The organism is Pseudomonas sp. CDFA 610 (assembly GCF_021147865.1).
Classification (GTDB): domain Bacteria; phylum Pseudomonadota; class Gammaproteobacteria; order Pseudomonadales; family Pseudomonadaceae; genus Aquipseudomonas; species Aquipseudomonas alliivorans.
On the sequence record NZ_JAGTPM010000006.1, the window covers coordinates 167735 to 225405 of the forward strand.

Consider the following 57671-nt stretch of genomic DNA (forward strand, 5'->3'; position numbering starts at 1 on the left):
GATAACGGCCTCGAAAGTAGAAAAGCCCTCAAACTGACGCGTCAGGTTTCAGCATCCGATCCTGTTCTTCGGTGCTGGCGCGAATGAAATACAGCCCCAGGTTCTGCCAAGCTTCCTGCGGGCTGTTGATTCCGTTTCGCTTCATCGCCGCCGCCATCCCCGCCTTCACACCTGACGCCAGGCTGATGGTCACCTTTTCAATCCCGAGTCGTTCCGCATCTGCCTTTTGACGATCCCTGTAATCTTTCGAGTGTTGAGCTGGCGTCTTTCGCATGATTCACCTTGAGCCCGCTGGGTGGGATGTTGAGTTGAAGAGGGCGGCGGCGCTGATTGGCGCGGGAATGCATGCGCCTCACTTGCGGAAGATCCGTTGCGCCGGGTACTTGATGTCAGGGTTGCCGGTATGGCGTCCAACGGCATGAATCTGACTGGCGTCGAAGAGATAGACGGCGCTCTGTATTCTCAGTCGTGGTGGTGCAGGGTGGAGTAGGGCATGCATATAGATGAAGGGATACTGGCCGACCTGAAGCGAGAGATCGAGGACCGTGGCGCGTTCCTGGTTGATCCTGAGGCGCACCGGTCGAAGGTCATTGCGCTATCGCACGATGCGCGCGCGGCCGGGCAAATGGATGACGACCAGCTGCTGATACCCTGGAGATCATCGACGCGGCCCGGATCTGGGCGCAAGTTGAAATGGCTGAAGCTGAGAGGATTGGTTTTTTCGTTGGCAGGACGCCAGGGATGGTGTAGGTAGGTATGGGGCGGACTGGAAAGCGCTGTTTTGGTCCTAAAATGGTCCTATCCGATCCATCAGAAACAAAAAAGCCCCGACTTTCTCTAGGAAAATCAGGGCCTTAATGCTTATAGAATATGGCGGTGAAGGAGGGATTCGAACCCTCGATACAATTTCTTGTATACACACTTTCCAGGCGTGCTCCTTAAGCCACTCGGACACCTCACCGTATCTCGCTGACAACGTTGTGTCTGTCGAGGCGCGCTAATGTAGTCGAAAGCTTTTCGGAACGCAAAACTTTTTTTCAGAATTTTCATGCGGTTAAGCGGAAAAACACGGTCTGTCCGCTGAAAGGTCTGCGCAGGCTGGCTGGCTCCGGGGTTTATGAGAAGGCCGGGCCAGCCAGTGGTGTCGTTCGATGGCTGCACTCAGGCGCCGAAGCCTCCGTCGATGGTCAGGCTGGCGCCGGTGATGTAACCCGCTTCGGGGCCGGCGAGGTAGGCGACGAAGCTGGCGATTTCCTCGCTCTTGCCGTAACGCGGGATCGCCATCATGGCTTTGAGGCTTTCAGCGAATTCGCCGTGCGCGGGGTTCATGTCGGTGTCGACCGGGCCGGGCTGGACGTTGTTCACGGTGATGCCTTGCGGGCCGAGGTCGCGTGCCAGGCCTTTGGTCAGGCCGACCAGCGCTGATTTGCTCATGGCGTACGTCGCACCGCCAGCAAACGGCATGCGGTCGGCGTTGGTGCTGCCGATGTTGATGATGCGTCCGCCTTCGCCCATGTGGCGGGCGGCTTCCTGGCTGGCGATGAACACGCTGCGCACGTTGATGGCCAGGGTTCGGTCAAAGTCCTGCACGGTGAATTCGTTTAGAGGGGCAATGGCCAGCACGCCTGCGTTGTTGACCAGAATATCCAGCCCGCCGAGGTTTTCAGCTGCGGCTTGAATCGCCTGGCGGATGGCTTTTTCATCGGCGCTGTCGGCCCGAATGGCCAGTGCGCGGCCGCCGTTGGCGGTGATGCTGCCCTGAATCTCCAGCGCAGCTTCTTCGGAGCTGACATAGGTGAAGGCCACGGCGGCGCCTTCCTTGGCCAGGCGCTGGACAATGGCTGCGCCGATACCACGAGAGCCGCCTTGAACGAAGGCGACTTTGCCGGCGAGGTTCGGATGCTGAATCATGGTGTTCTCCAGTGTTGGGGGCGACGGAAAATGGAGGTGCGTAGACAGCGTAGTCGCAATAAGCTGTCTGGCGGCTGATACCGCACTGGAACCGAGCGCAGGTTAGGACTACTGTCGCAAGCTAGAATTTCAAGGAAATCAACCCTGATGGGCGTTCATCCCGATAGCGCGCTGATCCTGATCGACATGCAACAGGGCATCAACCACCCCAAGCTGGGGCGGCGCAACAACCCGCAGGCCGAAGAGCGCATGGCCGAGTTGCTGTCAGCGTGGCGGGACGCCGGACGTCCGGTATTTCACGTCAGGCATTTCTCTACGTCGCCTTCTTCGGTGTTCTGGCCCGAGCAGTCCGGCGTGGAATATCAGCCAGCCTTTGTGCCGCACGCGGACGAGCGGGAACTGAGCAAGCAAGTGCCTGATGCCTTTTGCGGATCGTTTCTGGAAATGTGGCTGCGTTCCGACGGGATCAGGCAGGTGGTGATCGCAGGCGTTGTCACCAACAACTCGGTGGAATCCACTGCACGCAGCGGAGGCAATCTGGGGTTCGAAGTGATTGTTGCGCACGACGCCTGTTTTACCTTCGATCAGGCAGACTTTTTCGGCACGCCGCGCAGTGCCGAAGAGGTGCACGCCATGTCACTGGCCAATCTGCACGGCGAATACGCCACGGTACTGTCCACGGCGCAGATTCTCTCTCAGCGCTGAGTCGGGGGATTCTGCAGGAAAACCACGTAACCCTTGAACCATGGGCTATCGCTCAGATAGCCCGGTGCCTGCCAGTCACCGCCTTGAATCAGGCCGACCTTGAACGGCAGGCCGAGACGACCGAGGCGGGGCAGGTACGCAGCGTAATCCGGGATGCTGTGGCGGCCCTGATAGGTCTGCACCACGACCTCGTCCACCATGCCTTTCAGCTCGCCGATAGCGGTGATGTCGGCATTGCTGCTCCAGTCCATCAGGCCGGTGATGCTCAATCGATAGTCTTCAGGCAGGCGCTTGCGCAGATCGCGGAGGAAATCCACGTACTCGTTCAGGTAGCGGGTACGGGCGTCGAAGTCGATCTGGATGCCGATCACTTGGGTGCCGGATGCCTTCCAGCGCTGAGCCTGACCAAGCAGTTGCCGGTAGACAGACTCCGGCCAGCGCAGGGTGTGAGCGCGGTAGACCAGCCACACGTGCTCCTGCGGCAAGCGCGTGACCGAGATGCCTTGCGCAATGAAGCTGACACGTTGCTGCGGATCGCGGCGCGAAGTGCTGACCTGGCCTTGCAGCACATACAGGGTTTTTGCCTGATCCATCACTGGCTGCGGCCTGACGCCCGCCCACAGCCAGAAAGCATCGTACTCTTCAGCCTTGACCCCAGCGTCTGCCTGCCCGAACGTCAAAAGACAAAGCAGGGCCAGGCAGTGCTGGAGCCTTGGGCGCATCACCAATAGTACTGCTGGGTCTGGCCCCATTGGGTGCTGGCGAAGTCCTTTTTCAACTGGCGGAACCAGCCCTTGCGCACAGAGGGTTCGACTTCCTTGCCGCCGCAGGTGTTATAACCCGAGGGGCCGTAGCAGTTGACCGCTCGATAGAGCGCGTAAGCCTTTTCGTCACGCGGCGCCTTCGGGTTACCGATGACGGCCTTGTAGCCTTCCAGTCGTGAAAACACTTCACCGCTGAAGCCTGGTGCGCTGCCGCCCAGAGTATCGGCGTTGCGCTTGCTGTCCAGCGGCATGCCGTCCAGGCTGTTGGCCCGGATGAACTCGCCCATGCAGTTCAGCGCTTTGGGGTCTTTGGCGTCGAGATTCAGCGCGGCGGCTGTCTGCACGACAGCGGGGCAGGTGTAGTCGGATTCGGCTTTGCTCCCCGGCCATTGAAACAGGCTCAGCGAGGGACCTTTTTCATAGGTGTAGCCCAAAGCGTAACCGAGCTTGTCTTCCGGCAGTTTTTCCGGGAGGCGTTTCAGGTCTTCGGCAAAATCTGCGTATCGGTTGCGCATCAGGTCTTTGTACAGCAGGACGAACAGCGCTGCATTGCGCTCGGTCTCGGTCAGGCCTTGAGTCGTCTGCCTGCGCAGCAGGTCGGCATCGGCAACACGGCTGAGCAATATATAACGCACTTTGGCGGAGCGAATCGGCGAGTCGGCAGCAAACACTCTGGAGAGTTGTTCGTCGCGTTCGAAACTCATGGCCAGCACCAGTTCCAGTTGTTCGCGTTGCAGCGGCTGAGTGGCGCGGGGCAGCATTTCCAGCCACAGCGTCTGTGCACCCTTGAAATCCTGGCGAGTCTGCAACGCCAGCCCCCGCAGCAGATGCTGGCTGAACGTCAGGTAGTCAAGGTGCTCGGGCAGCTCAGTAGGCAGGTGTTCAAGGGCCTGGTCCGGGTTATCCAGGACATACAGCGCAAGTGCGCCTTGCAGATAGCGATAGAGCTCAGGTTGCTCGGCAAACAACGGTTCCTGGGTTTTCAGATCGGCTTCGCTCAATCTGGGGCTCGATGTTTCGCGCATGCGGATCAGATCGGTGATCGCCAACATCCAGGGTGTGCGCAGGTTTTGTCTGTCGCTGCCCAGTACGGCCCGGTCCATCTCGATAACGATTGGCTCAAGGTCAGCCGACGCTTTGCCTTGCTGTTCAAGCTGCCAGGCATAATCCTCGCCCAGTTTCACGTCATCGCCCGCTAGCCAGTGCACCCGCCGCAAAAGCCCTTGGGCCGAATCTGCGTAATCACCGTCGGGATAGCTGTCCAGATACCGTTTGAAGGAGGTTTCGACGTCTGCGAGCGCGGCTTTGTCGACCTTGTCGCGCTGCAGCTGGCTGTACTCGTCGAACATGTCCTCCTGAGCGCTGTTCAGTTTCGTACGGGCAGTCATGTACACAGCGGTTTGCTTGAGCCAGGGTTGTGGGCTGTCCGACAGCGCGGTGAAGCCTGTCAGTGCTTCGTCGAAATTGCCGTTGTAGAAGGCACTGGCGGCGCGCAGGTAAGTGGCGAACGCCTTGCCGGTAACGGATTCGACCGCTTTCGGTTGCAGTGCTTCGCGTGTGTCTGCGTCCCAGGTGCAGGCACCCAGCATCTGCATGCGGCTGTCTGCCAGTGCCTTGCGTTCGGCATCGGTCACGTCTTTGCTGGCCAGCACCTGGCTGATAAATGACTGGGCACTTTCATCGGAGTTGCTGCGACAGCGACTCCCTTCGCCGGACAGGAACTCATCACCTGCCGCCGGAGTAACGGCGCGCGTCAGCCCGAGCTTTTCGAGCATGGCTGTCAGTGATGATTGCGCCGCCGCAGGCGTTGGCTCGCCGGGCTGTACGTCCTCAACGTTGTCTGCAGCCATCGCCAGGTCAGTCGTGCCGAAGCGAAACAGCGAGAACGGCACTGCGCCAAAACCCTCGTCCCGCTCCAGATTTTTCTCGCCTGACAACTGGAACGTGTTCAGCCCCTTGTCGGCCAACAGCAGGCGCAGATTCACCTCGCTGTCATTGCCCGGGCTCAGGAATGGCAGGTTGCTGCACGCATCCAGATTCTCCTTGAGCACCGTCCAGGATGGGTAACAGGAATCGTCGCCACTGGCATTGGCCTGATTGAGAAGGGCAGAGCCCACCATGACCGCTGCAACGGTCAGCAACCGGGTACGCATGAGAAGTCCTTTAGTCGAGGGTGCGAGCGCTGCCGATAGTAGCTCAGCGCCTGCATCCTGGGCTGTTATTTTCTGGACTTCTTGGGGGCTGCTGGAAGAGGCGCGAACAGAGCCTGCAGGTCTTCGTCGCGCAGCTTCCAGTCGCCGCTGGCCCGACCATCGAGTACGCCCGCCGCCAAGGCGGATTTCTCACGTTGCAGGCGCTGGATTTTCTCCTCCACCGTGCCGCGCGCGATCATCTTGTAGACGAACACCGGTTTGTCCTGGCCGATGCGATAAGCACGGTCGGTTGCCTGGTTTTCGGCTGCCGGGTTCCACCACGGATCGTAGTGGATCACGGTGTCGGCGGCGGTGAGGTTCAGGCCGGTACCGCCTGCCTTGAGGCTGATCAGAAAGATCGGCAGCTTGCCGCTCTGGAAATCGTGGATCGGCGTACGTCGGTCACGGGTCGAGCCGGTGAGCAGGGCGTAAGGGATACCGCGCTGCTTCAGTTCGGCCTCGATCAGGCTAAGCATCGAGGTGAACTGCGAGAACAGCAGGATCTTGCGTCCTTCGGCCAGCAGTTCATCGAACATTTCCATCAGGCTGTTGAGCTTGCCCGACGTACCTTGCTTGCTGTTGACCGGCATGTCCGGGTTGACCAGCCGCAGGTCGCAGCACACCTGACGCAGCTTGAGCAGCGCTTCGAGAATGATGATCTGACTGCGGGCCACGCCCTTGCGGGTGATTTCGTCCCGGACTTTCTTGTCCATCGCCAGGCGCACGGTTTCGTACACGTCGCGCTGGGCGTCGTTGAGGTCGACCCAGTGAATGATCTCGGTCTTGGGCGGCAGTTCGGTGGCAACCTGTTCCTTGGTGCGGCGCAGCAGGAAAGGTTTGATGCGCGCGTTCAGGTGCTGCAGGCGGTCCTGATTGCCATGCTTCTCGATGGCGGTGCGATAGTTGCTGTTGAACTCCTTGCTGTTGCCCAGCCAGCCCGGCATCAGGAAGTGGAACAGCGACCACAGCTCGCCCAGGTGGTTTTCCAGCGGCGTGCCGCTCAGGCACAGACGCTGGCGGGCGTTGAGGTCCCGTGCCGCCTGCGCGGCCTTGCTGTTGGGGTTCTTGATGTACTGGGCTTCGTCAAGAATCAGCAGGTGGAACGACTGCGATTTCAGCAATTCAAGGTCGCGGGGCAGCAAGGCGTAGGTGGTCAGGATCAGGTCGTAGTCCTGCAGGTTGCTGGCGTCCTGATGACGATTGGCGCCATACAGCGCCAGCACCTTGAGGTCTGGCGTGAAATGCTCGGACTCGTCCAGCCAGTTGGGGATCAGGCTGGTCGGCATCACTGCCAGCGCCGGACGATCCAGGCGTCCGGCCTGTTTCTCCATCAACAGGTGCGCCAGCGTCTGCAGGGTCTTGCCCAGCCCCATGTCGTCAGCCAGCACACCACCGACTTCCAGTTCGCGCAGTGACTGCATCCAGCTCAAGCCTTCCAGCTGGTAAGGCCGCAAGGTAGCGTTCAGGCCATCGGGGACTGCAACCGGTGCGTCCTTGATGTTGATCAGGCGCTCGGCAAAATGCCGCAGCCGGTCGCCGCCCTGCCAGGTCAGCGGCAGGTCTTCGAGTTGCGTCAGTCTGGCCGCGTCGGCCCTGCTCATGCGCAGTGCGTTGTTGCCTTCCTGACGCCAGTAGAAATCACCCAGCGTCGCCAGCACCGGCTTGAGTCGGCCATACGGCAGGGCGATCTGCACGGGGCTGCCGCCGCTTTGTGTGAAATGGTTCAGTTGCACCAACAGTTGTTCTTCGTCGCCGCGCCTGGCAACGGCCGAAGGGCTCATCAGTTCGGGATGGCTGCGGATCAGATTGATCAGGATCGGCAGCAGGCTAAGGCGTTCGCCGTTGACGATGATGCCCAGTTCCAGGTCGAACCAGTCGCGCTCGGTTTCCTCATCGATGACCGCGTACCAGTCTTCCACGGGCGTGACGTCGAAGCCGAACTCGTCCTGAATCTCGATTTCCCAGCCTTGCTCGCGAAGTCTTGGCAGATCGTCGAGCACAAAATGCAGCCAGGCCTTGTCGTTCGGCAACTCGTACATGTCGCCCGCGCTGTCGGGCAGGGCCTTGCTCTGCCGCGTGGAAACCTTGAAGCCCAGGTCAGTCAGTTGCTGGCGAAGCTGGCGTTCCTGTTCACCCTGACGGCGGATGCGCAGGGTTTCGGTCTCGGTGTGTTCAATGATGTCGCTTTTCTGGTTTACCAGATCGCTGCCCAGCGAACTCACCAGAATGCTGACGTTGGTCGTGCCGACCGCGTAGTGCTTGCCATAGGCGAAGGCCAGTGCGGCGCGATGCTGAATGTGCCGCTGCATGCGTCCGTTGCGCGGTTCGTAGGCGCTGAACTCGATGCTGGCCAGAATCAGTCGTGGCTTGGGTAGCAGGTTGTCGACCAGCCGCTCGGGCAGTTTTGGCTTCTGCTCGATCTGCGCCTGGATCTCGCGTTCATGGGTACTTAGCGCGGCCTGCAGCAGCGGCTGGTTGGTCGGGTCCTGGAGAAAGTACATGGCCGCGACACAGTGCTTGCAGTCGTTGCGCACCGGGCAGGTGCATTTGCAGGTCAGGTAATTGCGGTAGCGATCCGGATCCTTGAACAGCAGCGTCTGGGTGTAGATCTCCAGCCCCGAGCCTCGGCAGGCGGTGCGGATGATCTGCGGGCTGGAGTCTTCCAGTACGATGCGTTTCTGCCGGGCATAGTCGCGCCCGCGCTCAAGCGTTCGATCAGTGAACAGGTCTGTCCAGGCCGAGGCGAGGACTTTTTCGAGAATGGACGACAAGTTAAAAAAAGCCCTACGCCGCAGCGATGCTCAAAAAGAAAGGGAGCACGCCTGTGCTCCTTGAATATGTAACGATCAAAGTGGAGAGACTTTGATCAGCAGCGCCAGATTGCCGTTGTCCAGATAATTCAGCCCGCCATTCTTGACCCTGGCAGTCTGCTTCAGGCGCTCGCTGCTCAGGACCACGCCATGCGGGTCCAGCTGGTTGACCCAGAACTGCGCATCGATGTCAGTGAAGCGATCCATCGCCAAGCTTACCGTACCCTCGATGGGGAAGTGGCCAAGCTGTTCTTTACCGCTTGCGACGGCAATTTTAACGGGCTCGGTGCCAATCGTCTGCTGCCAGGCGCGCTGCATCAGCACCTCATAGTTGCCACTGCCCTGCAATTTGGCGACCAGATCGCTGAGCGCCGGACTGCGCTCATCGGCGGCGGTGATCTTCTGCGCGTCGGCGTCCCAGTTTTCGGGCGCGAGCTGGCGTGTAGCCGCTGGCTCGCCGCTCTGGCGGAACAGGATCAGCTCTACCTGATAGGTACCCTCGGCAAAGGCGCCTGGTGCGACGAGCACCAGCAGCAGGGACAATGAGCGAAACAGACGCATGTATGAATCCTTCAAGCAGTTGTCGGGGTCAAGCGCTCGAGCAGCGCTTCGATCGTGTTGAAACGCTCATCTGCGCGCTCCATCGGCACCATGAATTTGAACAGTGTGGCGCCTTCGAACTTGTAACGGTTGGGCTGGCTCTGGATCAGCTTGATCAGCGTCAGCGGGTCGACCGGCGTTTCGGCGGCAAACTCGATGCGTCCGCCCTGCGGCCCGGCGTCGATCTTGCGAATGCCCAATTGCTCGGCGCGCAGTTTGAGCTGCGTGATACGCACCAGCGCCTTGGTCGGTTCCGGAAGCAGGCCGAAGCGGTCGATCATCTCGACCTGCAGGTCCTTCAAACCCTCTTCGTCGGCGGCATTGGCAATGCGCTTGTAAAGGATCAGGCGGGTATGCACATCCGGCAGATAAGCCTCGGGAATCAGTGCGGGCACGCGCAGATTGATTTCCGGCCCGCCGCCCAGCGGCTGGTCGAGGTTGGGCTGTTCGCCCTTGCGAATCGACTTCACCGCACGTTCAAGCATTTCCATATACAGCGTGAAACCCACGGCCTGGATCTGGCCGCTCTGGCCATCGCCCAGCAGTTCGCCTGCACCCCGTATTTCCAGGTCGTTGGTGGCAAGCACAAAGCCTGCGCCCAGATCCTGGGTATTGGCGATGGCTTCCAGACGCTTCTCGGCATCGCGGGTGACTTGCTTGCGTGGCGGTGTCAGCAGATAGGCATAAGCCTGGTGGTGACTGCGCCCGACACGGCCGCGTAACTGGTGCAGCTGCGCCAGTCCGAACTTGTCGGCGCGCTCGATGATGATGGTGTTGGCGCTCGGCACGTCGATGCCGGTCTCGATGATGGTCGAGGCGATCAGCACGTTGAAGCGCTTGTGGTAGAAGTCGCTCATGACCTGTTCGAGTTCACGCTCGCGCATCTGGCCGTGGCCGATGCCGATACGGGCTTCGGGAACCAGTTCGGCGAGGTCGGCGGCGCATTTTTCGATGGTCTTGACGTCGTTGTGCAGGTAGTAGACCTGCCCGCCGCGAAGCAGCTCGCGCAGCAGCGCTTCCTTGATCGTGGGCTTGTTCTGCTCCATGACGAAGGTGCGCACCGACAGCCTGCGCGCAGGCGGCGTGGCGATGATCGACAGGTCGCGCATGCCCGACACGGCCATGTTCAGCGTGCGCGGAATAGGCGTTGCGGTCAGGGTCAGAATGTCGACTTCGCTGCGCAGGGCCTTGAGCTGTTCTTTCTGACGGACACCGAAACGGTGTTCTTCGTCGATGATGACCAGCCCCAGATTCTTGATCTTCACATCATCCTGCAACAGCTTGTGCGTACCGATGACGATGTCGATCTTGCCTTCGGCCAGATCGGCCACTGCGGCGCTGACGTCCTTGGCCGATTTGAAACGACTCATGACTTCGACGGTTACTGGCCAGTCGGCGAAACGATCGCGAAAACTGTTGTAGTGCTGCTGGGCGAGCAGGGTGGTCGGCACCAGAATCGCGACCTGACGCCCGCCATGCACGGCGATGAATGCAGCGCGCATGGCCACTTCGGTCTTGCCGAAACCCACGTCGCCGCAGACCAGACGGTCCATGGGCTTGGGCGCCAGCATGTCGGCGCGCACAGCTTCAATGGTGGTCTGCTGATCCGGTGTCTCTTCGAACGGGAAGCCCGCGCTGAAGGTCGCATAGTCGGCTTTCGGATCGGCGAACGCGTAGCCTTCGCGGGCGGCGCGGCGGGCGTAGATATCGAGAAGCTCGGCGGCTACATCGCGCACTTGCTCGGCGGCTTTGCGCTTGGCTTTCTGCCAGGTTTCCGAGCCCAGGCGGTGCAGCGGCGCCATTTCATCGTCGCTGCCGGTGTAGCGTGCGATCAGGTGCAGGTTGGCCACGGGGACGTACAGCTTGGCGTCCTCGGCATAAGCGAGCATCAGGAATTCGGCAACCTGATTTTCGACCTCCAGCGTGGCCAGGCCCAGGTAACGACCGACACCGTGGTCGATGTGCACCACCGGCGCGCCTTCACGCAGTTCGGTCAGGTTCTTGATGACTGCATCGTTATTGCCACCATCGGTGCGCTTTTCGCGACGACGGCGCTGCATGACGCGCTGCCCAAACAGTGGACTCTCCGCAACCAGTGCAAGGGCCGGGTCTTCCAGCAGCAGGCCTTCGTCCAGCGGCGCGATGGTGATCGCCAGCCGATCCTTGCCATCCACGAAGTCGAGCCAGCTGTCGACCGTCTTCGGCCGCAGCTTGAGGCGCTCCAGCAACTCCAGCAGGACTTCTCGGCGACCTGCGGATTCGGCGGTGAACAGCACGCGACCGGGGAATTCATCGAGAAATTTTGACAGCGCTGCCAGCGGCTGGACGGCCTTGGCTTCAATGGCCAGATCCGGCAGGCTCTGTGCGGGGAAGCGCGAACGCTCGCCACCGGCCTCGATGTCCTGTTGACTGGCGACGACGCGAGGCCAGTTTTTCAGGCGCGCAAAGCAGTCTTCGACCGGCAGGAACAGTTCGGCGGGTGGCAGCAGCGGACGCGATGGGTCGACGCGCCGCTCTTCGTAACGGTTGCGCACGTCTTTCCAGAAGTTTTCCGCCGCCTGCTCAATGCCAGGCAGCGAGAACACTTGAGTGTCCTGTGGCAGGTAGTCGAACAGCGTCGAGGTTTCTTCGAAGAACAGCGGGATGTAGTACTCGATACCGGCCGGTGTAATACCGCTGCTCAAATCCTGAAAAATCGGGCTGCGACGGAAATCGACGTCGAAACGCTCACGGAAGCGCGCCTTGAAGCGTGTGACTTCTTCTTTCTTCAGCGGGAATTCACGCGCGGGCAGCAGGCGTACCGACTCGACCTTTTCGATGGAGCGCTGCGTGTCCGGGTCGAAGGTGCGCAGGGTCTCGATCTCGTCGTCGAACAGGTCGATGCGGTAAGGCACCTTGCTGCCCATCGGGAACAGATCGATCAGCGCGCCACGCACCGTGAACTCGCCATGCTCGTACACCGTGTCCACGTAGCGATAACCGCTGGCTTCCAGGCGGGTGCGCATGGCCTCGACATCAAGCTTCTGGCCGACGTCCAGCACCAGGCTGCTGCCCAGCAGGAATTTGGTCGGCGCGAGTCTGTGTAGGGCCGTGGTGATCGGTACTACGAGAACGCCGTGCTCCAGTTCCGGCAGGCGATACAGGCTGGCGATGCGCTGGGAAATGATGTCCTGATGCGGCGAAAACAGATCGTAGGGCAGGGTTTCCCAGTCCGGGAAGTGCAGAACCGGCAGCGTGGGCGCAAAAAACTTCAGCTCCTGTTCCAGCCGCTCGGCACTCTGGCTATCGGCGGTCAGAAGCAGGGTGAAGCGCTTGGCGGCGCTGGCAGCCTCGGCGATCGCCAGGCTCAGGGCGGCACCGGGAAGGTTGCCCCAGTGGTGTTTGCCTGCAGCGGCAGAAAGAAGCGGTAGACGCAGAACTGGCACGGAAGGTCAGGCTCCAGGCGTTGCGACAGGGGCGGCGATTGTAGCGGGGGAAGGAGGTGGCTGTCAGTTTTCCGGTCGATTACCGTGTATTTACGGGCCGAAATTATGTAGTGCCTAACGATCTGACAGTCGCGCATTGCTCATAAACACTGGCTTGGTCATAATGTAGCCCCTTTTTTCAGCCCCTACATGTGGAAGGTTCCCGTGACTCAGAAGCCCGACCAGTGTCTTGGTGAATGGATCGATCGTGAAGCCCTCGCCGAGGCGATGATCCCGCTTATCGGTCAGCTCTACCGCAATAACAATGTGGTGAGTTCGATCTATGGCCGCAGCCTGATCAACCGTTCAGTCATCGCGATTCTCAAAGCTCACCGCTTTGCGCGCCATCGTCAGTCCGATGCGAGCGAGTTGTCCGTACACGAGACTTTCCCGCTCATCAAGGCGATGAGCGAGCTTAAACTTGGCGCCGCTTCGGTGGACCTGGGCAAGCTGGCAGTCAAGTTCAAGACCGAGGGCAACGGCCGTACGCCTGAGCAGTTCGTGCGTGACGAACTGGCCAGCGTTGTAGGTCAGCAGAACACCAGCCCGCGCAAGGGCACGGACGTTGTGCTGTACGGTTTTGGTCGCATCGGTCGCCTGCTGGCGCGCATTCTGATCGAGAAAACCGGTGGTGGCGACGGCCTGCGCCTGCGTGCCATCGTCGTGCGCAAGGGCGCGGAAAACGATCTGGTCAAGCGTGCCAGCCTGCTGCGTCGTGATTCGGTGCACGGTCCGTTCGACGGCACCATCACCATCGACGAAGCCAACAGCACCATCACCGCCAATGGCAACCTGATCCAGGTGATCTACGCCAAGAACCCGACCGAGGTGGACTACACCCAGTACGGGATCAAGGACGCTCTGCTGGTGGACAACACCGGTGTGTGGCGCGACGCCGACGGTCTGGGTCAGCACCTGTCCTGCCCTGGCATCGACCGCGTCGTCCTGACTGCGCCGGGCAAAGGCAAGCTGAAGAACATCGTGCACGGCATCAACCACGGCGAAATCACCGCTGACGACAAGATCGTTTCCGCGGCTTCCTGCACCACCAACGCCATCGTGCCGGTGCTCAAGGCAGTCAACGACAAGTTCGGCATCGTCAACGGTCACGTTGAGACGGTTCACTCGTACACCAACGACCAGAACCTGATCGACAACTTCCACAAGGGCGACCGTCGTGGTCGCAGCGCCGCGCTGAACATGGTCATCACCGAAACCGGTGCTGCCACGGCTGCTGCCAAGGCGCTGCCTGAACTGGCCGGCAAGCTGACCGGCAACGCGATCCGGGTTCCGACGCCGAACGTGTCCATGGCCATTCTCAACCTCAACCTCGAGAAGCAGACCACTCGTGAAGAAATGAACGAGTACCTGCGCTACATGGCGCTGCATTCGGACCTGCACAAGCAGATCGACTTCGTGAACTCGCAGGAAGTGGTCTCCACTGACTTCGTGGGCTCGCGTCACGCCGGTGTGGTGGACGCCGAAGCGACCATCGTCAACGATAACCGCGTTGTCCTGTACGTCTGGTACGACAACGAATTCGGTTACAGCCATCAAGTGGTTCGTGTGATGGAAGACATGGCTGACGTCAATCCGCCAGCGTTCCCGCAGTAAATATGCGCTGCCTGGCCAGTCCGGGTAGTGTGTGACGAAAGGGCCGGATCCTGTGCAAACAGGGTCCGGCCCTTTTTTGTGGGTTGGTGGCGGCGACAGATCGTGGGAAGATCGACGCCCGCGGCGTAGCGCTGATAGTCGCGCAGATAATGGCTCATGGAAGGGTGTTCGGATGAACGATGGTTCGGTCATGGATGGTGCGCAAAAACAACTCAAAACCAGTTTCTTCTTTCTGTTTCTGACGATATTCATTCCTTTCGGCCTGGGCCACTTCGTTTCCTACCTGTTCCGCACCGTCAATGCCGTGATCTACGTGGATCTGCAGGCTGACCTTGGTCTGCCTGCCAGCAGCCTCGGGTTGCTGACCGGCGTGTACTTCCTGACGTTTGCCGCCGCACAGATTCCACTGGGCGTGATGCTGGACCGGTATGGGCCACGCAGTGTGCAGGCACCGATGTTGCTGTTTTCAGTGCTGGGCTCGGTCATCTTCAGTCTGTCCAGCACCGAGGCCGGTCTGCTGATCGGGCGCGGATTGATCGGTTTGGGCGTCGCGGGCTCGCTGATGAGCGCCATCAAGGCCTGCGCCATCTGGCTGCCGGTCGAACGCCTGCCGTTGAGCACCGCCTGCCTGCTGTCGATTGGCGGCCTCGGCGCGATGGCATCCACCACGCCTCTGCACCTGCTGCTCGAAGGGTTCACCTGGCGTGAGGCGTTTCTGATTCTGGCGCTGCTGACGTTCGCCGTGGCAGGAATCATTCATTTCAGCGTTCCAAGAACATACGAGGCCCGGCCTGCACGGTTTGCCGACATGTTTGCCGCAGTCGGCAAGCTGTATGCCTCCTGGACCTTCTGGCGTCTGGCGCTGTACTCAGTGTTCGCCCACGCCATTTACATGTCGGTGCTGTCATTGTGGATGGGGCCGTGGCTGCACGACGTGGCTGGTCTGAGCGAATCCGACATGGCCGGTGTGCTGTTGTTCGGCGCGGTCGCGATGGTCGCAGGCTCCCTGGCGTTCGGCACGATAACGGATTATCTGCGCCGCTTCGGCGTGCAGCCGATCATGGTTTGCGGCACTGGCATGGCAATCTTCATCGGCGTCCAAGTGCTCATGGTCAGTGGGTTGCCGGTGTCGCCGCATCTTGTTGCCATGGGCTTCAGCTTCTTTGGTACCTCGACCACGATGAATTACGCCATCGTGGCGCAATCGGTTTCGCCGGAACTGGCAGGAAGGGTGAGTTCATCCTTCAATCTGGTGGTGTTCGTGCTGGCGTTCATACTGCAGTGGCTGGCGGGGGCAGTGCTGAACTTCTGGCCAACCCTGGGCGGCATGGCGCATCCGCCAGAAGCCTATCAATGGTCGCTCGGACTGATGATCGCGCTGCAGGTGCCGGGGCTGTTGCTCTGGATGAGTTTCAGGCCATGGAAGCTCAAAGGATGAGGTGATAACGACAAAAATCGTTGGTGCGCGTGTAATACCTGTAGCTTCGCGCCCAGATTTGCTGGATCGCAACCTGCGTCGCGAAGCGTTTTGCGCAAGACATTCCCCTTGGTAATGGAGTACACGGCATGCGGCTGGCTGATTTCATCGTTCAGAATATCGAACCCATCCTGCAGCAATGGGAAGACTTCGCGAAAACCATGACCCCGGCAGCAGATGGCATGGACACGGCGGCCTTGCGGGACCACGCCGAGCACATGCTGCTCACGATAGCTGCCGACCTGCGAACGGCGCAGACTCACGCCGCGAGAATCTCGAAGTCTCATGGCGAGGCGCCGGATTCACTCGGTCGCACCGCTGCCGAGACACACGCCGACACTCGGCAGGTCTCAGGTTTCACGATCGGTCAGATGATTGCCGAGTACCGGGCCTTGCGAACCAGCGTGCTCGTGCTCTGGATGCCGCCAAAGGGCGTGACTAAAGATCAGGAGATTTCAGACATTATTCGATTCAACGAGGCGATCGATCAGGCGCTTGCCGAATCGGTGGTGACCTACACGCAGGCGGTAGATGCTGCGCGAAACGTCTTTCTCGGCATTCTCGGGCATGACCTGAGAAGCCCGCTGGGCGTGATTTCGCTGAGCGCCGAGGTGCTGTTGGCGGCAGGCGATCTGCCTCCCGGCGCCACAAAAAATGTGTCGCGTATGTTCACCAGTGCAAAACGGTCGGTCAGCATCGTCGGCGACCTGCTGGATTTCACTCGCACCCAATTGGGCTCAGGCATTCCGGTGCGCAGGCGCATGGACGATCTGGCGCAGGCTTGTGAAGCCATGGTCGAGGAAGCGCGTGCCTGTCATCCTGATCGCAGTATCGTCCTGCTGTCCGAGCCCCGGCTCGCCGCCAGTTTTGATCGTTCCCGGATGGAGCAGGTCATTTCCAACCTGCTTGGCAACGCGATCAAGCATGGCGACTCCGGCAAGGCCATTACAGTGACCCTGAGCGATGATCAGGGGATTGCCTGCCTGTCCGTCCATAACGAAGGCGCGCCGATTGAAGAGGGGGCCAGGGCTGGTCTTTTCAGTCCGATGGTTCGGTATCTTGGCGAAGGCGGCGTTGAATACGGTGCTGGCGCAGGGCTGGGACTCGGGCTTTATATTGCGTCCGCTATCATCAATGCCCATGAGGGCAGTATCGATGTGGATTCCGTCGCTGGCAGGGGCACCACGTTCACGGTCAGGATTTCGTTAGCGCCGAGCCCTTCTCCAGCATCGCTTCCCGCAATGCAGTAAATAAAAAGCCGTCGGTCAGTTACTTCCAGATACATAGAAACTTGCGAGCGTGCGTTCACTCACAGTTCCAAGACTTGGTTATTGGAGGGATGGGAGGATGATTGACGATCTCATCAAGTGGAACAGCCGCTGGCGGCTGAGCAGACGTGTGGTGTCCTGCAGGGTTTGCCAGGCGGGGCAGGAGGAAGCTGATCGCGGAGCCGTGTTCCTGCATTCCAAAGGTTGCTGGTGCGAGCACGAGAAATCCGATCCCTGGGCTGAACTGGACAAGGCGTGCGGTCGGGGTGCGGACTGGCATCCGCAGGTTGCCACGGGCGCTCCGTCTTATCATTCGAGGTATGGGGCGCGCTGAAGAGCCAGCGCGTGATGAGCCCCGGAGGGAATAAATGCAAGGTGCAGATGCAGAAAACCCCGGTCTGAACGACGTCAGGCCGGGGTTTTTTATGGCGTGCTGCGACCGTTGTCAGGCCGTCGCTGCAGCGCCAGGTGCTTCAAGCTTCTGGCCGCCCTTGCGGAACAGGACCAGCGTTGCAATCAGGCCCAGCACGGCGGCGCCGGTTAGCCAGATGCCCGGTGCTGCCTTGTTGCCCAGTGCATGGATCAGGTAGGTACAGGCTGCTGGCGTGAAGCCACCGAAGGTCGCAGTCGCCAGGCTGTAGGCCAGCGAGAACCCTGTGGTACGGACTTCGACCGGCATGATCTCGGTCAGCGCAACGACCATGGCACCGTTGTAGGAGCCGTACAGGAACGAGAACCACAGCTCGACCATCAGCAGATGGCTGAAGCTTGGGTGTTCCACCAGCCACGACAGGGCAGGGTAGGCGGTGGCAATGGCCAGCACGGTGGCGGCTATCAACAACGGCTTGCGCCCGATACGGTCCGAGAACGAACCCATGATCGGCAGCCAGATGAAGTTCGACACACCCACGCACACAGTCACCAGCAGGCTTTCGAGGTCTGTCAGGTTCAGCTCGTTCTTGCCGAATGTCGGTGTGTAAGCCGTGATCAGGTAGAACGACACGGTGGTCATGACCACCAGCGCCATGCCGCCCAGCACCAGACCGAAGTTCTGGCTGATCGAGCGAACCACTTCACGCAGGGTCGGACGATGCGTACGTGCTTCGAACTCGGGGGACTCTTCAAGCGAGCGGCGAATGATGAAGATGGCCGGTACGATCATGCAGCCAACCAGGAACGGCACACGCCAGCCCCAGTCAGTCATCTGCTCGGCGCTGAGCCAGTGGTTCAGACCAACGCCCAGCAGACCGGCAAATACCACCGCCGCCTGCTGGCTGGCGGACTGCCAGCTGACGAAAAAGCCCTTGCGACCCGGTGTCGAGATTTCCGCCAGGTAGACCGAAACGCCACCCAGTTCCACGCCTGCCGAGAAACCCTGCAACAAACGTCCCAGCAGCACCAGCAACGGCGCAGCGACACCCAGCGTCGCATAGCCCGGTACACAGGCTATCAACAATGTGCCCGCAGCCATCATGGCGAGGGTAACGATCAGACCTTTGCGGCGCCCGTGGCGGTCGATGTAGGCACCCAGAAAGATTGCGCCCAGTGGCCGCATCAAAAAGCCTGCGCCGAATGTGGCCAGCGACAGCATCAGGGATGCGAAAGCGCTGTCTGAAGGAAAGAAAGCTTTGGCAATGGCTGTGGCATAAAAGCCATAGACCATGAAGTCGAACATTTCGAGGAAGTTACCGCTGACAACGCGAAAGATCGCCTTGCCCTTACTGGTTGTGGAGGCCATTTAGTTACTCGCTCAGGCTCATCGGCTTGGAGGCCGTTGTCGTTTTTATCCCGCATGCGTCAAAACCGTGAAATATCCCGCTCATCACGCACATTTGTAACAGTATGTGTTACGCCGCTCAAAGACAACCGTTTCGGGAATGACCTATTAACTGGAAGGGTATTGACAGCTCTGAAAGTGTCTGAAAACAAACACATTGATTGAGCGGTACAACACGTGACACTGGGCGTGTTGCAGGCAGTGGCACCACCTGTCTGAAACTGCCGCAGGACTTGCCGGACTTTCGCCTGCATTGAGGGGCAGTGCTTCGCAAATGATCGGTGTGATAAGAGTGAATGGCCGTTTCGGCCTTGCCCGACGCTGCCGGGCAAGGCACTCTTGCTGGCTTTTTATCGCGCGGTGCTCGGTATTGAAGGCGAGCGCTCCAGGATGGGTATTCAAGACACTGATGTGCAGGGCGCTGATTTGCAGGGAATAGGGTTACGAGGGCTGGGCAGGTTGGCAGTATGCCTGTGGCTGGTCATGTGTGGTGGCTGCGAGCGGGAGCGGACACTGGAAAGTTTTGGCGGGCCGACCATGGGCAATCACTACTCAGTGGTTTATGCCCATGACGCCACAACGCCCGATCGCGCCCATTTGCAGTCCGAAGTCGAGACCGTGCTGGCCGAAGTGGATCAGCAAATGTCGACCTGGCGGCTCGATTCGGACATAAGCCGGTTCAATGCGCTGCCCGCCAACAGTTGTCAGTACATGCCGCCCGCCGTGCTGGAGCTCATTGATGTTGGCAGGCAGTTGTCGCAGGCGAGCAATGGGGCCTTCGATCTGACAGTAGAGCCTCTCATGGAGCTCTGGGGTTTTGGCGTTCACGCTTCCAAGACACAGCAGGTGCCATCCGCACCGAAACTGGAGCGTGCGCGGGGCCTGATCGGTTATCGCAATCTAAGAATCGACGGTCAGCGTTTGTGCAAGGACGCCGCCGTGCAGGTGGATCTCAACAGTCTGGCGGCTGGCCATACTGTTGACCGCATCGCCCGTTATCTGGAAACGGTGGGCGTGCACGATTACATGGTGCAGGCCATGGGCGAAATGCGCGTGAAGGGTCGCAAGCCGCACGGTGCGCCGTGGCAGGTGAAGCTGGAAGCACCCCGCGATGATCGAGAGACTGCACAGAGAGTCTTCCAGCTGGACGACTACAGTGTGTCCACCTCCGGTGATTATCGTGATCATTTCGAGCATGAACGGCACGCGCGTTCGCGTACCTTCGATGCGCTGAACGGTCTGCCGGTCAGTCATGCGCTTGCTTCGGTCACGGTGCTTCATCCCTCGGCCATGATGGCCGACGGGCTGTCGTCGCTGTTGTTGATTCTGGGGCCTGAGCGGGGATGGAGTTACGCGCAAGAGCATCAAATTGCTGCTTTTTTTGTGATTCGTGCCGATAAGCGCTTTATCATTCACAGCAACGCGTCGTTCGACCGGCTCGTGATGGAGCGACCACTGTAAGTGCGGCACAGACAAAAGTGGCCTTCGACGCGACCAAGGGTTAATGTTCGCCGCCTCGGCGCAGCGCTAGACTGCGCCGCGTGATTTAGCCAGAGATGCCAGAGTGGCGCCTCGGACTGTTCTAAAGGAGTACGCATGGCTGTCTACAACTACGACGTAGTGGTACTGGGTTCCGGCCCAGCCGGAGAAGGCGCGGCAATGAACGCCGCGAAGGCGGGACGCAAGGTCGCCATGGTCGACAGCCGTCGGCAGGTGGGCGGCAACTGCACTCATTTGGGCACCATCCCGTCCAAGGCGCTGCGTCACTCGGTCAAACAGATCATTCAGTTCAACACCAACCCCATGTTCCGGGCCATTGGCGAGCCGCGCTGGTTTTCGTTCCCGGATGTGTTGAAGAACGCGGAGATGGTCATCTCCAAGCAGGTTGCCTCACGCACCGCCTATTACGCCCGCAACCGGGTCGATGTGTTCTTCGGGACGGGCAGTTTTGCCGATGAGAACAGCATCAACGTGGTCTGCGCCAATGGCGTCATGGAAAAGCTGGTCGCCAATCAGATCATCATCGCCACCGGCTCGCGTCCCTACCGGCCGGCGGACATCGATTTCAGCCACAAGCGTATCTACGACAGCGACACCATTCTCAGCCTGGGACACACCCCGCGCAAGCTGATCATCTACGGTGCTGGCGTGATCGGCTGTGAGTACGCGTCGATCTTCAGCGGTCTGGGTGTGCTGGTCGAGCTGGTGGACAACCGCGATCAACTGCTGAGCTTCCTTGATACCGAGATTTCGCAGGCGCTGAGTTATCACTTCAGCAACAACAACGTGATGGTTCGCCACAACGAAGAATACGAAAAGGTCGAAGGCCTGGATAACGGGGTGATTCTGCACCTCAAGTCCGGCAAGAAGATCAAGGCCGATGCCTTGCTGTGGTGCAACGGACGTACCGGCAACACGGACAAGCTGGGTCTGGAAAACATCGGCCTCAAGGCCAACGGCCGTGGCCAGATAGAAGTCGATGAAACCTACCGCACCAGCGTTGCCAGCGTTTACGGTGCAGGTGATGTGATCGGCTGGCCGAGTCTGGCCAGTGCTGCTTATGACCAGGGCCGCTCGGCGGCGGGCAGTGTGGTCGACAATGGCAGTTGGCGTTATGTGAATGACGTGCCGACCGGTATCTACACCATTCCCGAGATCAGCTCGATCGGCAAGAACGAGCACGAGCTGACCCAGGCCAAGGTGCCGTACGAAGTGGGCAAGGCGTTCTTCAAGGGCATGGCGCGTGCGCAAATCTCCGGTGAGCGCGTGGGAATGCTGAAGATACTGTTCCATCGCGAGACACTGGAAGTACTGGGCGTGCATTGCTTCGGCGACCAGGCATCCGAAATCGTACACATCGGTCAGGCGATCATGAGTCAGCCGGGCGAAGCCAACTCGATCAAGTACTTCGTGAACACCACATTCAACTACCCGACCATGGCCGAAGCCTATCGGGTAGCCGCTTACGATGGCCTCAACCGGCTTTTTTGAGCGACTCCGGCCGGTGGCCTGAGCCGGCCGGGGCGACAGATTTCAGCGATTCCCGAGCGTGGCGGTGGCCAAACCGGGAAAGTCTGTAATCAGGCTGTCTACGCCGAAGTCAGCGAGCCTGCGCATCAGCGCCGGTTCGTTGACCGTCCATACCGACACATGCAGCCCCTGACGCTGTGCCTTCTGCAGGCGTTCAGGGGTGCATAACGTCCAGTTCAACGCCAGAATTTCGCAACCATAGTTCTGCGCGACCTTCAGCGGGTCGAGCCAGGCGTATTCGGCCACCAGTCCCCGCGAGATATCCGGTGTCAACTCGACCGCGGCACGCAACACTTCACGGGAGCTGGACGTGATGGTGACCTTGTCCAGCAAGCCGTGACGCTGAGCCATTTCGCGGATTGCCAGCACGGTGTTTGCGGCGCGGGTGCGTGAGGCGCTTTTGACTTCCAGTTGCCAGTGTTCGAAGTTGCATTTTTCGAACAGCTCTTCCAGACGCGGAATCGGGCAGGGGTTCACCCAGCCAGGCCCGCCCTTGCGCGCGTCGTAGGTCACAAGGTCCGAGGCTTCATGTTCATGGACCTTGCCGCGCCGGTCGGTGGTGCGCTTGAGGGTCGGGTCATGGATAACGATCAGTTCCCCGTCACGCGACAGGTGCAGGTCCAGTTCGCAACGGTGAACGCCATGCTTGAGGCATTCCTGAAAGCTGGTCAGGGTGTTTTCCGGTGCTTCGCCCTTGGCGCCGCGGTGGCCGTAGATAAGGGTCACGTTTACTCCTGGCCTCTAAGGCGCCAACTACTTGTGTGATCGGATGAGGGGTTGATCATGAGCCAGAGGGCTGGCCTCGCTCCAGCGCCTGCCGACGTTGCTGCGCCTGACGTTGCAGAACGTGGCGGGCAATCAGCTGGCGCTGTGCATCGGGCAGTTGCACGAACTCGACCCAGGTGTCGAAACCGCCGTCGGCCTGCGGGTCGCTCTGCGTGACTCTGGCGTGCAGCATCAGGCCGGATGCCTGTGGCATCAGCACCATCTTTATCGAGAGCTCTTCGCCCACGGTATAATTTTGCAACGAATTGAACTGCATGCCGCCTTCGGACAGTTTGACCTGCTGCGGTGTGCCGAGCTTGCCCAGCGCGGTGTGGGCGACGACCTGCCCGAGCAGGTCGATTCGCCTGTTCAGCGACTTGAGAAAGCTGTTGAGCACGCGGTCCCGCTCATCGAGCTGGCGCAGCAGATGCTGGGATTCGAATTCGCTGACATGCAGCTCGCTGAGCAGGTCGAACAGCGCCGAGGTCTCCTTCATCGCCTCGTGGCTGGCGGTCTCGGCTGCGGACAGCGGGTTAATTTCCAGTGCGACGCTGGCATCGATACGGTAGTATTCGCGGCGTTCTGCTTCATCTAATGTCGACATGGCGAACCCATGGTAGCGGCGGTGGTCAGAGAGTCTCGAGTGTAAAGCTGCACGTCAAGGCCCGCCACACGGACGTCCCCATTCCTGCGAACAAAGTCCCTAATGTTCAGACCTCTTTTTGTATTCATCGGCACGCGCTACACACGTGCAAAACGACGTAACCATTTTGTTTCCTTCATTTCCCTGACTTCCATGATTGGCCTGGCGCTTGGCGTTGTGGTGATGATAGTCGTGTTATCGGTCATGAATGGCTTCGATCATGAAATGCGCACCCGCGTGCTCGGAATGGTGCCCCACGCCACCATCGAGTCCGGCGATCCGATCACTGACTGGAAGGCGCTGGCCGCCAGGGTTCAGGAGAACCCTCAGGTGCTTGCGGTTGCGCCGTTCACGCAGATGCAGGGTCTGCTGACCCATGAAGGCAAGGTGCAGAAAGTGCTGCTCAATGGCATTGATCCGGCTCAGGAACGCAAGGTGTCGATCATCGACAACTTCATCCAGCAGGGTAAGCTCGACAGCCTTGAGCCCGGCAGTTTCGGCATCATGATTGGTGACAAGGCGGCGGCCAAGCTGGGTGTGGCGGTCGGCGACAAGCTGACCTTCGTGGCGCCTGAAGTGTCGCTGACGCCTGCTGGCATGTTTCCGCGCATGAAGCGTTTCGAAGTGACCGGCATTTTCCACGTCGGCGCTGGCGAGATAGACGGCTATCTGGGCCTGACCAATCTCGATGATCTGGCGCGCCTGCATCGCTGGAAGCCCAATCAGGTTCAAGGCCTGCGTCTGAAGTTCGACGATTTGTTCGCGGCACCGCGTACGTCGTGGGAAATCGCCCAGAAGCTGGGTGAAAACAATTTCTACTCCCGTGACTGGACCCGCACACACGGCAACCTGTATCAGGCGATCCGCATGGAAAAAGCCATGATCGGATTGCTGTTGCTGCTGATCGTGGCCGTGGCGGCATTCAACATCATTTCCACGCTGGTCATGGTGGTCAACGACAAGAAGGGTGATATCGCCATCCTGCGCACGCTGGGCTCCACGCCACGCCAGATCATGGCGATCTTCATGGTGCAGGGGACAGTGATCGGCGTTGTCGGCACCCTGATCGGCGCGGCGTTGGGCATTCTGGCTGCGCTCAACGTCAGCGCGGCGATATCGGCGCTCGAAGGGCTGATAGGCCACAAGTTTCTCAACGCCGACGTCTATTTCATCGATTACCTGCCTTCGCAACTGATGGCCCAGGACGTGTTCCAGGTCTGCGGTGCGGCGTTGGTCCTGAGTTTCCTCGCCACCCTGTATCCCGCCTGGCGTGCTGCGCGCACCCAGCCGGCGGAGGCGTTACGTTATGAGTGAGTCGGGCATGTCTGATAAAGCTGTATTGAGTTGCCGCAACCTGGGTAAATCCTACGAGGAAGGCCCGGAGTCAGTGGTTGTGTTGTCCGGCCTGCAACTGGAACTGCACCCCGGTGAGCGCGTCGCCATCGTCGGCAGCTCGGGGTCGGGCAAAAGTACCTTGCTCAATCTGCTGGGCGGTCTGGATACGCCTTCGCAAGGCAGCGTCTGGCTGGCGGGTGAAGAGTTGTCGGCACTGGGCGAGAAAGCCCGTGGACTGTTGCGCAACCGGGCGCTGGGTTTCGTCTACCAGTTTCACCACCTGTTGCCCGAGTTCACGGCGCTGGAGAACGTCTGCATGCCGCTGCTGATTGGTCGTACGGCGATTCCCGAGGCTCGCAAGCGCGCCACTGCGCTGCTGGAACGGGTGGGGCTTGGGCATCGCCTGGCGCACAAGCCTTCCGAACTGTCCGGTGGTGAGCGTCAGCGCGTGGCGATTGCCCGTGCACTGGTCAATCAGCCGGGGCTGGTGATGCTCGACGAGCCGACCGGCAACCTCGACCACCATACCGCCCAGGGCATTCAGGATCTGATGCGTGAACTGAGCACCTCGTCGCGCACCGCGTTTCTGGTCGTGACCCACGACATGAGCCTGGCCAGACAGATGGACCGCGTGTTGCGTCTGGAAGACGGCCGCCTCGTCGAGGCTTGATTCACCCGGCCCGGCGCAAGTCATCGCGTCGGGTTCTACACTTTTTCTACGGTGCTCCGCGAATGTTCAGACCGTTACCCATCTTCATCGGCATGCGCTATACCCGCGCCAAGCGCCGCAAAAGCTTTATCTCGTTCATTTCGATGACCTCGATGATCGGTCTGGCACTGGGTGTGCTGGCGATGATCGTGGTGCTGTCGGTGATGAACGGTTTTCAGCGTGAAATGAGCTCACGGATTCTCGGCATGGTGCCCCACGCCGTGATCGCGGGCACAACGCCTGTGGATGACTGGAAACCGCTGGCCGCCGCTGCCTTGAAAAATCCCGAAGTCACGGCAGCCGTGCCGTTCACCGACATGGAAGGCATGCTGTCCTACAAGGGCTCGATGCAGCCCATCCAGATAAGCGGTGTTGATCCGGCGCTCGAGCACGAAGTGTCGATCGTCGCCCAGCACATCACTCGCGGCAGCCTTGAAGACCTGAAGCCAGGCGAGTTTGGCGTTGTGCTGGGGGATCTCACCGCACGTCGCTTCCGGCTGAGTGTGGGTGACAAACTGACCTTGATCGTGCCCGAAGTCAGTAGCGCGCCGGGCGGCATCACCCCGCGTCTGCAGCGTCTGACTGTCGTCGGCGTGTTCAAGGTCGGTGCCGAGCTGGACGGCTCCATGGCACTGATCAACATCGCAGATGCCGCGCAGATGCAGCGCTGGCAGCCGAATCAGGTCCAGGGCGTACGTCTTGCACTGAAAGACCTGTACATGGCCCCGCAAGTATCGACCGCCATCGCCGGTAGCCTGGGGGACGGGTATCGCGCCGATGACTGGACACACACACAAGGCAGTCTGTTCAGCGCCATGAAGATGGAAAAGACCATGATCGGTCTGCTGTTGCTGATGATTGTCGCGGTGGCCGCGTTCAACATCATCGCCACATTGATCATGGTGGTGAATGACAAGGGCGCCGACATCGCCATACTGCGCACGATTGGCGCGACACCGAAGCAGATCATGGCGATCTTCATGGTGCAGGGCACGGTGATCGGTATCGTCGGGACGCTGATCGGCGGGGTGCTCGGCATCATCGCGGCGCTGAATGTCAGCAGTCTGGTGGGCTGGATCGAGCGGGTCAGCGGCCAGCACATCTTCAGCTCCGACGTGTATTTCATCAGCAACCTGCCGTCCGAGTTGCAGGGCGGCGACGTGCTGCTGATCTGCAGCGCCGGTTTCATCCTGAGCTTTCTGGCCACGGTCTATCCGGCCTGGCGCGCGGCGCAGATCGAGCCAGCGCACGCGTTACGTTACGAGTGACCGGGCTGATGATCGCCAGGCTCAGTCCTGTGTGCTCACCGCTTTCCAGTCTGGCGGGTCTTGATGGTCGAACAGGCAAGGCTTCAGAGGCGATCTCGATCCCGATGTTTTCAATGCCCGGCACGATGAAGCTGACGTGACTGCAACGACCCGGCTGCATCGTGTCCGGCGACATATTGTCGCTGAAAGCGCGCTGCAAACCCTATAAACTCGCCGCGTTAATTCATGATTCAGGTATCGCCATGCATCCCGCAGCCGAACACTCGCCGCTGGGCAAGTCCAGTGAGTACATTGCCATCTACACGCCGTCCTTGCTGTTCCCGATTCCGCGCACCGCGAAATGGGCCGAGCTGGGACTGACGGCCGAGACGCTGCCGTATCAGGGTGTCGATTTCTGGAACTGCTATGAGCTGTCCTGGCTGCTGCCGTCGGGCAAACCGGTGGTGGCGATTGCCGAGTTCAGTATTCCGGCCGATTCGCCCAATATCATCGAGTCCAAGTCGTTCAAGCTGTACCTCAACTCGCTCAACCAGAGCGCGTTCGAGACGCGTGAGCAACTACAGGCCACGCTGGAGAAAGACCTTTCAGCCGCTGCCGGAAAGCCGGTTGGCGTGCGCATTCGCAGTCTTGACGAGATCGAGCGTGAAGGGGTCGCGACGTTGCCGGGCGTGTGCATCGATGATCTGGACATCAGCGTCAGCAGCTATGATCGGCCGCAACCTGAGCTGCTGCGTTGTGATGAGTCGCACTTGGTTGAAGATAGCGTGTACAGCCATCTGCTCAAGTCCAACTGTCCGGTCACCAGTCAGCCGGACTGGGGCAGCGTAGTCGTCGAATACCGTGGTCCGGCGCTGGATCATGCGAGTCTGTTGGCCTACATCGTCAGCTTTCGCCAGCATTCGGATTTTCACGAGCAATGCGTGGAGCGGATCTTTCTCGACCTGCAGCGACTGCTCAAGCCGGAAAAGCTGACGGTGTACGCGCGTTATGTACGACGCGGTGGTCTGGACATCAACCCGTACCGCAGTACCGAGGCGCTTGACGTGGATAACGGCAGGCTGGCAAGGCAGTAAGCCTGGCGGCTCGTTGACTGATCGTTGATCGTTCTCAGGCCCCGGCGTGGGTACGATCATTAAATCCCGATATTGCCCAATGTCTGCAGGACGTTGCGCAGGGTGCCGGCGATGGTCGGGTGGTCCACTTCAAAGCGCTCGACTGCCAGGTTCACGCCGTCTGCCAGGCTGGGGTCCTCGTGAGTGGCGTTTTCCAGTTCTATTCTGGCTTGGATCTGCGCCATCAGTTCATGCAGATTGCCGCGTTCGTCCTCGGAAAGCGGGGGATTCTGCTCCAGTTGCTCGCGCAAGGTATTGAGTTGTTCTTGCAGTTCACGGGCAGGCATGACGTGCTCCTTCAATAATAAGTCTGTCCCATGGACTACGCCGCTGGGCTAAAGGTTCGTGACGCCTTAAGACTAATCCACTCCAGAGCAGGCTGCATATGTGTCAGGGCTTTTCGCCCTTGCTGCGGCGCAGGCTGATGTCTGCAAGGCAGGACTCCAGTTCGCCCAGATGATCGATCACCGAATGCACGCCCAGCGCATAGAGCTTCAGCGTGGCATGAGCGCGTCGCTGTTCACGTTCGGCATCGCTCAGCGCTTTCCATTGCAGGGGCGACAACCCGCACAACGGCCCGCAGGACGCCAGGCCAATGGTCCACAGCCCGGCGCTGAGCCCGGATTGCAGCAGGCGGGGGTCACCACTGATCAGCACGCAGCCATCCAGTTGGCGTACACCCAGGGCCATCAGGGCGGTCCAGCATGCATCCGGGGCAGGCCACTGTGCGGTGGGGCGGGGCGCGGGTACGATCCAGTCGCGAATGGGCGCTGCAAGTTTATTACTGAGTGTTTCAGGGAGTTCATCGATCCAGGCACAGGGCAGGCCTTGCTGGCGCAGCGAGCGCAGGGCATCCAATGCACCTGGTGTCGCCTCGGCGTGATTGCATTGCTGGTCGGCCGCAGGGCTGGCGGCCTGCGCACCAAAGTCCACAAGACAACCGCTGAGGCCGAACAGCAGGGCAGGGAAGGAGGGTTGCGGGTTGAGGACCGGCGCGAGCATGGTGATCTCTCTGAAATACCAAAGCACGCTACAGCTCTTTTGTGACACTGCGATGAACGAGTGATGACTGCGTTTACCTGCGTTGCCTTACCGACAGAACTGCCTTATTTGTCACAGAACGCTTTATACTGCCGGTCCTTGCGTGTGGGGGCGTAGCACCCGCGTCATTATTTCGATCAGGAGTGTCAGCTATGCCCGTGACCGGTGCAGGCTTTATCAAACGTCTGGCTCAGTTGTCTTTCTGTGCCGGTATGGTACTGGTTCCAGTTGTCGCGCAGGCGGCAGAAGACGATCCGTGGGAAGGCGTCAACCGCGCGATCTTCCGCTTCAACGATGTCATTGATACCTACACGCTCAAGCCACTGGCGAAGGGTTATCAGTATGTTGCGCCTCAGTTCGTCGAGGACGGTGTGCACAACTTCTTCAACAACATCGGTGACGTAGGCAACCTTGCCAACGACGTACTGCAGGCCAAACCGGCGGCCGCCGGTGTCGATACCGCCCGCCTGATCTTCAATACCACCTTCGGCCTGCTGGGCTTCATCGATGTGGGCACCCACATGGGCCTGCAGCGCAACGACGAAGACTTCGGACAGACGCTCGGCTACTGGGGTGTCGGCAGCGGTCCTTTCGTTGTGATCCCTCTGCTGGGGCCGAGTACCGTGCGTGATGCCATCGCCAAGGTTCCGGACACTTACACCACGCCGTATCGTTATATCGACCACGTACCGACCCGTAACACCGCGCTGGGCGTGAATCTGGTCGATACCCGCGCCAGTCTGTTGTCGGCAGAGCGTATGATCAGTGGCGACCGTTACACATTCATCCGCAATGCCTATCTGCAGAACCGCGAGTTCAAGGTCAAGGACGGGCAGGTTGTAGACGATTTTTGATCGTCTCCGAGTGGCGTGATAACGAATAAAGGCGACCTTAGGTCGCCTTTATTGTTTTTCCGGAATGTGAACCGTGACTCACTTCATGGACACGATGGACAGGCCCAGTTTCTGTCCGCCGCCTTCTTCGTCCGTGACCCAGACCACTTCAGTATCAGCTTCCAGGCCCTTGAGCGCCGGATGATCGGAATCGATGCTGACGTTCAGCTTGTCCCCGACGCTGAACGAGCGGGGCGCCTGGACCTGCATGCCGGAGCTTGAAAGGTCAATGCACACGGCGGGAATAACCTGTCCCGCATGGATCAGGTTGACGTCTGCGTCCACGCGCATGCGAATGTAATCCCGTTTCTCCTCGTAGTCGCGATCAGTTCGACTCATGTCCAGTCCTTCGTTTTGGTTGCTGAGGTGACCGTTCTTATAACTCCCGGCGATTTGTGATGTAAAGAGCGCAAAGTCCGCGCCGGAGTACGCTTGAAACGCCCGTCGGATGGGAGTACCGTCTGCGCCTTGAAGGGCACCTCTGAAACACGATGCGCAACCCGGTTGCGCACGGATCGTTGAAGAGAGGCTAGAAGCGAATCCAGTAAGCAGGTTCCGGTTGACCGGGCCGCCTACGCAAACCTGATCTGGCGCCGTTTGCCCACATGCCAAAAACCAGTGCCACGCTGCTGATAATCGACGACGACGAAGTCGTGCGCGCAAGCCTTGCCGCCTATCTGGAAGACAGTGGCTTCAGCGTCCTGCAGGCAAGTAACGGCTTGCAGGGTATTCAGATATTCGAGCAGAAAACCCCTGATCTTGTGGTTTGCGACCTGCGCATGCCTCAGATGGGCGGTCTTGAGCTGATTCGTCAGGTGACGTCTATCGCTCCGCAAACGCCGGTCATCGTCGTTTCCGGTGCGGGCGTCATGAGCGACGCGGTCGAAGCGCTGCGTCTGGGCGCCGCCGATTACCTGATCAAGCCACTCGAAGACCTTGCCGTGCTTGAGCATTCAGTGCGTCGAGCGCTGGACAGGGCGCGCCTGCTCAAGGAAAACCAGGTCTACCGCGAGAAACTGGAAACAGCCAATCGCGAACTTGAAGCCAGCCTCCACCTGCTTCAGGAAGACCAGGATGCGGGCCGGCAAGTCCAGATGAACATGTTGCCGATCACGCCGTGGGCGATCGACGAGTTTCAGTTCGCCCACCAGATCATTCCTTCCTTGTACCTGTCAGGCGATTTTGTCGACTATTTCAGGGTCGATGAACGACGGGTTGCGTTTTATCTGGCCGACGTGTCCGGGCATGGTGCTTCCTCTGCATTCATCACTGTACTGCTGAAATTCATGACCACGCGTTTGCTGTTTGAATCCAAGCGCGGTGGGACCTTGCCTGAGTTCAAGCCTTCCGATGTACTGGGGCACATCAACCGTGGGCTCATCAGTTGCAAGCTGGGCAAGCACGTGACCATGGTCGGCGGCGTCATCGATGAAGAGTCGGGCAAGCTGACCTATGCCGTTGGCGGCCATCTGCCGCTGCCGGTGCTGTACACCGAGGGTCGGACGCGTTACCTGGAAGGGCGTGGGCTGCCGGTCGGGTTGTTCAACGAAGCGACGTATCAAGACCACGAAATGGACTTGCCAGCGTCGTTCAGTCTGACCATGCTGTCTGACGGCATACTCGATCTGTTGCCCGGTGATACACTCAAAGAGAAAGAAGCCGTGTTACCTGAGTTGGTGAAGACGGCCGGCGGCAGCCTGGATGGCTTGCGTCAGGTTTTTGAATTGGCAACGCTAGGGGAGATGCCGGATGATATCGCCTTGTTAGTGTTAAGCAGGAATCTTTAATGAGTACCGGTAGAATCCAGTTCGCCGAGCAGGAAGGCACCTTCGTTCTCAAGTTCGTGGGTGAAGTGCGGTTGACGCTGTGTTCGGCCCTGGACGCGACTATCGAGCGAATCTTCACTGCGTTGAATTTTTCGGCGGTAGTGATCGATTTGACCGAAACTCGCAGCATCGACAGCACGACGCTTGGTTTGCTGGCCAAACTTTCGATCCTGTCGCGTCAGAAAGTGGGGCTGTTGCCAACGCTGGTGACCACGCATGAAGACATCACGCGGTTGTTGCAGTCGATGGGTTTCGATCAGGTGTTCAACATCGTTGACCGGCCCATCCCGCGTCCTGAGTGCCTGACTGATCTGCCTTCGCAGGATCAATGCGAGGAAGTGGTCAAGGCCAAGGTGCTTGAAGCACACAAGATCCTCATGGGACTGAATGACTCCAATCGTGAAGCGTTCCATGACTTGGTGAACGCGCTCGAAGGCCAGCGCTGACCGCAGTTTTCGTCTGCGTCGCTGAATCGCAGTCAGCAAAAAGGGCGACACCCGTGAGGGTGTCGCCCTTTAGTGTTTTCAGGCCTTGGCGGAGAGCAGAGCCTCGAGCTTTTCCTGATCGCGAGCGAACTGACGGATACCTTCAGCCAGCTTCTCGGTGGCCATGGCATCTTCATTGGATGCCCAGCGGAACTGGCTTTCAGTCAGCTTATGGCCGGCCTTGCCATCTTCGCCGGGGTTGCCCGGAGCCAGTTTGCGCTCCAGCGTGCCGGTATCTTCAGCCAGTTGCTTCAGAAGGTCCGGGCTGATGGTCAAACGGTCGCAGCCCGCCAGTTGCTCGATCTGGTTCAGGTTGCGGAAGCTTGCGCCCATCACCACCGTCTTGTAATCGTTCGCCTTGTAATAGTTGTAGATGCGGGTCACGGACTGCACGCCCGGATCTTCGGCACCGGTGTAGTCCTGACCGGACGACTTCTTGTACCAGTCGTAGATGCGGCCCACGAACGGCGAAATCAGAAACACGCCTGCTTCGGCGCAGGCAATGGCCTGAGCGAACGAAAACAGCAGGGTCAGGTTGGTTTGAATACCGTCCTTCTCCAGCTTCTCTGCGGCGCGAATACCTTCCCAGGTGGACGCCAGCTTGATCAGCACGCGGTCACGGCTGATGCCGGCCGTATCGTACAGGCCGATGATGCGCTCGCTGCGCTCGATCAGGGCATTGGTGTCGAAAGAGAGGCGAGCATCCACTTCGGTGGAAACGCGGCCTGGAACGACCTTGAGAATTTCCTGGCCGATGGCTACGGCAAAGCGGTCGCAAGCCAGACCGATATCACCTTTGCTGCCGCTGAATGCGTCTGCCAGCAGTTGCGAGTTGCTCTCGCTCGACGCTGCCTTGAGCAGCAGAGAAGGGTTGGTGGTAGCGTCTTGTGGCTTGAGGCTTTTGATCGCGCCAAAGTCACCGGTGTCGGCAACAACGGTAGTGAATTGCTTGAGTTGATCCAGCTTGGAAGTCATGAGCGTGCTCTGTCCTGTGCGGTTGGATGACATTACCCGAGCGCTGCCGCCCACTCAAGGCCGTGGCGCATAAGGTTTGCGCATCAGCGGCGTCGAGGGTCGGCAATGTCGCGCAAACCTTGTCGAGAATGGTTTTGAGCCCACGGCGAGCTGCTTGTTCCCTGAACCTTGATTTAAGCGTTTTCCATCACGTCAAATGTTCACCATCGCATCCATCGAGCGACCAGGCCATTCTGACCGGCCTGGCCGTACGATCAAATCAAAGCGACCATTTCAACGAGAACATCACGTTGCGTGGATCACCGTAAACGCCGCTGCCGGTCGCAGTTGGAATGCCCTGCCAGTATTTCTCGTCAAGCACGTTATTCAGGTTCACTCGGGCGTCCCAGTGCTCGTCGAAACGATAGCCAGCCATCAGGCCTACCACCGCATACGAATCCTGTTCCGAGCGACCGGTGCCGACACGGTTGTAGGTGTCGCTCTGAGCGAGCACATCGGCCCCGATGCGCAATTTGCTGAAATCGCCCGACAGGTGATACGTGGTCGCGGCCTTGAACAGGTGCTTGGGTTGCTCAGCTGCGAATCGATCACCCTTGTCGAAGTTCCGGTCCTTGACGTACTGGCTCAGCACCAGCGTGTAGGACGCCGAGGCCTGCCAGTTCGGTGTGAGTTCGCCAGTCACTTCTGCGTCGATACCGCGACTGCGCACTTCGCCCGCTGCCTCGTAGCAGGTTCTGTTCTGTTGCTGGCAACTGGCAGGCGGATTGACGATGGCGTAAGCACGGTTTTCCTGGGTCATGTCGAACAGCGCAATGGAAGCGTTCAGGCCGCCGTTGAAGTATTCGCCCTTCAAACCGATCTCGTAGCTCTCGCCGGTCATGGGGTCAAGAATGGCGCCGCTCACATCCTGCTGGTTCTGTGGCTTGAAGATCTCGGTGTAGCTGGCATAAACCGAGTAGGTGTCGTTCAGGTCGTAGACGATGCCTGCATACGGCGTGACTTCGCGGGTGACCTTGTAATCGCCGGTGTTGGCCGAGCGATTCTGATAGTCGTACCAGCTCACCCGGCTGCCGACGATGATATGCAGCGGATCGATCGGGTTGAAACGGGCTGCCGCGTAGAGGCCGTCTTCTGTCGCGGTGTTCTGGCTGACATAGGCGGTGCGCGTGTTGATGTCTGGCTTGGGAATCACGTTCGGGTTGAAGTTGTAGATGTCGATTGGCGTCGAGCCATAGAAGCCGCCTTTCTGGTCGAACTTCTCCTCACGGCGGCTGACCCCCAGCATCAGGTCATGCTCGCGGCCGAACAGTTTGAAAGGGCCGGACAGCGAGCCGTCGATGTTGGTCTGTACATCGGTGGTGTCGTACTGGCCTGCCGCCTGGCCATAACCATTGCCATTGGCCGTGAGGTAATTGGAATACATGTCCGACTCGGCCCAGATCTTCGCCGCTGCGATCTTGCCGCTCCAGCCATTGTCGAGCCGGTGAGTGACGTCAGTGAATACACTGACGTTGTCCCGATCCCAGTAAGCCCAGTCGTTGCTCAGGAACGTGGAGCGGGGGAGGCCGAGGTACTGACCATTGGGTCCTGAAGGCAGGCTGCCCCAGTCCGAGGTCGCATCATCGCGCTGTTTCGACGCGCCGATGGTCCAGGTAGTCGATTCGTTCAGGTCTGCTTCCAGTATCCCGTAGAACGTCTGGCGTTCTTCGTCGCGCTCGTCAAGGAAACTGTTGCCCTTCTCATACGCGGTCACTACACGACCGCGCAAGGTGCCTGATTCGTTGAGCTTGTTGGAGGCGTCCACTTCGGTGCGGTAACGGTCCCAACTGCCAGCACTGGTGGTCACGCTGACTTGTGGAGTGGCGGTGGGACGCTTGCGGATCAGGTTCAGCGTTGCTGACGGGCTGCCCGCGCCTGTCATCAGGCCCGTGGCGCCGCGAACCACTTCGACACGGTCGTACATCGCCAGGTCAGCGCCAGAAATAGTGTCCAGCGTGAACGTGCTGACGATGGTCGGCAAACCGTCGTACATCAGGTTGTCGATGCTGAAACCGCGCGCCAGAAACTGCTGACGATCCGTACCGAACTTGCGCAGGATGATGCCCGGCGCATATTTCACGACATCGTTCAGATCGTTCATACCCTGATCTTCGATGCGTTGACGAGAGATCACGCTGACTGACTGTGGCGTTTCGCGAATCGACAGCGGCAACTTGGTGGCGGTGCTCATGGAGCCTGTGGTGTAGGAGCCGCTACCTTCGGTGGTAGCCGTTCCCGCTAAGCCCGCTCGGGAATTGATGTCGACATTGTCCAGCGTCAACGCGCCCGACTGAGTTTCGGTGGGCGGATTGGTTTGAGCGGGAGCCGCCAAGGCAGCGGTTGATGCGCCGATAATCGCAAGAGCGGTCAGCGAAGTGAGCGGACGAAACATGGTGGGTTTCCTACGATGGACCTTAGCGTTTGGCAAGTGGCGAACTACTTGAACAACGGGGCGCCGGACGTTTGGTCAGCCAGCGGGCTGGTCGCAGGATCCTAACAATTTTTTCACAATTGGATAAATGCTAATTACTATCAGTTACATTTGTATACATATTTGCATTTAGGGCATCGATCCTGCTCGGGTTTCTGGAAGTGGCGTTGTGGGGCAGGTTGCGTAAGATGACGTTTCAAACCGCAATGATCTGAGGGAACCAGCATGCAATTTCGACGTACATCGGTTGCGAGTGTCATCGCCTTCTCCGTCCTGTCTTTAGGCGCTTTCGCGTCGGATCTGCCGCCCGAGCAGTTACTTAAAAAGGCCGAAGCCGAACAAAAAGCCTACCTCGCGACCGTCAAGGAACTGGTGGACGTCGACACCGGCACGGGTCAGGCACCTGGCTTGAAAACCGTCAGCGCGCTGTTGGTCGAACGCCTGAAAGCGTTGGGAGCCGAAGTCACCACGACGCCTACGTCGCCCTCCGCAGGTGACAACATTGTCGGCACGCTGAAGGGCAGTGGCACGCGATCCTTTCTGCTGATGGTCCATTACGACACCGTCTTCGGGCCGGGCACTGCCGAGAAACGTCCATTCAAGCAAGACGGCGAGCGCGCCTACGGCCCAGGCGTTGCCGATGCCAAAGGTGGCGTGGCGATGATCCTGCATTCGCTGAAACTGCTTCAGGACCAGGGCTTCAAGGATTTCGGCACACTGACCGTGCTCTTCAACCCGGATGAAGAAACCGGCTCCAGCGGTTCGAAAAAAGTTATCGCCGAACTCGCCCGTCAGCACGACTATGTATTTTCCTACGAGCCACCGGACAAGGACGCCGTCACGGTCGCAACCAACGGCATCAACGGTGTACTGCTGGATGTGAAAGGCAAGTCTTCACACGCAGGTTCCGCGCCGGAAGCCGGGCGCAATGCGGCAATCGAATTGGCACACCAGATGCTGCAACTCAAGGACCTCGGCGATCCAGCCAAAGGCACAACGGTCAACTGGACGTTGATCAAAGGTGGTGAGAAACGCAACATCATCCCGTCCAGCGCCTCGGCCGAAGGCGACATGCGCTACTCCGACCTGAGCGAGAGCGATCGTGTGCTGGCCGACGCTCAGCGTATCGTGCAGAAAAAGCTCATTGATGGCACCGAAGTGACAGTGCGCCTGGAAAAAGGTCGCCCACCGTTGGCGAAGAATCCAGGTTCCGAGCAACTGGCAAAAACCGCCCAAGCGCTTTACGGAAAGATTGGCCGCAACATCGAACCCATTGCCATGCGCTTCGGCACTGACGCAGGCTATGCGTACGTGCCGGGCAGCGCCAAGCCGGCGGTGCTTGAGACGATGGGTGTCGTCGGGGCGGGTTTGCATGCCGATGACGAGTACATTGAACTGTCGAGCATTGCGCCCAGGCTTTACCTGACAGTGGCGCTGATCCAGCAGCTTTCGGAGTCCAAGCCCTGACACCACCTGTCGACATTTCTGATGTTCGCGGTTGACCTCGAACCTGATGCGCGATTAACTGTATATGCATACAGTTAATCACACAAAAGGCTCGCATCATGAGTGTCACATTCCTTGGCCCCTTGTCCGCAGGGGGCATCAAGCTTCCCATGATCTCCATGTCGTCCATCGGCTCGCAGTCGCCCGTGATCGAAAAACATGTCTCGATAGCGGAGCTTTGCGAAGTACGTGAACCGGACTTCTTCATTGCTTCGATTCAGGACGACAGCATGCAAGGGGAGCACATCAGCAAGGAAGACATGCTGATCGTCGACCGCGGACGCTACGCCGAGCATGGTGACATTGTCATTGCTTCGCTCAATGAGACACAGGTGTGCAGGCGTCTGCATATGCGCGGGAATGTCGTGATGCTGGAATCCAGCCACAAGGATTACCCGTCGCAGGCTGTCACGGATAATGATGATTTGATTATCCTGGGGGTGGTGACGCAGAGTTTGAGGCGGGTTTGATTGACGAGGACATTGATCGCTTGATGAGCTGATTTGCACTGAATGTCCAGCAAACGGCACACCCCATTCCGATCAGACCACCACGCTCTACCATCAAGGACCCACAGGATTTCCTGGGCCGTCTAGGCCGTGGTGCTTTTCGGTATGAAGGTACGGTCTGACCAATCAATGATCGGCAATGGGTTATTGAGCGGTAGTGATAGTGATGAGGTGCGCAACGCCAGGGCTATTCAGATAAACTGTGCGGCCGTCCCGGTTGATCCTGATCTGAGCCGTGTAGCTGACCGAATTATCCTTGCGTTTACGCATTGTGATCGTTTCCATTTTCCCTCTCTACATTCCTCATTCCGGTTGCTACATTGGAGCAACTGCTCCAAAAAAACCGCTTACAACGACCAGATTTTGCTACAAATAGGCCAGTGACCATGCAACCAGATATTGCCCAGAACCCCCGTCCCACAAGGCCCGCACTGTCCCACCGCTTCTCCGTTGCGCCGATGATGGATTGGACCGATCACCATTGCCGCTTCTTCCTGCGCCTGCTCTCCAGACACGCGTTGCTCTACACCGAAATGGTCACTACCGGTGCTTTGCTGCATGGCGACAGCGCGCGCTTTTTGAAGCATGACGAAACCGAGCATCCGTTGGCGCTGCAGTTGGGCGGGAGTACGGCGGGGGATCTTGCGGCGTGTGCGCGGATGGCGGAAGGGGTGGGGTATGACGAAGTCAATCTGAATGTCGGCTGCCCGAGTGATCGGGTGCAGAACAACATGATTGGCGCGTGCCTGATGGGGCATCCGGAGCTGGTGGCGGACTGCGTCAAGGCCATGCGCGATGCGGTGAGCATTCCGGTGACGGTCAAGCACCGTATCGGGATCAACGGCCGTGACAGCTATGAGCAGTTGTGTGATTTCGTCGGCAAGGTGCACGAGGCGGGTTGCGAGAGTTTCACGGTGCACGCGCGAATCGCGATTCTGGAAGGGCTGTCGCCGAAGGAAAATCGGGATATTCCTCCGCTGCGTTACGACGTGGTCGCGCAGTTGAAGAAGGATTTTCCGCAGCTTGAGATCGTCCTCAACGGGGGCATCAAAACGCTGGAGCAATGCCGGGAACATCTGCAGACCTTCGATGGCGTGATGCTGGGTCGTGAGGCGTATCACAATCCCTATCTGCTGGCGGAAGTGGATCAGCAGCTGTTCGGCAGCACCGCGCCGGTCATCAGTCGTGCCGAAGCGCTGGAGGCGTTGAGGCCTTATATCGAGTCGCATCTTGCCAGTGGCGGCAACATGCACCATGTCACCCGGCACGTGCTAGGGCTCGCTCAGGGCTTTCCTGGCGCGCGGCGTTTTCGGCAGTTGCTCTCGGTCGATATCCACAAACATGAAAACCCATTGATGCTGCTGGATCAGGCGGCGGCCTTCCTCGAAGGTCGCTAGGTTCGAGCAAACAGGTGTTTTCTCAATGACGTCTGGCCGCCCAGGCGTCGATTGTCTGCGCTGGGTCAAATCAATCACGCTTTACAGTAGCTGTGCCGCGCGGCTCAGGCTATGTTGACGGCATAATCCAACAAGGAAAGCCGCCATGCATAAAGTTCTTGTTCCTTTCGACGGTTCCGAGCACGCCACGCGAGCTCTCGGGTATGTCATTGAGCTGTCAGCCGATCTCAAAAAGTCGCTTGAGGTTCATCTGCTGAACGTACAGGCCAGTCCGATCGATTACAGCCTCTACCTGGCGCCGGACATGATCGAGGGTGTGAAGGCCGGTCTGAACAACGAAGGCAAACGTGTGCTGGATGATGCGATCGAACTGCTGACCGCTGCCGGAACACCCTTTCAGGCGCATGTCGATCTGGGCAATGTCGCGGAGCAGGTCGAGGCGCAGGTGCAGAAGCTGGGTTGCGACGCGATCGTCATGGGTACCCGCGGATTGAGCAGCGTGACGGGCCTGTTACTGGGCTCGGTCGCCACGCGGGTCATTCATGAAGCGTCGGTGCCGGTGACGCTTATCAAGTAAGCCGTCGACTATTGCTGTGCCAGTGAGCGCGGCTGGCGCAGCAGTTCTATGTGCTCGGGCGGCACCAGTTTGCGCAGGGTTTTGTACAGCGCCCGTGTCTCCAGCAGGTTCCAGATCCGCAGCATGGTTTCCAGCGCATCAAGCGGTTTGCTGATGAAATCCCGTGCGCCCAGTGCGAGGGCGCGCAGGCGAGTGTCACGCGTGGCATCCGCTGTCAACACCATGATCGGCACATAGTCATTGGTGGGAATGCGCCGGTTCAGTTGCTCCAGGACGGCAAAGCCGTCGAACTCGGGCATGTGCAGGTCCAGTACCACCAGATCAGGCTCGAAGCTGTTGAACAGGTCCAGCGTACGCAAAGGCTCGGTGCTGCTCAGTACGTTCGTGAGTCCTTCCCGTGCGAGCAGTTGCTCCATCAACTCAAGGTTGGGGCGCTGATCATCGATGATCAGGATACGGAAGTCTCCGGTCATGTCGGCTCCGGTATGTATTGATCCAGATAGGCGAGAAAGGTCGGCACCTGGATGGGTTTGGTCAGGATGGCGGTTGCGCCGGCCGCTTGCAAGGTTCGCTGAACGGTATCGCTGGCGTCTGCGGTGATCATCAGGATCGGCGTATGGGCGGTCGCTGGCAGGCGTCTCAGACGCTGCAATACCTCAAGCCCCTGAAGATCCGGCAAGTTGAGATCCAGCAGGATCAGCTGCGGAGCGTGCTGCCTGGCGAGGTCCAGACCCAGTTGCCCTTGCATGCTCGACAGCAACCGGATGCCAGGCCTGCGCTGCAGCAGCGTTTCTATCAGCGCCATGCTCGACAGATTGTCCTCGATGCACAGCACTTTGCCGTGATAGTCGGCAGTGGCAGGGCGTTGCACCGTCGGGAGCAGTTCGGTCGGACGCGGTGCGGGGGCAGCGCCAGCCTGTACCTGAACGCGCGGCAGTCTGAGGGTAAAGCGGCTGCCCTGTCCCGGCGTACTCTGCACCGACAGTTGGCCCTGCATCATTTCCAGCATGCTTTTGCTCAGCGCCAGACCGAGGCCGGTGCCTTCGACATTCGGGTCGGCGCCCAGGCGCTCGAACGGTTTGAACAGTTGGTCGATACGCTCGTCGTCGATGCCGTGACCGGTATCGACGACGGTCACGGTCGTGTGCTCATCCAGTTGTTCGACTTCGATCTGCACCTGACCCTGGGGTCGGTTGTACTTGATGGCGTTGGACAATAGGTTGAGCAGCACCTGTATCAGGCGCTGACGGTCGGCAATCACGCCAAGTTCGTCCGGCATGTCTGGCAGTTCGACCAGCCGGATGTTGCCGTCCGCTGCCATCGGCGAAACCAGCACCAGCGCTTCCTGAAGCACTGCCGACAGGACAACCGGTTCCAGGCTCAGGGACAGGTGTCCGGCTTCGATTCGGGCGATGTCCAGCACCTCGTTGATCAGCTTCAGCAAGTGCTGACCGGCACGCAGGATATGCCCGACCTGCGGCCTCTGACTGGCCGTCGAGTCCATGTCCAGCAACTGGGCAAACCCCAGAATCGAGTTGAGCGGGGTGCGCAACTCGTGGCTCATGCGTGAAAGAAACTCGCTCTTCGCCCGGCTGGCCCGCTCGGCTTCTTCCCGGGCCGTACCCAGCGCGATCTCGGCTGCGCGGCGGTCGGTGATGTCGCGAGTGATCTTGGAAAAGCCGCGCAGCTCACCGTTGCCATCGTACTGTGCAGTGATGACCACACTGGCCCAGAAACGACTGCCGTCCTTGCGGCAGCGCCAGCCTTCTTCCATGTAATGCCCCTCGACCATGGCTTCATGCAACGCCATGTCCGGATGCTGCGGACACTCTTCGGGCTGGTAGAAAACAGAGAAGTGCTGCCCGATGATTTCCTGTTCGGTATAGCCCTTGATGCGCTCGGCACCGGCGTTCCATGTGGTGATGTAGCCTTGCTTGTCCAGCGCGAAAATGCCGTAGTCCTTCACGCCTTCGATGATGAGCCGCAGGCGTTCTTCGTTGTCCCGCAGGGCACGTTCGCGCTCGGCGAGCAGTTGCCCGGCCTCGACCAGGCGCGTACTCAACTGACCGATTTCGTCTTTCTCGGGAGGCTGCGGCAGCAGGGGATGCCCGAGCGCCAGACGCTGCGCGTTGCGCTGCACCTGCTGGACCCGAGTAACGATGCCCCGCGACAGCATGAGCACCGCCAGAATGGCGCCGATCATGCCGCACCCGGCAGCCAGCAGGGTCGACAGCAACAACTGCTGGCGAGTGGCCGACGCGGCGGCAGTCCGTTCGGCCAGCAGCTTGTCCTCGCGCTCGCGCATGGTGCTGATGCGTTCGCGCAACTGATCGAGCACGTATTTGTTTTCGATCAGGATGCGCGTGATGTTTTCCGGGACCTCCAGGCTGAGCGCCTGCAGTTTCGCCAGTCCATCCGCCTTGGCATGGATCAGGGGTTCGATCGACGTCAGGTACTCGCGCATCTGCTCGTCCTGAATATTGGCATCAAGCCGAATCAGCGCCGCGTCGATCAGTGGCTGTGCGTTCAGATAGCCAGGCAGGAAATCCGCCTGCCGGGTCAGCAGGTAACCGCGCACGCTGGCGGCCGCTTCGGCAATCTGGGTATGCACCGTCTGAATGTCACCCTGCACCAGCAGCGCGCGACGCACATCCTCTTCGGCCTGCGCGGTCTGACGCTCGGCGTGATAGATCAACCCCAGCGAGGACATCAGCACCACCAGCGGCATCGAAATCGCCAACAGTGCCTTGCCGCGCAGCGGGAGATCCTGCCAGCGACTGGTGGACAGAGCAGTCATTGCCAGTCGCCCGGAGCCTGTGTCACAAGGCCCAGCGCCACGCCACGCACGGCTGCCTGAGTACGATCCGATGCGCCGAGCTTGCCGATCACCTTTTCTACGTGAGCCTTGGCGGTACCGGTGGTGATGCCCAGTTTTTCACCGATTTCCCGGTTGCTGAAACCGCCTGCTACCAGCCCGAGCACCTGGCGCTCGCGAGGTGTAAGCGCTTCGGGCAGGGCGGCGCCGCTGGTGTTGCGTTCGGTCATGCGGCGCAGCAGACGTGCACTCACCGCGCTGTTCAGGGCTTCTTCACCACGGGCGACACGTTGCAGGCTGGCGATGACCTCGTCACGGCTGGCGTCCTTGAGCAGGTAGCCCACGGCACCCGCGCTGATGGCCGCTTCCAGATGATCGGTGCTGTCGTCCATGGTGAAGATCACCACTTTGAGCTTCGGCATGCGCTGCTGGAGAATCCGTGCCGCGCCCAGCCCGTTGAGTACCGGCATGCGGATATCGAGAATCGCGATGTCCGGTTGCAGCTCCTCGCAGAGGTCAATCGCCTGCTGGCCGTTGGCGGCCTGGCCAACCACTTCGAATTCCGGATGACCCGCCAGCAGCGAGACGAATCCGGTACGGGTCACTTCATGGTCGTCCGCAAGAACCAGTCGCAGGGTGTCAGTCATTGAATTGCCTTGTCAGCAGTGAAAGGGACGGTCGCGCGCAATCGCGTACCGCAATCGGGACGGCTGACACAGGTCAGGCGGCCACCCATCAGGCTGGCCCGTTCCTGCATGGCCACCAGCCCCAGTTTCTGAACGCCGCTGCCGTCGCTGCGCTGGTCGGTCACGAAACCCCGACCGTTGTCCTCGAGCAACAGCGACACGTTACTGTCACTGATGTCCAGCGCCAACTGCACACTGCCAGCCCCCGAATGCTTGAGCACATTGTTGATGCCTTCCTGAGCGATGCGGAACAGGCCGATCTCCAGGTGACTGGGCAGGCGGACCATCGAGCGTGAGCTCCAGTGCACGGCGATACCGGCTTCGCGCAGGCGGTCGGCTTCCTTGTCGACCGCTTGAAGCAGGCCGAAGTCATCGAGCACGGTAGGGCGCAGACCGCTGATCAGTTGCCGCCCTTCACCCACGCAATGCTGGGCAAGGTTGAGGATGGCCTGCAGGTCGGCACTCATCGGTTCGGGCAGTTCCGGACAGCGTCCCGCAAAGCCCTGCAGCCGCTGATGCAGTCCGGCGAGGGTCTGCGCCAGGCCGTCATGCAGGTCATAGGCCATGCGCTTGCGTTCGTCTTCCTGAGCGGTGAACAACTGATGCACCAGCTCGGACATGGTTCGCTCCCGCGCAACCAGCGCTTCGAGCAGGCGGTTGTTCTCCAGATGCGCCGCCAGCAGCGTGGCGAGCAGCTGCAGGGATTCAATGTCTTCGTTGTCCGGGGCGTTGATCCCGACGCTGTTGGCGAGCAGCAGAGTGCCGAATGCGCCTTCATCTGCACCACGCAACGGCAGCATCAGCACACTGGGCAATCTGGCTTGCGGGCAGTCCAGCCACTGCGGGCCGATGGCCAGCGTGTCGGCCACCTTGTCCATCGAGTTCAGACGTTCCTTGCTGCCATGGCTGGCCGTGATCGTGACCACGTTGTCGCTGTTCCACTCCAGCAACAGGCCGTGGTCCATGGCCACGAAGGCACATGCCCGTTGCAGCACGCGCTGGCGCATGGCTTCGGGCGGTAGCTGGGTCAGTTCCTGGCCCGTATCCACCAGCAGTCGCAAACGGGCAGCACGGCTTTGCGACTGGCGATACTGCGTGCGGATCGCCAGAGCGCTTGCCGGGTCATGAGGAGGGCTTTGCATGGGTAGGGCTCCAGCGAAGGGTGATGCGCGCGCGAGCACACCTTGAGTACTGCTATTAGAGCGCGTAAGGCGATTCTGCGCCTATCTGCCAGTTGGCATACGCAAATAACCCCGTTCGGCCGATGGATCAACCAGCGCATCAGGGCAAATTGGCAACCACTGAATCCCTGAACAGATCACCCCGAAGGAGAGTTGCGATGAAATTGAAATTGACCGCCCTGGCCATGTTCCTTGCTGTAAGCGCCCCAATGGTTCAGGCCGCTACCGAACCGGCCGGCGGTTACACCTATCGCATGGTGGCCGAGCAGCCAAGCAACGTAAATGATAGAGAGATTGCAGGTCTGTTTGATCGCTGGAACAAGGCGCTGAAAACCGGCAATTCGCAGACGGTGTTGTCCATGTATACGCCGGACGCGGTCCTGCAGCCGACAGTTTCGAACAAAGTGCGAGCCACCCCGGCCGAGATCAAGGACTACTTCGATCACTTCCTGACCCTCAAGCCGGTCGGTGAGGTCAACTACCGTGAAATCCGCCGTCTGGGTCCGGATGCAGCCGTGGACAGCGGTGTCTACACCTTCACCCTGACGTCGGCCGAAGGTAAGCAGAGCAAGGTCCAGGCTCGCTACACCTTCCTTTATCACCGTGTCGGCAACGAGTGGAAGATCTTGAACCATCACTCTTCGGCCATGCCGGAAGTGCAGCCTGAGTATCAGGTCAGCCGTTGATAAAAAGCGTCGAGCCAACATGAAAAAACCGGAGCCCAGGCTCCGGATTTTTTTGTCGCCTGAATAAGGCTCAAGGCTCGCTTCTGACGCCGTTGACCTTGCGACAGTGAATCAGCGCATCGCGAATCATGAAGTTGACCAGGGTAGGGGAGACGCCCAGTTCCTTGGCGATGTCTTTCTGCGGTACACCGTGCAGGCGGTACATCTCGAACGCGTAACGGGTCCGGGGAGGCAGCTCCGCGAGTGCGTCGGCGATTCTCTCCAGGCTCGAGAAGTTGATGTGCGAGGTTTCCGGCGAAGCGCCCTGAATCACCACATTCAAACCCTCTGCCTCGGGCCCGGTGTACCGCTGTTCCAGTGCCTGCTTGCGGTAGTGGTCGATGGCCAGATTGCGCACGATCTGAAACAGATAGCTGAGCTGTGCCTTGAACGTCAGCGTGACCTGAGGAGCCGAACGCAGCCTGAAAAACGCGTCTTGAACCACGTCCTCGGCGCGTGACCGACAACCCACGATGCGTGCGGCAATCTTGACCAACAGCAGGTAATTGTCGACGAAAGCCTGGAGTAACGGTGAGTCGCACTTGCTTGTGAATACTTGTTCCGTCATGGAATTCACCTTGCTGCAAAGTCATTGGAGGGGGAGCCGCCTTGTGAGCCGCGCCATCACGTGGGGCGATAAATTAGTCTTAATGATAATTATTGTCAAATGCGAAAGCGCATCAGCGCACTTTAAGGGTGCGATTCCGCACCGTGCGCTCGACACTCGTGCAGACCGGCCGAATGCGACTAATTATTTCCGAACGCCGTCCGTTCTCATGATGACAGGCCCGCCCATGGCGCAGGCCGGGATGACATCAGGAGAACACCATGCGTTTCGATCGCACGCATCGCGGCTTTTACACCGGATCCAATGGACGGACGGTCCTGATATGAACAGCTCCACAGGCCTGAAACTGTTCTGTCTGCCGTATTCCGGTGCCAGCGCAATGTTCTACAGCCCCTGGCGGCGCACCTTGCCGGACTGGCTGAATGTGCGCCCGCTGGAACTGCCCGGCCGCGGCATGCGCATGGCGGAGCCGTTGCAGACGGATATGGTGCAGTTGGCCGGTCAACTGGCCGACGAAATCGCAGCCGAACTCGATACCCCTTACGCGCTGTTCGGGCACAGCCTGGGTGGCCTGCTGGCCTTCGAGCTGGCCCATGCACTGCGCGCTCGAGGGCTGCCTGCGCCGCTGGCGCTGTTCACTTCGGCCACGGCAGGTCCTGCGCGCCGCGACGTCAGCGATTACGCGGTGGCCAGGACCGATGCGCAGTTGATCGACCGGCTTCGCACGCTCAAGGGCACCCGCGAAGAGGTCATCGCCAACGACGAACTCATGCAGATGATGCTGCCGATCCTGCGTGCCGATTTTCTGCTGTGCGGCAGCTTTGTCTATGGCGTGCGCGAGCCGCTGCATATCCCCATTCACGTGTTCGGCGGCAAGCAGGACAGCGTCAGCGTCGAAGAGCTGCTCGACTGGCAGGAAGACGCCGCGACGGGGTTTTCTCTGGACCTGTTCGAAGGTCATCACTTCTATCTGGTCGACGAGCAGGCCCGGTTGCTACGCCATCTGCGGCGTTACGCCGAACAACACTTGACTCGGTGGCGCAACAGCGCTGCGCGGCACCTGACCCGCGCAGCCGGCTGATGCCCGCTCGCCCGACGCGTCGCTGATCCTGCGACGCGCCTTTTTTGATACCCAGACCCGCTCTGGCAAGCCGAATCCAGCAGGAAACCCATCATGGACGCTTTCGAACTCCCCGACACTCTGGCCCAGGCGCTGCAACGTCGCGCTGCGAAAACGCCTGACCAACTGGCGCTGCGTTTTCTCACCGACGAAAACAGCCAGGGCCTGGTGTTGACCTACCGTGATCTGGACCTGCGCGCACGCACCATCGCTGCCGCGCTGAAGCGTGAGGCTGCGCCGGGAGATCGCGCGATTCTGCTGTTTCACAGCGGGCCTGACTATGTGGCGGCGTTCTTCGGCTGTCTGTACGCCGGGGTTATTGCGGTGCCAGCCTATCCGCCGGAATCCAATCGCCGTCATCATCAGGAACGCCTGCTGTCGATCATCGCCGATGCCCAGCCGCGTCTGCTGCTGACCGGTTCCGACCTGAAACCCGCGTTGCTGCAAATGGACGAGCTGGCGGCAGCCGATGCGCCGCAACTGCTTTGTGTCGACACGCTGGACAGTACTCTGGCCGATGGCTGGCAAGGACCCGGTTTGCAGCCCGATGACATCGCCTTTCTGCAGTACACCTCCGGCTCGACTGCCTTGCCCAAGGGCGTGCAGGTCACGCACGGCAATCTGGTTGCCAATGAAATACTGATTCGCCACGGCTTCGGCATCGACCTCAACCCTGACGATGTGATCGTCAGCTGGCTGCCGCTTTACCACGACATGGGCCTGATCGGCGGTCTGTTGCAGCCGATTTTCAGTGGCGTGCCCTGTGTGCTGATGGCCCCGGCGTACTTTCTGACGCGCCCGTTGCGCTGGCTGGAGGCGATCAGCGAATACGGCGGCACCATCAGCGGCGGACCGGACTTTGCCTACCAGCTGTGCAGCGCGCGTGTCAGCGAGTCGGCGCTGGAGCGTCTGGACCTCAGTCGCTGGCGCGTCGCGTATTCCGGCTCCGAGCCGATCCGTCAGGACAGCCTCGATGCGTTCTCCGACAAGTTCGCCAGTTGCGGCTTCACCCCCGACAGCTTCATGGCGTCCTACGGGCTGGCCGAGGCCACGCTTTATGTGGCCGGTGGCAAGCGCGGCCACGGCATTCCTTCGTTGCGTCTGGACGAAGCGGCGCTGGCGCGCAATGTCGTGGAGCTGGGCGAGGGCAGCCCGGTGATGAGTTGCGGCACCGGTCAGCCGGGGCACGGCGTACTGATCGCCGATCCGGGCACGTTGCAGGTGCTGGACGACAACCACGTCGGTGAAGTCTGGGCGACGGGTCCCAGCATTGCCCATGGCTACTGGCGCAACCCTGAAGCAACGGCGAAAACCTTCGTCGAACACGACGGCCAGACCTGGCTGCGAACCGGCGACCTGGGTTTTCAGCGTCACGGCGAGTTGTACATCACCGGCCGCTTGAAAGACATGTTGATCGTGCGTGGTCAGAACCTCTATCCGCAGGACATCGAGAAAGTCATTGAGCGCGACGTCGATGTGGTGCGCAAAGGCCGTGTCGCAGCGTTTGCTGTGACTCAGGCCGGGATCGAAGGCATCGGCATCGCGGCTGAAGTCGGTCGCAGCGTGCAGAAAATTCTGCCACCGGAAGCGCTGATCAAGGCCATTCGTCAGGCGGTGGCCGATGCGTTTCAGGAAGCGCCGACAGTCGTCGTACTGCTCAACCCTGGTGCGTTGCCGAAAACCTCCAGCGGCAAGCTGCAACGTTCTGCCTGCCGCACGCGTCTGGCCGATGGCAGTCTGGACAGCTATGCGGTGTTCCCGGAAGGCGACTCGAGTCAATCCGTGCAGGCGGCATCGACTGGCTCCGATTTGCAGGCAAAAATCGCCAACGTCTGGTGTGATCAGCTTCAGCGCGAGCAGATCGGCGCGGATGACCACTTCTTCCTGCTGGGCGGCAACTCGATTGCCGCGACTCAGGTGGTGGCGAAGCTGCGTGAGGTGCTGGGCATCGACCTGAGCCTTCGGCTGCTGTTCGAAGCGCCAACCCTGGGCGCCTTTGTTGCGCAGATTGAAGCGCTGCAACTCGCTGCACAGCAGGGCGACGCGCCCGGCGAAAACGTCATCACCCGCCTGCCGGGCAACCAGCACTTGCCGCAATCCCTGGCGCAGAACCGTCTGTGGTTTGTCTGGCAACTGGACCCACAGAGCAGTGCCTACAACATTCCTGGCGGATTGCACTTGCGTGGCGAGCTGGACCGCACGGCCTTGCGCGACAGTTTTCAGCAACTGATCGAGCGCCATGAATCGTTGCGTACCCGCTTCTACGAACAGGACGGCGTAGCGCTGCAACGTATCGACCCGGCCGGGGAATTTCAGTTGCAGGTGCTGGACATCAGTGGTCTGTCTGGCGACGAGCGCCAAACCCGCGCGCGGGCTATTAGCGAAGAGCAGGCGCGCCAACCGTTCGACCTGCAAAACGGTCCGTTGCTGCGTGTGACGCTGGTGCAACTGGACGACGAAGAACATCAGTTGCTGGTAACACTGCACCACATCATCGCCGACGGCTGGTCGCTGAACGTGCTGATCGACGAATTCTCGCGTCTTTACGCTGCGGCTGTTCAAGGTCAGTCGGTTGAACTGGCCCCGCTGGCGCTGCGTTATGCGGACTACGGCCAGTGGCAGCGCGAATGGCTTGCGCGTGGCGAGGCCGGGCGTCAGCTCGAGTACTGGAAGCAGCAACTGGGCGACGAACAGCCAGTGCTGGCACTGAACACCGATCATCCGCGCTCGGTGCGCCAGCAGTACAGCGCCGACCGCTACAGCCTGCGTCTGAGTGCCGAGTTGAGCGCCGCCTTGCGTAACACCGCGCAAGCCTGGCAATCGACGCCGTTCATGCTGTTACTGTCCAGCTTCCAGACCCTGTTGCATCGCTACAGCGGACACACCGACATTCGCGTCGGAGTGCCCGGTGCCAACCGCCCGCGTCACGAAACACAAGGCATGATCGGCTTCTTCATCAACACGCTGGTGTTGCGCGCGAAGCTCGATTCGCGCCAGCCATTTTCGGCGCTGCTGGCCCAGACCCGTCAGACGGCGCTGGACGCCCAGGCTCATCAGGACGTGCCTTTCGATCAGTTGGTCGAGGCCTTCCCGCAGGCTCGCGAGCACGGTCTGTTTCAAGTCATGTTCAACCATCAACAGCGCGACCTGAGTGCCTTGCGCCGCCTGCCGGGATTGCTCGCCGACGAGTTGCCATGGCACAGCCGCGAAGCCAAGTTCGACCTGCAACTGCACAGCGAGGAAGACCGGAACGGACGTCTGACGCTGTCTTTCGACTATGCCGACGAACTGTTCGAGCGCGACACCATCGTGCGCATGGCGCAGCACTATGTGCAGGTGCTGACTCAGGTCGGTCAGCAGGCACAGATTGCGTTGGGGGATCTGCAGCTGCTCGGCGATGACGAGCAAACTCAACAGCGACAGTGGAGCAGTGCGCCCTGTGCGCCAGCGACACAATGGTTGCCCGAACAGCTCAATCGGCAGTTCCGCGAGACCCCTGAACGTATTGCGCTGATGTGGGAGGGCGGCAGCCTCGACTTCGCCAGTCTGCACACTCAGGCCAACCGTCTGGCGCACTATCTGCGCGACAAGGGCGTGGGGCCGGACATCAAAGTTGCTATCGCCGCCGAACGCTCACCGCAGTTGCTGATTGGTTTGCTGGCGATTCTCAAGGCCGGTGGCGCTTACGTGCCACTGGACCCGGATTATCCGACCGAGCGCCTCGCTTACATGCTCAACGACAGTGGCGTTGAACTGCTGTTGACCCAGAGCCATCTGCTGGGCGATCTGCCAAGTGCCGAGGGTATCTGCACGGTCGCGATGGACGCACTGAATCTGGAAAGCTGGCCGGTGAGTGCGCCGGGTCTGCATCTGCAGGGCGATAACCTTGCGTACGTGATCTACACCTCAGGCTCCACCGGGCAGCCCAAGGGCGTCGGCAACACTCATGCCGCATTGGCCGAGCGCCTGCAATGGATGCAGGCGACCTACGCGCTGGATGACACTGATGTGCTGATGCAGAAAGCGCCGATCAGCTTCGACGTGTCCGTGTGGGAGTGTTTCTGGCCGCTGATCACCGGTTGTCGATTGCTGCTGGCCGGTCCCGGCGAGCATCGCGATCCGCAGCGCATCGCGCAATTGGTCAAGGATTACGGCGTCACCACGCTGCACTTCGTGCCACCGTTGCTGCAGGTGTTCATCGACGAACCGCTAGCCCGGCAGTGCGACAGCCTGCGCCGTCTGTTCTCAGGGGGTGAAGCGCTGCCGAGTGAGCTGCGCAACCGGGTGCTGGAGCAATTGCCGAACGTGCAGTTGCACAACCGCTATGGCCCGACCGAAACCGCGATTAACGTCACTCACTGGCATTGTCAGCGGGCGGATGGGGAGCGCTCACCAATCGGCCGTCTCTTGGGCAACGTGCTGTGCCGGGTGCTGGACAACGAACTGAATCAGGTGCCGCAGGGCGTTGCGGGTGAACTGTGCGTGGGTGGCATCGGTCTGGCGCGGGGCTATCTGGGTCGTCCTGCGCTGACGGCCGAGCGTTTCGTGGCCGATCCGCTGGGCAAGGCGGGTGAGCGGCTGTATCGCACCGGCGATCGGGTGCGCTGGACCTCCGATGGTGCGCTGGAATACCTGGGGCGTCTCGATCAGCAGGTCAAGCTGCGCGGTTTCAGGGTCGAGCCGCAGGAAATCGAAGCGCGTCTGCTGGCTCTGCCGGGTATCGGCCAGGCGGCAGTGCTGGTGCGCGAAACGGTTGCCGGTCCGCAATTGATCGGCTATTACACCGCAGCCCTTGAGGGCGAAAGCGGCGCTGAACAGGCTGAATGCATCAAGTCTGCGCTGGCGCTGGAACTGCCGGATTATATGGTCCCCTCGCAATTAGTGCGTCTGGACAGCATGCCCCTGAGCCCGAGCGGCAAGCTCGACCGTCGCGCCTTGCCCGAACCGCAATGGCAGACCCGCGAGCATGTCGAGCCGCAGTCGGCGCTGGAGAAACAGATCGCAGCCATCTGGCGTGAAGTGCTGGGTGTGCCGCGTGTTGGCTTGCGGGATGACTTCTTCGCGCTGGGCGGCCACTCCTTGCTGGCAACCCAAATCATCTCTCGGGTGCGTCAGGCCTGTGACATCGACCTGCCGCTGCGCACGCTGTTCGAATCCAGCGAACTGGGTGCCTTCGCCGAGCAGGTCGAGGCCATTCAGGCGTCCGGCGTATGTGGCAGTCTGCAGCCGATTGCCCGCGTCGACCGCAGTCAGTCGGTACCGTTGTCCTATTCGCAGCAACGCATGTGGTTCCTTTGGCAGATGGAGCCGGACAGCCCGGCCTACAACGTCGGCGGTATGGCGCGCCTGAACGGCGTGCTGAACATCGAGCATTTCGACGCCGCGCTGCAAGCGCTGATCCTGCGCCACGAAACCCTGCGCACTACCTTTCCGAGCGCTGATGGCGTGGCGTACCAGAAAGTCTCGGAGCAGACCGGTCTGCAGATGCGCTGGGAAGACATCTCTGCGCTGCCTGCCGAGGTACGTCAGCAGCGGCTTCAGACACTGGCCGACCGTGAAGCGCATCAGCCGTTTGATCTGGAAACAGGGCCGCTGCTACGTGCCTGTCTGGTCCGGGCGGGCGAGCTGGAACATTACTTCGTCCTGACCCTGCACCACATCGTCACCGAAGGCTGGGCGATGGACATTTTCGCGCGCGAACTGGGGCTGCTGTACGAAGCGTTTCTTGACGGCAAGCCGTCGCCGCTGGAATCGCTGGCGGTGCAATACCTGGATTACAGCGTCTGGCAGCGCCAGTGGATGGAAGCGGGTGAACGCCAGCGCCAACTGGACTACTGGATGGCGCAGCTGGGCAACGAGCATCCGTTGCTGGAGTTGCCCGGCGACCGACCACGTCCGCCGGTGCAGAGCCATCAGGGCGAGTTGTACCGTTTTGATCTGCAAGCCGGTCTGGCGGCAAAGGTACGCGCTTTCAACGCACAGAACGGCCTGACCCTGTTCATGACCATGACCGCCACGCTGGCGGTGCTGCTCTACCGTTACAGCGGCCAGACCGACCTGCGCATCGGCGCGCCGGTGGCCAACCGGATTCGCCCGGAAAGCGAAGGCCTGATCGGCGCGTTCCTCAACACCCAAGTACTGCGCGTGCAGCTCGACGGGCAGATGAGTGTGGCGCAGTTGTTCGAACAGGTCAGGCACACCGTCATCGAAGGCCAGTCGCATCAGGACTTGCCGTTCGACCATCTGGTCGAAGCGCTGCAACCGCCACGCAGCGCGGCCTACAACCCGCTGTTCCAGGTGATGTGCAACGTGCAGCGCTGGGAATTCCAGCAGAGCCGTGAGCTGGCCGGCATGACGGTCGAGTATCTGGTCAACGATGCGCGGGCGACCAAGTTCGACCTCAATCTGGAAGTTACCGAACTGGATCATCGTCTGGGCTGCTGCCTGACTTACAGCACCGACCTGTTCGACGAACCGCGTATCGCCAAAATGGCCGGGCACTGGCTCAATTTGCTGCAAGCCCTGCTGGCCGATCCGCAGCAGCGCCTCAGCGAACTGCCGCTGTTGCAGGACGCCGAGCGTCAGCAGTTGCTCGACAGTCTGGGCGTCGAGGCGGGCGAGCAGCGCCTGGATCAGTGCATTCATGAGCTGTTTGCCGAGCGGGCGCGTCTGCGTCCGAATGCGCCAGCCCTGACTTTTGCCGGTGAAACCCTGAGCTACGCCGAGCTGGATAGCCGGGCCAACCAACTGGCGCGGGTGCTGCGCGAACGGGGTGTCGGGCCGCAGGTGCGTGTCGGTCTGGCGCTGGAGCGCTCGTTGCACATGGTGATCGGCCTGCTGGCGATCCTCAAGGCCGGTGGCGCCTACGTGCCGCTGGACCCGGAATACCCGCTGGAACGCTTGCAGTACATGATCGAAGACAGCGGTGTCGGCCTGCTGTTGAGTGATCGTGCGATGTTTGCCGCACTCGGCGAGTTGCCTGACGGCGTGGCACGCTGGTGTCTGGAGGATGACCTGCCATTGCTGGAGGGCTACCCGCACGACGAATTGCCGCTCCTCAGCCTGCCGCAGCATCAGGCATACCTGATCTACACGTCCGGCTCGACCGGCAAGCCCAAAGGCGTGGTGGTGTCCCATGGCGAAATCGCCATGCACTGCCAGGCGGTGATTCGCCGTTTCGACATGCAGCCTGATGACTGCGAGCTGCACTTCTATTCGATCAACTTCGATGCTGCTACCGAACGTTTGCTGGTGCCGCTGCTTGCTGGCGCACGCGTGGTATTGCGGGCTCAGGGCCAGTGGGATGCCGAAGAAATCTGCACCCTGATCCGCGAACAGCAGGTCAATATCCTTGGTTTCACGCCCAGCTATGGCAGCCAGTTGGCGCAATGGCTGGCGACCCAGGGCCAGACCCTGCCGGTGCGCATGTGCATCACCGGTGGCGAAGCGTTGACCGGTGAACACCTGCATCGCATACGTGCGGTGTTCCAGCCCGAGCTGTTCTTCAACGCCTACGGCCCGACCGAAACCGTGGTCATGCCGCTGGCCAGTCTGGCCCCGCAGCAGTTGCCGGAAGGTGAAGCGAGCGTGCCGATCGGTCGTGTGGTCGGGGCGCGGGTTGCGTACATTCTCGATGCCGATCTGGCGCTGGTGCCGCAGGGCGCGAGTGGCGAGTTGTACATCGGTGGTCCGGGTCTGGCCCAGGGGTATCACCAGCGTCCGGGCATGACCGCCGAGCGCTTCGTGGCTGATCCGTTTGCCGGGCGGGGCGGGCGTCTGTATCGCACCGGCGATCTGGTGCGCCAGCGTGCCGATGGGCTCGTCGAATACCTGGGCCGAATCGACCATCAGGTGAAGATTCGCGGTTTCCGCATTGAATTGGGCGAAATCGAAACCCGACTGCTGGAGCACGAAGGTGTTCGCGAGGCCGTGGTGCTGGCGCTGGACACGCCCTCCGGCAAGCAACTGGCGGGTTATCTGGTCAGCGAAGTAGCGGCGCAGGGCGACGAGCAGCGGGCCCGCTTGCGCGAATCGCTCAAGTCGCACCTCAAGGCGCAATTGCCCGACTACATGGTGCCTGCGCACCTGATTCTGCTGGACAGCATGCCGCTGACGGCCAACGGCAAGCTTGACCGCCGGGCCTTGCCCGCGCCGGACCCGGAACTCAACCGCCTACAGTACGTGGCGCCGGTAAGCGACCTTGAGCAGCAACTGGCCGCCATCTGGTGCGCGGTGCTGAACGTGACGCAGGTGGGACTCAACGACAACTTCTTCGAGTTGGGCGGCGATTCGATTTTGTCCATTCAGGTGGTCAGTCGGGCACGTCAGGCCGGTATTTATTTCACACCACGTGATCTGTTTCAGCATCAGACCGTATATACCCTCGCAGCCGTGGCAACGACTCAGCAATTGATCCAGGCCGAACAGGGACTGGTGACCGGCGAATCGGGCTTCACGCCGATTCAGCACTGGTTCTTTGACACGCCGATTCCGACGCGTCAGCACTGGAATCAGGCGTTGGTGCTGGAACCTGTTACCCGACTGGATGCACCTACGCTGGAACTTGCGTTACGCGCCGTGCTGGAACAGCATGACGCACTCAGGTTGGGATTTACGGAGCAAGGCGGTCGCTGGACAGCCGTGCATCGTGCTTCGCACACGGAGGATGCGCTGGTAATTCAGGCGCAGGTGACTGATCCGGGGGAATGCGTCGAGTTGTTCGAGCAGGCTCAGCGCAGTCTCGATCTACAGAACGGTCCGCTGTTGCGTGCCGTGCTGGTGGATGAGCCGCAAGGTCAGCAACGCCTGTTGGTGGTCATCCACCACCTGGTGGTGGATGGCGTGTCGTGGCGCGTGTTGCTCGATGACGTGCAGACGGCGTATCGGCAGCTCAATGAAGCGGTGCCGGTTCGCCTGCCGGCCAAGACCAGTGCCTTCCGGGACTGGGCGAGTCGCCTGCAGGCCTACGCCGGCAGCGAGTCGTTGCGTGAAGAGCTTCAATGGTGGCAGCGCCAGCTCAGCGGTCCGACCGCAGCGTTGCCGGGCCATGCCCAGCAGGGCGGTCAGCAGAATCGTCACGCCCGAACCCTCAGCGTGCGATTGGATTCCCGTAGTACCCGGCACCTGCTGCAACAGGCACCGAGCGCCTACCGGACCCAGGTCAACGACTTGCTGCTGACCGCATTGGCGCTAGTAGTGTGTCGCTGGAACGGTCAGGCCTCGACCCTGATTCAACTCGAAGGCCACGGCCGCGAAACCCTGTTCGACGACATTGACTTGACCCGCACCGTGGGCTGGTTCACCAGTGCCTATCCGTTACGCCTGACACCGGTCCTCGATCACGCAGAACCGGGCGAATCGATCAAGGCGATCAAGGAACAACTGCGTCAGGTCCCGCACAAGGGGCTGGGTTACGGTGTGCTGCGCTACCTGGCCGATGACAGCAGCCGCAGGGCCATGCAGGCCTTGCCCGTCGCTCCGATTACCTTCAACTACCTGGGCCAGTTCGATCAGAGCTTCGACGGCGATGCCTTGTTCCGGCCGCTGGAGACGTCAGCCGGTGCGGCCCACGATCCTGATGCGCCCTTGCCCAACGAGCTGAGCATCGACAGTCAGGTGTATGGCGGTGAGCTGGTGCTGCGCTGGACCTTCAGTGCCGAGCGCTTTCAGCCCGAGGCCATCGAAGCCCTGGCACAGGATTACCTGAACCAGTTGCAGGCGTTGATCACCCATTGCCTGACCGAAGGCAGCGGCGGACTGACGCCGTCGGACTTCCCCCTGGCCGAACTGGATCAGGTGCAGCTGGACGCGTTGCCGGTTCCGGCGTCCCGGATCGAAGACGTTTACCCGCTGACCCCGATGCAGGAAGGGATGCTGCTGCACACGCTGCTGGAACCCGGCACAGGTCTGTATTACATGCAGGACCGCTATCGCATCAACAGCGCGCTGGACCCGCAACGGTTTGCGCAGGCGTGGCAGGCTGTGATCGCTCGGCATGAAGCGCTGCGCGCCTCGTTCTGCTGGGACATCGGCGAAACCATGTTGCAGGTCATTCACAAACCGGGCAGCACGCCCATCGATTACCTGGACTGGCGTGACGTGGCCAGCGACCAGCAGGAACCACGCTTGCAGGCGCTGCTCAAGTCCGAGCGCGAGACCGGGTTCGATCTGCTGCGTCAGCCGCCATTCCACCTGCGCCTGATCCGCGTGGACGAGGCGCGTTACTGGTTCATGATGAGCAATCACCACATCCTCATTGATGCGTGGTGCCGCTCGCTGCTGATGAACGATTTCTTCGACATCTACACCGCGCTGGGCGAAGGTCGCGACGCACAACTGGCCCCGGCGCCACGTTATCGCGATTACATCGGCTGGCTGCAACGCCGGGGGCTGGCGCAGGCGCGTGACTGGTGGCGACAGAACCTGGCGGGGTTCGAGCGGCCGACTCCGATTCCGAGCGACCGTCCGTTCCTGCGCGAGCACGCCGGAGACAGTGGCGGCATGGTGGTCGGCGACTGCTACACGCGCCTCGATGTGGCCGACGGCGTGCGGTTGCGCGAACTGGCGCAGCAGCACCAACTGACCGTCAACACCTTCGCCCAGGCCGCGTGGGCCTTGACCCTGCGGCGGCTGAGCGGTGATCGCGACGTGGTGTTCGGTGTCACCGTGGCAGGCCGCCCGGTGGAGTTGCCGCAGATGCAGCGCACGGTCGGGCTGTTCATCAACACCATTGCGCTGCGCATCGGCATGCCGGGCGATGGCCAGCGTTGCAGCGTACGTCAGTGGCTGAGCCAGTTGCTGGACAGCAACATGCAATTGCGCGAGTACGAATACCTGCCGCTGGTGACCATTCAGGAAAACAGCGAACTGCCCAAGGGCCTGCCGCTGTTCGACAGCCTGTTCGTGTTCGAGAATGCGCCGGTGGAAGTCTCGGTACTGGACCGCGCGCAAAGCCTGAACGCCACCTCCGATTCCGGCCGAACCCACACCAACTACCCGCTGACGGCGGTCTGCTACCCCGGCGACGACCTGGGCCTGCATCTGTCCTACGACCAGCGTTACTTCGACGAGTCGACCGTGCAGAGCATGCTCGGTGAATTCAAGCGCCTGCTGCTGGCGCTGGTCGAAGGCTTCCATGGCGACATGGCCGAACTGGCGCTGCTAGGCGAACCGGAACGTGAGTTTCTGCTCCACGGCTGCAACCAGAGTGCGCGCGCCTATCCGCTTGAGCGCAGCTACGTCGAGCTGTTCGAGGCGCAGGTGGCCGAGCATCCCGAGCGCATCGCCGTGAGCTGTCTGGAGCATGCCTCAAGCTATGCCGAACTGAACGACGCTGCCAATCGACTGGGCCATGCCTTGATCAACGCCGGTGTCGGCTTTGATCAGCCGATTGCGCTGTTGGCCGAGCGCGGGCCCGAGCTGTTGGGCATGATCATCGGCAGCTTCAAGGCCGG

42 protein-coding genes, 1 tRNA gene and 1 pseudogene (2 of these 44 running past the window's edge) are annotated in these 57671 nt (G+C 60.4%); 21 read left to right on the forward strand and 23 right to left on the reverse strand.

Going from position 1 to position 57671, the window contains the following annotated elements; all coding sequences use genetic code 11:
- Positions 1-37 carry the end of a hypothetical protein gene (locus KDX39_RS13025; RefSeq protein WP_116830799.1) on the forward strand. 194 nt of this gene lie to the left of the window's left edge, so 37 of the gene's 231 nt are visible here — the last part of the coding sequence; its start codon lies beyond the left edge, outside the window; the stop codon is at positions 35-37.
- Here the strand turns inward: KDX39_RS13025 and KDX39_RS13030 are convergent.
- From KDX39_RS13030 to KDX39_RS13045, 4 genes are all read right to left on the reverse strand, one after another.
- Complete coding sequence (locus tag KDX39_RS13030; protein WP_231660636.1) at positions 29-274, reverse strand: hypothetical protein; 246 nt, start codon at positions 272-274, stop codon at positions 29-31. The genes KDX39_RS13025 and KDX39_RS13030 overlap by 9 nt on opposite strands.
- Before the next feature lie 78 nt (positions 275-352).
- Complete coding sequence (locus KDX39_RS13035) at positions 353-577, reverse strand: hypothetical protein (protein WP_231660637.1); 225 nt, start codon at positions 575-577, stop codon at positions 353-355.
- 294 nt (positions 578-871) lie between these two features.
- Positions 872-961: transfer RNA gene (locus KDX39_RS13040), tRNA-Ser, on the reverse strand.
- A 200-nt stretch (positions 962-1161) separates the two neighbouring features.
- Positions 1162-1911 carry a 3-oxoacyl-ACP reductase family protein gene (locus KDX39_RS13045; protein WP_231660638.1) on the reverse strand — a complete coding sequence of 250 codons (750 nt, stop codon included), beginning with the start codon at positions 1909-1911 and terminating at the stop codon, positions 1162-1164.
- 147 nt (positions 1912-2058) lie between these two features.
- Here KDX39_RS13045 and KDX39_RS13050 point away from each other — a divergent pair, with 147 nt between their 5' ends.
- The gene (locus KDX39_RS13050) at positions 2059-2616 is read left to right on the forward strand and encodes a cysteine hydrolase family protein (protein ID WP_231660639.1); all 558 of its coding nucleotides are present in this window, start codon (positions 2059-2061) and stop codon (positions 2614-2616) included.
- Here KDX39_RS13050 and KDX39_RS13055 read toward each other — a convergent pair.
- From KDX39_RS13055 to mfd, 5 genes are all read right to left on the reverse strand, one after another.
- Entirely contained in the window at positions 2607-3338 is a 732-nt protein-coding gene (locus tag KDX39_RS13055; protein WP_231660640.1) for a DUF3142 domain-containing protein, read from the reverse strand. The two genes, KDX39_RS13050 and KDX39_RS13055, sit on opposite strands and share 10 nt — an antisense overlap.
- Positions 3338-5533: a tetratricopeptide repeat protein gene (locus KDX39_RS13060; protein ID WP_231660641.1), complete on the reverse strand. Its 2196-nt coding sequence runs from the start codon at positions 5531-5533 to the stop codon at positions 3338-3340. Before KDX39_RS13060 ends, KDX39_RS13055 begins: the two co-directional genes overlap by 1 nt.
- 65 nt (positions 5534-5598) lie before the next feature.
- The gene (locus KDX39_RS13065; protein ID WP_231660642.1) at positions 5599-8343 is read right to left on the reverse strand and encodes a DEAD/DEAH box helicase; all 2745 of its coding nucleotides are present in this window, start codon (positions 8341-8343) and stop codon (positions 5599-5601) included.
- 75 nt (positions 8344-8418) lie between these two features.
- Positions 8419-8943 (reverse strand): CsiV family protein, encoded by a 525-nt coding sequence (locus tag KDX39_RS13070; protein WP_099228951.1) that lies wholly within the window; start codon positions 8941-8943, stop codon positions 8419-8421.
- A gap of 11 nt (positions 8944-8954) precedes the next feature.
- Positions 8955-12407 (reverse strand): transcription-repair coupling factor, encoded by a 3453-nt coding sequence (gene mfd / locus KDX39_RS13075; protein ID WP_184323234.1) that lies wholly within the window; start codon positions 12405-12407, stop codon positions 8955-8957.
- 189 nt (positions 12408-12596) lie between these two features.
- On the opposite strand from mfd, the gene KDX39_RS13080 reads away from it, so the two are divergent.
- From KDX39_RS13080 to KDX39_RS13090, 3 genes are all read left to right on the forward strand, one after another.
- The gene (locus KDX39_RS13080; protein WP_083185824.1) at positions 12597-14060 is read left to right on the forward strand and encodes a glyceraldehyde-3-phosphate dehydrogenase; all 1464 of its coding nucleotides are present in this window, start codon (positions 12597-12599) and stop codon (positions 14058-14060) included.
- Positions 14061-14232: 172 nt separating this feature from the next.
- Positions 14233-15498, forward strand: coding sequence for an MFS transporter (locus KDX39_RS13085; protein WP_231660643.1), 1266 nt, complete (start codon positions 14233-14235; stop codon positions 15496-15498).
- Between the two features lie 128 nt (positions 15499-15626).
- On the forward strand, positions 15627-16787 hold the full coding sequence (locus KDX39_RS13090) for a sensor histidine kinase (RefSeq protein WP_231660644.1): 1161 nt from the start codon (positions 15627-15629) through the stop codon (positions 16785-16787).
- 463 nt (positions 16788-17250) lie between these two features.
- Here KDX39_RS13090 and KDX39_RS13095 read toward each other — a convergent pair whose 3' ends face one another.
- Positions 17251-18543, reverse strand: coding sequence for an MFS transporter (locus tag KDX39_RS13095; RefSeq protein WP_099228946.1), 1293 nt, complete (start codon positions 18541-18543; stop codon positions 17251-17253).
- Between the two features lie 522 nt (positions 18544-19065).
- Here KDX39_RS13095 and KDX39_RS13100 point away from each other — a divergent pair.
- Entirely contained in the window at positions 19066-20043 is a 978-nt protein-coding gene (locus KDX39_RS13100; protein ID WP_231660747.1) for an FAD:protein FMN transferase, read from the forward strand.
- A gap of 135 nt (positions 20044-20178) precedes the next feature.
- On the forward strand, positions 20179-21573 hold the full coding sequence (gene sthA, locus KDX39_RS13105) for a Si-specific NAD(P)(+) transhydrogenase (RefSeq protein WP_025995295.1): 1395 nt from the start codon (positions 20179-20181) through the stop codon (positions 21571-21573).
- Positions 21574-21615: 42 nt separating this feature from the next.
- On the opposite strand, the gene KDX39_RS13110 is transcribed toward sthA, so the two are convergent.
- Together KDX39_RS13110 and KDX39_RS13115 are read right to left on the reverse strand one after the other, a co-directional pair.
- Positions 21616-22338 (reverse strand): glycerophosphodiester phosphodiesterase, encoded by a 723-nt coding sequence (locus KDX39_RS13110; RefSeq protein ID WP_231660645.1) that lies wholly within the window; start codon positions 22336-22338, stop codon positions 21616-21618.
- Between the two features lie 55 nt (positions 22339-22393).
- Positions 22394-22981: a PilZ domain-containing protein gene (locus KDX39_RS13115; protein ID WP_231660646.1), complete on the reverse strand. Its 588-nt coding sequence runs from the start codon at positions 22979-22981 to the stop codon at positions 22394-22396.
- 102 nt (positions 22982-23083) lie between these two features.
- Here KDX39_RS13115 and KDX39_RS13120 point away from each other — a divergent pair, with 102 nt between their 5' ends.
- From KDX39_RS13120 to queF, 4 genes are all read left to right on the forward strand, one after another.
- Positions 23084-24334 (forward strand): lipoprotein-releasing ABC transporter permease subunit, encoded by a 1251-nt coding sequence (locus KDX39_RS13120; protein WP_184323239.1) that lies wholly within the window; start codon positions 23084-23086, stop codon positions 24332-24334.
- Between the two features lie 7 nt (positions 24335-24341).
- Positions 24342-25025, forward strand: coding sequence for a lipoprotein-releasing ABC transporter ATP-binding protein LolD (gene lolD / locus KDX39_RS13125; RefSeq protein WP_173335977.1), 684 nt, complete (start codon positions 24342-24344; stop codon positions 25023-25025).
- Positions 25026-25087: 62 nt separating this feature from the next.
- The gene (locus KDX39_RS13130) at positions 25088-26332 is read left to right on the forward strand and encodes a lipoprotein-releasing ABC transporter permease subunit (protein ID WP_231660647.1); all 1245 of its coding nucleotides are present in this window, start codon (positions 25088-25090) and stop codon (positions 26330-26332) included.
- Between the two features lie 242 nt (positions 26333-26574).
- Positions 26575-27405: an NADPH-dependent 7-cyano-7-deazaguanine reductase QueF gene (gene queF / locus KDX39_RS13135; protein WP_231660648.1), complete on the forward strand. Its 831-nt coding sequence runs from the start codon at positions 26575-26577 to the stop codon at positions 27403-27405.
- 59 nt (positions 27406-27464) lie between these two features.
- Here queF and KDX39_RS13140 read toward each other — a convergent pair whose 3' ends face one another.
- Together KDX39_RS13140 and KDX39_RS13145 are read right to left on the reverse strand one after the other, a co-directional pair.
- Positions 27465-27731 (reverse strand): DUF4404 family protein, encoded by a 267-nt coding sequence (locus tag KDX39_RS13140; protein ID WP_231660649.1) that lies wholly within the window; start codon positions 27729-27731, stop codon positions 27465-27467.
- Positions 27732-27834: 103 nt separating this feature from the next.
- Positions 27835-28446, reverse strand: a complete 612-nt coding sequence (locus KDX39_RS13145; protein WP_231660650.1) for an HAD family phosphatase — start codon at positions 28444-28446, stop codon at positions 27835-27837.
- A gap of 191 nt (positions 28447-28637) precedes the next feature.
- Between KDX39_RS13145 and KDX39_RS13150 the strand changes: the two genes are divergently transcribed.
- Positions 28638-29339 carry an MlaA family lipoprotein gene (locus KDX39_RS13150; RefSeq protein WP_231660651.1) on the forward strand — a complete coding sequence of 234 codons (702 nt, stop codon included), beginning with the start codon at positions 28638-28640 and terminating at the stop codon, positions 29337-29339.
- A 78-nt stretch (positions 29340-29417) separates the two neighbouring features.
- On the opposite strand, the gene KDX39_RS13155 is transcribed toward KDX39_RS13150, so the two are convergent.
- Complete coding sequence (locus KDX39_RS13155) at positions 29418-29717, reverse strand: PilZ domain-containing protein (protein WP_004881036.1); 300 nt, start codon at positions 29715-29717, stop codon at positions 29418-29420.
- 266 nt (positions 29718-29983) lie between these two features.
- Here KDX39_RS13155 and rssB point away from each other — a divergent pair, with 266 nt between their 5' ends.
- Both rssB and rssC read left to right on the forward strand, forming a co-directional pair.
- Complete coding sequence (rssB, locus tag KDX39_RS13160) at positions 29984-31165, forward strand: two-component system response regulator RssB (protein ID WP_231660652.1); 1182 nt, start codon at positions 29984-29986, stop codon at positions 31163-31165.
- Positions 31165-31650: an anti-sigma factor antagonist RssC gene (gene rssC / locus KDX39_RS13165; RefSeq protein WP_004881040.1), complete on the forward strand. Its 486-nt coding sequence runs from the start codon at positions 31165-31167 to the stop codon at positions 31648-31650. Before rssB ends, rssC begins: the two co-directional genes overlap by 1 nt.
- 78 nt (positions 31651-31728) lie before the next feature.
- On the opposite strand, the gene tal is transcribed toward rssC, so the two are convergent.
- Together tal and KDX39_RS13175 are read right to left on the reverse strand one after the other, a co-directional pair.
- A complete protein-coding gene (gene tal / locus KDX39_RS13170) occupies positions 31729-32664 on the reverse strand; it encodes a transaldolase (protein WP_099228935.1) in 936 nt (311 codons plus the stop codon).
- 259 nt (positions 32665-32923) lie between these two features.
- Positions 32924-35095, reverse strand: coding sequence for a TonB-dependent siderophore receptor (locus KDX39_RS13175; protein ID WP_231660653.1), 2172 nt, complete (start codon positions 35093-35095; stop codon positions 32924-32926).
- Positions 35096-35359: 264 nt separating this feature from the next.
- Between KDX39_RS13175 and KDX39_RS13180 the strand changes: the two genes are divergently transcribed.
- Positions 35360-36601, forward strand: a complete 1242-nt coding sequence (locus tag KDX39_RS13180) for a M20/M25/M40 family metallo-hydrolase (protein WP_231660654.1) — start codon at positions 35360-35362, stop codon at positions 36599-36601.
- Between the two features lie 98 nt (positions 36602-36699).
- Positions 36700-37110, forward strand: coding sequence for a LexA family protein (locus KDX39_RS13185; RefSeq protein ID WP_231660655.1), 411 nt, complete (start codon positions 36700-36702; stop codon positions 37108-37110).
- Between the two features lie 225 nt (positions 37111-37335).
- On the opposite strand, the pseudogene KDX39_RS26600 reads toward KDX39_RS13185, so the two are convergent.
- Positions 37336-37434, reverse strand: a pseudogene (locus KDX39_RS26600) (integrase); the annotation flags it as partial.
- Positions 37435-37535: 101 nt separating this feature from the next.
- Here KDX39_RS26600 and dusA point away from each other — a divergent pair.
- Both dusA and KDX39_RS13195 read left to right on the forward strand, forming a co-directional pair.
- On the forward strand, positions 37536-38546 hold the full coding sequence (gene dusA / locus KDX39_RS13190; protein WP_231660656.1) for a tRNA dihydrouridine(20/20a) synthase DusA: 1011 nt from the start codon (positions 37536-37538) through the stop codon (positions 38544-38546).
- A gap of 145 nt (positions 38547-38691) precedes the next feature.
- The gene (locus KDX39_RS13195; protein ID WP_099226519.1) at positions 38692-39123 is read left to right on the forward strand and encodes a universal stress protein; all 432 of its coding nucleotides are present in this window, start codon (positions 38692-38694) and stop codon (positions 39121-39123) included.
- A gap of 8 nt (positions 39124-39131) precedes the next feature.
- Here the strand turns inward: KDX39_RS13195 and KDX39_RS13200 are convergent, their stop codons facing one another.
- Genes KDX39_RS13200 through KDX39_RS13215 form a run of 4 tightly spaced genes read right to left on the reverse strand, consistent with a single transcriptional unit; the run spans position 39132 to position 43766 of the window.
- A complete protein-coding gene (locus KDX39_RS13200) occupies positions 39132-39596 on the reverse strand; it encodes a response regulator (RefSeq protein WP_004881182.1) in 465 nt (154 codons plus the stop codon).
- Complete coding sequence (locus KDX39_RS13205) at positions 39593-41920, reverse strand: ATP-binding protein (RefSeq protein WP_231660657.1); 2328 nt, start codon at positions 41918-41920, stop codon at positions 39593-39595. The genes KDX39_RS13200 and KDX39_RS13205 overlap by 4 nt, the downstream gene beginning before the upstream one ends.
- Positions 41917-42585 carry a response regulator gene (locus tag KDX39_RS13210; RefSeq protein WP_231660658.1) on the reverse strand — a complete coding sequence of 223 codons (669 nt, stop codon included), beginning with the start codon at positions 42583-42585 and terminating at the stop codon, positions 41917-41919. The genes KDX39_RS13205 and KDX39_RS13210 overlap by 4 nt, the downstream gene beginning before the upstream one ends.
- The gene (locus KDX39_RS13215; protein ID WP_231660659.1) at positions 42582-43766 is read right to left on the reverse strand and encodes a sensor histidine kinase; all 1185 of its coding nucleotides are present in this window, start codon (positions 43764-43766) and stop codon (positions 42582-42584) included. Before KDX39_RS13215 ends, KDX39_RS13210 begins: the two co-directional genes overlap by 4 nt.
- Before the next feature lie 197 nt (positions 43767-43963).
- Here KDX39_RS13215 and KDX39_RS13220 point away from each other — a divergent pair, with 197 nt between their 5' ends.
- Positions 43964-44491, forward strand: a complete 528-nt coding sequence (locus KDX39_RS13220; RefSeq protein WP_231660660.1) for an SgcJ/EcaC family oxidoreductase — start codon at positions 43964-43966, stop codon at positions 44489-44491.
- Positions 44492-44561: 70 nt separating this feature from the next.
- Here KDX39_RS13220 and KDX39_RS13225 read toward each other — a convergent pair whose 3' ends face one another.
- Positions 44562-45098: an RNA polymerase factor sigma-70 gene (locus KDX39_RS13225; RefSeq protein ID WP_231660661.1), complete on the reverse strand. Its 537-nt coding sequence runs from the start codon at positions 45096-45098 to the stop codon at positions 44562-44564.
- A 322-nt stretch (positions 45099-45420) separates the two neighbouring features.
- Between KDX39_RS13225 and KDX39_RS13230 the strand changes: the two genes are divergently transcribed.
- Entirely contained in the window at positions 45421-46179 is a 759-nt protein-coding gene (locus KDX39_RS13230) for a thioesterase II family protein (protein ID WP_231660662.1), read from the forward strand.
- A gap of 93 nt (positions 46180-46272) precedes the next feature.
- Positions 46273-57671, forward strand: the 5' portion of a protein-coding gene (locus tag KDX39_RS13235) for a non-ribosomal peptide synthetase (protein ID WP_269439895.1). It continues 1621 nt past the right edge of the window; 11399 of the gene's 13020 nt are visible here — the first part of the coding sequence; the start codon lies at positions 46273-46275; its stop codon lies beyond the right edge, outside the window.

What these genes read in the sequence shown, in the direction of transcription:
- KDX39_RS13030 (WP_231660636.1), bottom strand. Translation starts at nt 274, where the DNA reads ATGCGAAAGACGCCAGCTCAACACTCGAAAGATTACAGGGATCGTCAA.
- KDX39_RS13045 (WP_231660638.1), bottom strand. Translation starts at nt 1,911, where the DNA reads ATGATTCAGCATCCGAACCTCGCCGGCAAAGTCGCCTTCGTTCAAGGC.
- KDX39_RS13050 (WP_231660639.1), top strand. Translation starts at nt 2,059, where the DNA reads ATGGGCGTTCATCCCGATAGCGCGCTGATCCTGATCGACATGCAACAG.
- KDX39_RS13055 (WP_231660640.1), bottom strand. Translation starts at nt 3,338, where the DNA reads ATGCGCCCAAGGCTCCAGCACTGCCTGGCCCTGCTTTGTCTTTTGACG.
- KDX39_RS13060 (WP_231660641.1), bottom strand. Translation starts at nt 5,533, where the DNA reads ATGCGTACCCGGTTGCTGACCGTTGCAGCGGTCATGGTGGGCTCTGCC.
- KDX39_RS13070 (WP_099228951.1), bottom strand. Translation starts at nt 8,943, where the DNA reads ATGCGTCTGTTTCGCTCATTGTCCCTGCTGCTGGTGCTCGTCGCACCA.
- KDX39_RS13080 (WP_083185824.1), top strand. Translation starts at nt 12,597, where the DNA reads ATGTGGAAGGTTCCCGTGACTCAGAAGCCCGACCAGTGTCTTGGTGAA.
- KDX39_RS13085 (WP_231660643.1), top strand. Translation starts at nt 14,233, where the DNA reads ATGAACGATGGTTCGGTCATGGATGGTGCGCAAAAACAACTCAAAACC.
- KDX39_RS13090 (WP_231660644.1), top strand. Translation starts at nt 15,627, where the DNA reads ATGCGGCTGGCTGATTTCATCGTTCAGAATATCGAACCCATCCTGCAG.
- KDX39_RS13095 (WP_099228946.1), bottom strand. Translation starts at nt 18,543, where the DNA reads ATGGCCTCCACAACCAGTAAGGGCAAGGCGATCTTTCGCGTTGTCAGC.
- KDX39_RS13100 (WP_231660747.1), top strand. Translation starts at nt 19,066, where the DNA reads ATGTGTGGTGGCTGCGAGCGGGAGCGGACACTGGAAAGTTTTGGCGGG.
- sthA (WP_025995295.1), top strand. Translation starts at nt 20,179, where the DNA reads ATGGCTGTCTACAACTACGACGTAGTGGTACTGGGTTCCGGCCCAGCC.
- KDX39_RS13115 (WP_231660646.1), bottom strand. Translation starts at nt 22,981, where the DNA reads ATGTCGACATTAGATGAAGCAGAACGCCGCGAATACTACCGTATCGAT.
- KDX39_RS13120 (WP_184323239.1), top strand. Translation starts at nt 23,084, where the DNA reads ATGTTCAGACCTCTTTTTGTATTCATCGGCACGCGCTACACACGTGCA.
- lolD (WP_173335977.1), top strand. Translation starts at nt 24,342, where the DNA reads ATGTCTGATAAAGCTGTATTGAGTTGCCGCAACCTGGGTAAATCCTAC.
- KDX39_RS13130 (WP_231660647.1), top strand. Translation starts at nt 25,088, where the DNA reads ATGTTCAGACCGTTACCCATCTTCATCGGCATGCGCTATACCCGCGCC.
- queF (WP_231660648.1), top strand. Translation starts at nt 26,575, where the DNA reads ATGCATCCCGCAGCCGAACACTCGCCGCTGGGCAAGTCCAGTGAGTAC.
- KDX39_RS13140 (WP_231660649.1), bottom strand. Translation starts at nt 27,731, where the DNA reads ATGCCTGCCCGTGAACTGCAAGAACAACTCAATACCTTGCGCGAGCAA.
- KDX39_RS13145 (WP_231660650.1), bottom strand. Translation starts at nt 28,446, where the DNA reads ATGCTCGCGCCGGTCCTCAACCCGCAACCCTCCTTCCCTGCCCTGCTG.
- KDX39_RS13150 (WP_231660651.1), top strand. Translation starts at nt 28,638, where the DNA reads ATGCCCGTGACCGGTGCAGGCTTTATCAAACGTCTGGCTCAGTTGTCT.
- KDX39_RS13155 (WP_004881036.1), bottom strand. Translation starts at nt 29,717, where the DNA reads ATGAGTCGAACTGATCGCGACTACGAGGAGAAACGGGATTACATTCGC.
- rssB (WP_231660652.1), top strand. Translation starts at nt 29,984, where the DNA reads ATGCCAAAAACCAGTGCCACGCTGCTGATAATCGACGACGACGAAGTC.
- rssC (WP_004881040.1), top strand. Translation starts at nt 31,165, where the DNA reads ATGAGTACCGGTAGAATCCAGTTCGCCGAGCAGGAAGGCACCTTCGTT.
- tal (WP_099228935.1), bottom strand. Translation starts at nt 32,664, where the DNA reads ATGACTTCCAAGCTGGATCAACTCAAGCAATTCACTACCGTTGTTGCC.
- KDX39_RS13175 (WP_231660653.1), bottom strand. Translation starts at nt 35,095, where the DNA reads ATGTTTCGTCCGCTCACTTCGCTGACCGCTCTTGCGATTATCGGCGCA.
- KDX39_RS13180 (WP_231660654.1), top strand. Translation starts at nt 35,360, where the DNA reads ATGCAATTTCGACGTACATCGGTTGCGAGTGTCATCGCCTTCTCCGTC.
- KDX39_RS13185 (WP_231660655.1), top strand. Translation starts at nt 36,700, where the DNA reads ATGAGTGTCACATTCCTTGGCCCCTTGTCCGCAGGGGGCATCAAGCTT.
- dusA (WP_231660656.1), top strand. Translation starts at nt 37,536, where the DNA reads ATGCAACCAGATATTGCCCAGAACCCCCGTCCCACAAGGCCCGCACTG.
- KDX39_RS13195 (WP_099226519.1), top strand. Translation starts at nt 38,692, where the DNA reads ATGCATAAAGTTCTTGTTCCTTTCGACGGTTCCGAGCACGCCACGCGA.
- KDX39_RS13200 (WP_004881182.1), bottom strand. Translation starts at nt 39,596, where the DNA reads ATGACCGGAGACTTCCGTATCCTGATCATCGATGATCAGCGCCCCAAC.
- KDX39_RS13205 (WP_231660657.1), bottom strand. Translation starts at nt 41,920, where the DNA reads ATGACTGCTCTGTCCACCAGTCGCTGGCAGGATCTCCCGCTGCGCGGC.
- KDX39_RS13210 (WP_231660658.1), bottom strand. Translation starts at nt 42,585, where the DNA reads ATGACTGACACCCTGCGACTGGTTCTTGCGGACGACCATGAAGTGACC.
- KDX39_RS13215 (WP_231660659.1), bottom strand. Translation starts at nt 43,766, where the DNA reads ATGCAAAGCCCTCCTCATGACCCGGCAAGCGCTCTGGCGATCCGCACG.
- KDX39_RS13220 (WP_231660660.1), top strand. Translation starts at nt 43,964, where the DNA reads ATGAAATTGAAATTGACCGCCCTGGCCATGTTCCTTGCTGTAAGCGCC.
- KDX39_RS13225 (WP_231660661.1), bottom strand. Translation starts at nt 45,098, where the DNA reads ATGACGGAACAAGTATTCACAAGCAAGTGCGACTCACCGTTACTCCAG.
- KDX39_RS13230 (WP_231660662.1), top strand. Translation starts at nt 45,421, where the DNA reads ATGAACAGCTCCACAGGCCTGAAACTGTTCTGTCTGCCGTATTCCGGT.